This window comes from Eubacterium sp. 3_1_31 (assembly GCF_964249515.1).
Lineage (GTDB): Bacteria > Bacillota_I > Bacilli_A > Erysipelotrichales > Erysipelotrichaceae > Longicatena > Longicatena caecimuris.
On the sequence record NZ_CAXUBY010000009.1, the window covers coordinates 1 to 57,671 of the forward strand.

Sequence of the window (57,671 nt, forward strand, 5' to 3'; positions counted from 1 at the left end):
TTTACTAGCACTTGTTTTTGTCATGCTTTTTCAATCTTTTTCAAAAATGCTTGACTTCTTAATAGTTAGCTCCTTATGTTATTTGAAAATGCAATAAATTTATAATAAGCCGCGATTATATGTCCATTCAATTGTCCAAACAATGACGGTAGAGTTGGATGCTATAGTACATCTTATACTATATGAATTTGTACGAAGAAAAGCTTTTCCAATTCTTTTGGTTAATGTTTTGTGATGCTCATTGTTTACAAAGATTAATGATGTAAGTGATTGTGCATTGTTTTAAATAATGCTTCAATATTCGTTCTAGATAAAGCTTCTTTTCTGTTAGGGAATGCTTTACTTAAACGCTCGTGTGTATGCTTACGTTTTTGATGCAGGGAATCTACCATATCATGAATTTTTTTAATATGCGATAATAAAATTTCATCTGCATCGGTACTATCTAAAACACGGCGAATACTTTCACTTATAGGTTCTTCAAGTGGAAAAATCTGGGCTGTTTTAAACTCTTTGACCAATTCTTTCATACTGTTCTCCACTTCCAAGAAGTCCTTGTTTTTGCGTAGTAATGCCATAAGTGTTGATACACCATCATAGGTGAATAGGATAATTAACAATATACAAAGTATAGCTTGTGCCGGATGCGGCAAAAGATTTATTGAATCATTTACAAATGGATGCAATACATAGTAAACAAATACAGCCATAATACCGAAAAGTGTAGAGTTTTTTAAACAAATACGTCCATTAATATTAAAAGGATATGTTGAATAATCCCACCACTTTGTATGAAAGAACATTTCCATCAGCCAGCTGGTTATGTATTCAAGTACACTTGTAACAAAGATGCCTGCTACAAATAGAAGCAGTGGCTTAGCGGCAAAAGGTGTGAGTAGGTAAATAACAAGCATAGCTCCACAGCCATAAATTGGACAGTAGGGTCCTTCTAAAAATCCACGATTTATGAATTTCTTGGCAGGAATACTGCAATAGATGCACTCACATATCCAACCTAAAAAGCTATAAGCGAAGAAACATAAGATATAGAACATAAGATATCCTCCTAGAATAACTCATACAGACGTTTATCAGAATAATCTTGTATGATAATCGGACAATCTGCAAATTTGCGTTTTTCTTTATCGCTCACAACGATAACATCAATACCGGCATTTTTCGCAGCTTGTACACCATTTTCTGTATCTTCAAAAATTACACATTCTTCTGCTTTAAGATTGACATTATGTAATGCCTCTAGATACATCTGAGGATCTGGTTTACTGCGTGTTACTTGTTGAGAAGTAATAACATAGTCAAAATAGGGAGTCATTTGTTTGTGTTTTAAGATGTGATTGACCACATCAGTTGCATTGTTTGTACATAGACATATTTTATAATTTTTTTGCTTCAGATAATGCAGGAAGGTCAAAGCTTCATTTTTCATAGGAGCATGATCATAATGATCTAGTAAAAAATCCATGATACGATCAATTAAATCTTGCGCTTCTTGTGGATCTTCCACCTCTTCACGAATCTTTTGTTCCATTTCTGAGAAGCTTCGCACGCGTGATTTTAAAACTTTTAATATTAATGTTTTTTGGACAGTCTTTAATTCACTTAATGCTTGCTTGAAATTGATATTTTCATAGGTATTGATGAGAGTACCATCCATATCGAATAAGACACCTTTTTTATTCATGAGGATCCTCCTTTTCATTTATCATTTCTATAAATTGTTCTAACTTTTGTAATCCTTTTACGATGAGTTCTTTGTCTTTATCGTTATAATAATTCCATTGTTTTTGATAATGCTGATACATGGCATCATGGATCGTATGAATACAAGCTTTTCCGGATTCTGTAGGATATAATAAGACTACACGTTCATCGCTCACGCTGCGTTTACGAAAGATATATCCTAATTTTTCTAATTTTTTGCAGGTTACAGACATATTGCCTGCATCTTGTTGCAAGGCTTTTGCACAGGCACCTATGGTACAAGCGGTATGTTCTTGAATATGGGATAAAACACGGTATTGAAGTTCACTTATTTGATATTTTTCATAGTAAGGACGTAGAAAACCAGTAGAACGATGGTTTAATTTGCGATAAATGCGTTCAATTTGTTTCTGATACGTATACATAGAAATATTCATATTTTCACCTTCTATATAATTTATATGTAGTTTACATATTTTATATAGAATATAAAGATTTGTCAACTTTGTCATAAGCGATAAATTGTAAAAGTCAATCATATAATATCGTTCAATAATTAAAATTTTATGATATAATTGAGAAAACGCTTACAAACACTGTCGGGGGGCATTTCATGGGTGAACTATTAGCGCATCGTATCAAAAAAACAGCATATTCACAAACACTAAAACAGCACGAAGAAAATACAGCAGCTTTATGCCAAAAATTTTTAACCACTTGTGAACTTGATAAAATTGGTTATTTAAGTGGGATACTGCATGATTTAGGAAAAGCTAAATCTTTATTTCAAGCATATTTAATGAAAGATGAAGACACAAATGAAAAAATTAATCATGCTTTTGCAGGTGCTATTTATCTATATGATCATTTCTATAATTTAGATAATACTAATGAAGTTATACAAAAATGCTTTATAGAATCCGTAAGTTTGATCATATTATCCCATCATTCAAAACTTTATGATATGTATAATCCGGATAAAGAAATGCCTTTTCATTCAAAATTAATGACAAAGAAAGAAATATTAGATTATGAAGAAAGCGTAAATACCTTTTTCAGCATATTTGATAAAAGGTATTTGCAAACACTCATCCAAGAGGCTATTCAACAATATCAAACTCTCTTTTTACGCATGAAAGAACATGTAAATAAATTAAAACCATTCTTAGAAGAGCAAGGTTGTAAAAAGAAAAATGGAACACTTTTGTATTTTCAATTAGGATTGCAAACGCGCTTATTACAAAGTGCATTACGAGATGCAGATTGCTATGATACATATTTGTTCATGAATCATCCTACTTTATCTTATAATGTACTTCAACCTCCCTATTTTGAAAAGAACCGCCTGCATATCTGGGAAACATTAGAAGAAAAACTAAATGCACATCTTTTAACTCTTCAACAAGGAAACAAGCAAACAGAAATCAATCAGTTACGAAATCAAATATCTCTAGAATGTTATCAGGCCGGAGAAAAAAAGCAAGGCATTTACACACTGGCTGCTCCTACCGGTTCTGGGAAAACGTTAGCAAGTTTACGATTTGCATTAGCACATGCAAAAAAACATAAACATATCCGTCATATTTACTATGTGATACCTTATTTGTCAATATTGACGCAAAATGCAGCTAACTTAAGAGATGTGTTGGGTGAAAAAGATGAAGTCATCATCTTAGAACATTATTCTAGTCTTGTTATTGATGATGATGAACAGCATCAACTATTCACAGAACGTTGGGATCATGCAGTAATCCTCACAAGTTATGTGCAAGTATTAAATGCACTTTTCCATGGGTCTAAACAAAATATTCGCAGAATGCATCAATTGACAGATGCGATTTTGATATTCGATGAAATTCAATCATTACCTGTGTCTTGTAAGAATATGTTTCAAACAGCTATTGACTATTTAACAGAATTTTGTGGGTCTACTGTTTTATTGTGTTCCGCTACACAGCCATTTCCTCCCAATAAATTAAACGCTATTCCTCCTTATGAAGAAATACTTTCTCATTTAAAAATATATAATGAAGCTTTTCAACGTGTCCGCTATGAAGATAAGACACAGTGTATAATGCACACAGATGAATTAGTAAAGGTAATTAGCGAGGATATGCAATTACGCCAATCGGCTCTAATTATCCTAAACCAAAAGAAAAGAGCTTATGATGTTTACCATGAACTTAAGACTCTTTTGGATAAAGATTATAAAATATTCTTCTTGGCGAATACAATGTGTGCACAGCATAAAGAAGATATGATTAAAGAGATGACTACAGCTTTAAAGAAAGATACGAAAGTCATTTGTGTCAGCACATCTTTGATTGAGGCAGGAGTGGATTTAAGCTTTGAAACTGTGTGGCGTGCTTGTACAGGTTTAGACAGTATTATTCAAGCAGCTGGACGCTGTAATCGAAATCGTGAATATGAAGAAGGAATTACGTATATTTTTTCGGATGCTGATGAAAATTTATCAAGACTATCAGAAATTGCCAGAGCAAAAGCATTGACCCTTCGAGTATTGAAAAAATTCAGAGATAATCCACTACAATACGATAATAATATCGCATCACAGAAGACATTGCATAGCTACTATAAATTTTACTATGAAAACCTTTCTGCTTATAAGAGCGAATTAGCTATCGAAACAGATTATATTAAAAAAGTTGGACAAGTGACTTACAATCTATATGATTTATTGTCAGAAAATGAACAAAGTATAAAGCAATTCAGTAATGATGAGAAAAAACAATGTGTTATGCGGCAAGCTTTTCGTAAAGCTGGCGATTTATTTGAAGTAATACCTAATGCAACGACAACAGTAATTGTACCATATGGCAAAGGTGAAGACATCATCACCGAATTATGTGCGGATATAAAAGATTATGAACGCATCGATACGTTAATAAAACAAGCACAGCGTTATAGCATTGAAGTATATACACAAGGGAATCACTATCAAGACTGCTTTACAGCTATAAAAGACTTGGGGGTGATGATACTGAATGATGGTTATTATGATGAAACGTGTGGATTCCACATGATGGCACAAAAAGGTGGCTATTTTCTATGAAGAAAGGAGTGATGAAATATGAGAGAAAATAAAATTCAATTTAAAGTGCAGGGGCAATATGCGTTATTTACGGATCCCATCACGCGTATGGGTGGAGAAAAGATGTCATATCAAATTCCAACCTATGGTGCTTTACGAGGTATTGTAGAAGCGATATATTGGAAACCAACGATCGAATGGATGATTGATAAGTGTCGTGTGATGAAACAAATTCAAACAGAAGCAAAAGGAATGCGGCCTTTGGTTTATGATGGTGCCATCAGCAAATCGCAAGGGAATTCACTATCCCTTTACACCTATTTGTATGATGTAGAGTATCAGATTGAAGCACATTTTGTATGGAATGAAAATCGTCCCGATTTGAAACAAGATCGCAACGAAGATAAACATTATCAAATTGCTAAACGTATGCTGGAAAAAGGTGGCAAGCGAGATGTATTTCTTGGGACCAGAGAATGTGTTGCAGAAGTAGAACCATGCATATTTGGCGAAGGAAGTTCAGCTTATGATAATGTTGCGGCCATGACGTTTGGCTTAATGTTTCATAGCTATCAATATCCGGAACAAAGTGCGGATGAGAAATTAAGAGCGCTGTTTTTCTATCCACAGATGAAGCATGGCATTATTGAATTCCCACAACAACAAAATTGTCCTATTCAAAATGATTTGCGTGTTATGAAAGAAGAAAAACTGTTCATTCCCGGTCAGAACTTTTCCTTCTTAAAGGATGGTGATGAGGTATGAGCTGGGCGGTAAAGCTATGTGAAACTTATGATAATTGTTTGGATAAGGTAGGAATTGCCGATAATAATCATCGGATATTGTTACCAATCGGTTATACAACCGTAAGTGCACATATCGAATGTACGTTGTTTCAAGATGGTAGTATACAAGCAGTACTTATTCCGAAAGCGAATGCAAAAACAATGATACCAAGTACCATTGATTCTTCTTGTCGTTCGGGTAAGGATGCCAACAAGGTTCCCCATCCACTGTTTGATAAGCTTTATTTCATGGCAAAAAATCTAGCACAATATTCAGATGAAAAAAAGCTTTATGATAGCCATGCGATTTATATGCAACAACTGCAGGCATGGATCCAATCGGCACAAGGAAAACTGGGAACATCACTTTTAAAATCGCTTTATACATATTTGGATAAAGGAACGTTGCTGCATGATCTTGTACAGCAAGACATTCTGATTGTTGATGAGAATGGAAAACTTAGCAAAAAACGCATGGTTGACACAGATGGCATTGATATCTTCAAATTAGTAACAGAACAGAGCAGTGCGGTACTTCGTTTTATTGTAGAGGATGAAGATGGGCACTTTCATAAACTATGGATGGAAGCAGATTTAATAAAGTCTTTTTCTGCATACTATGAACCGATGATTGAACAAAAAGGGCTTTGCTATATTAGTGGGGAACATACCTCGCTATCTACAAAACATCCTAATAAGATACGCAATGTTGCTGATAAAGCGAAATTGATATCATCAAATGATACAACCAATTTCACTTACTTAGGACTATTAACTGATAGTGCACAATGTGCAGGTATTGGCTATGAAGCATCCCAGAAAATACACAATGCCTTGAAATGGCTGATTGAACGTCAAGGGAAGCTATATGGTTCTGGTGAATTAGCCATCGTTGCATGGGGATTAAAAAAAGTTGAGCTTATCAACCCACTAGACAATATCTTTGATTTTGATGATGAAAAGGAAATTAAAATAGATATACAGGAAGATTATGCGTATGCATTAAATAAAGCTTTATCAGGATACTATACCAAAAGATTTCAAGATCCAGATGAAGATGTTGTCATTATGGCTTTAGATTCTGCCACTACAGGAAGACTTTCAATTTCGTATTACAGTGAATTAAAAGGTTCTGCTTTCTTACAACGTATAGGTAAGTGGTATGCATCCTGTGCATGGCAAAATGTTATTCGTTTTGAAAAACAAATAGATGCAAAAGGGAAAGAAATCTACCAACGTATACGTTACACCGGCACGCCTTCGATTAAGAGTATCATCCATTGCGCATATGGTAATAGCATTAAAAAAGAAATAGAAAAAGCAACAACAAAGGAATTATTAAGCTGTATCATGGATGGGCGTAAACTGCCTTATGCATTAGTGGATCATATTTGCCAACGCTTATATAAACCCTATACTATGTCAAGTGGAGAATATGATGCTGATTTACATATCGGTTGTGCTGTTTTAAGAAAATATCTGAATGATATAGCGTCAGAAAAGGAGGTCTGGATCATGGGACTAGATAAACAAAAAATGGATATTAGTTATTTATGGGGACGCTTACTTGCTTATGCGCAAGAAGTAGAAAAAGAAGCTTTAGAAACTATGGGCGTAAGAGATAGAGAAACCAATGCGGAGCGCTATATGCGGCGCTTTCAGTTAAGACCATTAGAAACTTGGGAACAACTTTACCTAAGATTACAGCCTTACCAGGTAAAGTTAAGGAAGAATAAAAATTATCGTTTTAAAGTCTTGAACGAAGAAATGAATGAACTGGCTAACACACTGCTGAATGAAGAGAAATATCAGTTAGATGGTGCATTAGATAAATGTTTTATTTTAAGCTATTGCGCACAGCTTGATGAATTGCGATATAAAACAAATAAACAAGAAGAAAGCGAGGATAAATAATATGAGTACCTTAAAAAACAAGATTGATTTTGCAGTAGTATTTTCTGTTCGCTATGCGAATCCTAATGGTGATCCATTAAATGGAAACCGTCCAAGAACGACCTTAGATGGGTATGGAGAAGTATCTGATGTTTGTATTAAAAGAAAAATCAGAAACCGTATGCAAGATATGGGATACGATATTTTTGTACAATCTGAAGATAGAGCAACAGATGGATATGATAGTTTAAAAGAAAGAGCTGATAATAATGAGCAGGTTGTAGCTGCAAAAAAAGCTAAGAATAGAGGACTTTATGCAGAAGCTGCATGTAAATCATGGCTAGATGTACGAAGTTTTGGGCAAGTATTTGCCTTTAAAGAAAAAGGCTCAACAGCTGGCGTCAGTGTCAGTGTTAGAGGTCCGGTATCTGTACAATCAGCATATAGCATTGAACCGGCGGAAGTATCTGGATTGCAGATTACAAAGAGCGTAAATGGTGAAAGTGGTGATAAGAAAAGCTCAGACACCATGGGGACAAAGCATCGTGTAGATTTTGGTATTTATGTATTTAAGGGAAGTATCAATTGTCAATTAGCAGAAAAGACTGGCTTTAGCGAAGAAGATGCTGAGGTTATTAAGGAGGCACTGCGCACATTATTTGAAAATGATTGTTCTGCTGCACGTCCTGATGGTAGTATGGAAGTACTAAAGATGTTTTGGTGGAAGCATAATTGTGCAAATGGTCAATATTCATCTGCAAAGGTTCATCGTACTTTAAAGATAGATGTCAAGAAAAGCATGTCCTCTGATATAAATGATTATGAAATTTATACGGAAGATTACCCTGATTTAAAACCTGAAACTTATGAATAAATGGGAAGATATAGATTTCCTTGATATAGCAGGTATTCAGCACTTTTCCTTTTGTCGTAGACAGTGGGCATTAATACACATTGAAAAAGAGTAGGAAGATAACGATTTAACAGTTTTAGGGTCGATAGTTCATGAACATGCCCACGATGGATCATTTACTGAAAAAAGAGGAGATATCTTAATCACAAGAAGTTTAGAAGTGCACTCTTATGCATTAAAAGCACATGGATTTTGTGATGTGGTGGAATTTCATAAAGATAAGCAAGGGATAAAATTATTCAATAGGGAAGGCATATGGAAACCTTATCCTGTGGAATAGAAAAAAGGAAAACCTAAAACAACTGAAATGGATTGTTTGCAATTGTGTACACAGGCAATCGCTTTAGAAGAAATGTTTGATTGCAACATTGATAAAGGGTATTTGTTTTATCATGAAATTGCTAGGAGAGAAGAAGTGGAGTTTTCAGAAGCATTACGTAAACAAGTAGAAAGCGCATTTCAAGAGATGCATGCATATTATGAAAAATCTTATACACCTAAAGTAAAACCTTCTGCAAAATGCAAACGATGTTACTTACAAAACATATGTCTGCCTGAGATAGCTAATAAAGAAACAGTGAATACCTACATCAAGAGAAAATTGCATGAGGAAGCAGAAGATGAAAAAATTAAATAATATTTTATATATTACGTCACCAGATGCTTATTTATCGCTGGATGGTGAAACGGTAAAGATACAAATAGGTGATGATAAAGAAAAACGTATACCTTTTCATAATTTAGAAGGAATTATCACTTTTGGATATGCAGGGGCAAGCCCAGACTTAATGCATGCTTGTGCTCAAAGAAACATTGCATTGACTTTTTTGAGTTCACATGGACGCTTTTTAGCTAGAGTAAATGGTGAACAATATGGTAATGTGGTATTGCGAAAAAAACAATATCGGATATCTGATTCAGAGATGGAAAGTCTAGCCATCGCGAAAAATATGTTGATAGGAAAGATATATAATGCAAAGTGGGTATTAGCTAGAGTAGTGCGTGATCACGCGATGCGTGTGGATGTAAATGCTATTAAAAATGCTGTTTCCATCATGCAGGAATGTTTGTGCAATCTACAAAGTGTAAATGATCGTAAAATGTTAATGGGTTTTGAAGGAAAAGCTGCTGTTGCCTATTTTAGTGTACTAGATGAATTAATATTGCAGCAAAAAGATGTATTTTTCTTTCATGGCAGAAATAAAAGACCGCCAGAAGATAACATAAATGCATTGCTCTCTTTTGGTTATACATTGTTATCTCATGATTGTGCTTCTGCATGTGAAAGTGTCGGATTAGATGCTTATGTTGGTTTTTTACATCAAGATCGACCTGGCAGGATTTCATTAGCCTTAGATCTTATGGAAGAATTAAGAGCAATCATGGTAGACAGATTTGTTATAACACTTATAAATGAGAAAATTTTAACAAGTGCTCATTTTATAAAGAAAGAAAATAATGCTGTTCTTTTAAATGAAGAAGGTAGACGAATATTTCTGGCAACTTGGCAAAACAAGAAAAACGAACAGATTACACATCCTTATCTAAAAGAAAAAATTGAATGGGGTATGGTGCCTTTCGTACAAGCACAATTATTAGCTCGGTACTTAAGAGGTGATTTAGATGAATATGCACCATTTTTGTGGAAGTGATGATTATGATGGTATTAATAACATATGATGTGAATACAGAGGATAAAGCTGGGAGGAAACGTTTAAGGAAGGTAGCTAAGCATTGTTTGAATTATGGATTGCGAGTACAAAATTCAGTGTTTGAATGCAATGTAAATCAAAAAGAATATGTTGAATTGCAGCATGTATTGTCTACTGAAATCGATGAAAGTAAAGACAGCCTACGCTTCTATCTTTTAGGGAATAATTATAAAAATAAGATTATTCATATTGGAGCAAAACCAACATTCGATGTTACGGAACCTTTGATTTTTTAAATGTTGGTGCGAATGTGAAGCTAACATAAATTTCCTAGGACATTCGCACCTATTTTTGATTATTTTAATTGGATTTTTATGCTTTTATTTGATAGAAATTTAATTTTTATGTTAATTTAATGCAAATATTGTTACTAATATCGAGATTAAAAGCAATATTTGCTGTCGTACCTCTTGTGAGGTACGTGAGTTGAAATACCTGTACGCTCATCTGTTAACTCAATTTTGTGGTCGTACCTCTTGTGAGGTACGTGAGTTGAAATCATCATTGGCAAGTATTAAGCACTTCCCAATTTGCGTCGTACCTCTTGTGAGGTACGTGAGTTGAAATATTTCAAACTTGGTTAGGTCAAATCAAATTTAAAGGTCGTACCTCTTGTGAGGTACGTGAGTTGAAATAAATGACGCTGTATTTATCGATTATTATACGCGTGTCGTACCTCTTGTGAGGTACGTGAGTTGAAATTCATACCATTCGGGTAATGTCTTTGGTTTTGATAGTCGTACCTCTTGTGAGGTACGTGAGTTGAAATCCGACGTGAAGACAATTTTTCATCGCATGAATCGGTCGTACCTCTTGTGAGGTACGTGAGTTGAAATTTTTATAGTGGTTGATTGTTGGTTAGTTGTTGGTGTCGTACCTCTTGTGAGGTACGTGAGTTGAAATACCCTTTAAACCGGTCATTTTACTGTCAACATCAGTCGTACCTCTTGTGAGGTACGTGAGTTGAAATCATCTGTCTAAATACATATAAGTCAGTTGCTATCGTCGTACCTCTTGTGAGGTACGTGAGTTGAAATTTTTTGTTTAATGATTTAAAGATAACTTCGATAATAGTCGTACCTCTTGTGAGGTACGTGAGTTGAAATATGAATATATGGTAGGTGATAAATATGAACAACTGTCGTACCTCTTGTGAGGTACGTGAGTTGAAATGGTAATTTTGGAGATATTGAAATCTACGACCAGTCGTACCTCTTGTGAGGTACGTGAGTTCAAATAATTTTAATTGTTCATACGTGTTGATCTGCAGCTGTCGTACCTCTTGTACGAGAGTTGAAATAAATTGTATATGTATACTGCGATCTCCCCGGTTCCGTCGTACCTCTTATGAGGTATGTGAGTTGAAATTATTGATTTTAGATGAAAAATTATTGAGGATAATCGGTCGTACTTCTTACGAGAAATTCAGATGTCTATATGTAAGTATTTACAAATAAAAAAGGCAAATCCTCTTTGGATTTACCTTCCAAATAACGTATTAATCTGCCTTTTCTGTAACATCCTTCATCTTCTGCAAACCAAAGATAATAAGTCCACCAACTACAAACCATAAAATATCAAAAGAACTAAAACTCAATGGTGCTTTTGGTGTTGACAATGTTTGTGGTCCCATGATGATGGCATAAAAAGAACCAATCATCATACCGATTATCAGAAATATCATAATCGAACGATGTTTATCTAAAGCCCATTTGATAACCCGCACTACTGAAACAATTCCCGCTAAGATCCCCAATGCAAAGACAATCAGGATTGGCAGATAATCTAAGTTAAAGCTAATCACCGCTTTAACAGCACTTATGATAGGAACATAAAGTCCGAAAATCAATAATAAGGTAGAACCACTGATTCCGGGTAACACCATTGCCGAAATAGCAAACATCGCTGCAACAAATACATATAAAATTAAAGATATATTTAAACTACTTAGATCCACTGTACTACCTTGACCAGCAATCGGATTAAAATATGTAATCAATGCGACAATGGCAATACCGATAATACCGGCAATAATGCTACTGGCATTAAACTTCATATTTGCTTTTTCCTCTTTAACAACAATCGGAATGGCAAAAAGGATAAAGCCCATAAACAAAGAACTAATTTTATAAATTTGAGCATCAAAGATACTCGCAAGAATACTGACTGCCATTAAGAAACCAACGACCCAGCCAACCATAATTTTAATTAAGAAGATGATTGCTTCTTTTTTTTCTTGCATAGAACCTGCAACTAATGCATCTAAAGAACCAATAAATTTATCATAAAAACCTAGCAGGAAAGCTACGGTACCTCCTGATACGCCAGGAACACTGTCTGCCAATGCCATACAAAAGCCACGAATGAAATTTAAAATCATATTACTATAACCGCCTTTCATGACCTTTATTATACAGGAAAGTCATCAAAAACCAATCGTTAAATGTAAAATTTCTGTTAAAAAAGCATATGTGTGATCTACATATGCTAATTCTTTGATAAATTTTCTCAACCATTCATCTTTAAAATCTAAAACCTATGGCAAAGGATTTTGTGCAGCCACATAAAGGGAATACCATTCTTCACGCGTCAATACGATATCACTTGCATCGATGATATCTTTGATATGTGAGGTATTACATGAACCAAGTACCACCTGCATATTCGCAGGATGACGTAGTAACCAGGCAATTGCAATACCTGCCTTTGTTGTATGATAATCATCTGCTAATTCCTGTAACCGCTGATTCACTTCTGGAAATTTTGGATTATCAAGATAATTGCCTTCAAACATCCCATATAAGAAAGGTGACCAACATTGCATGGTAATCGCATGCAAACGACAGTAATCCAAGGTCATAGCGCCTCGTTCAATACCATGAGAATCAAATGTATTTACATTCAAACCAGCGTCGATCATCGGGGTATGCAGAAGGCTCATCTGCATCTGATTAATTTCAAGTGGCTGTTGCAGCGCCGTTTTTAATAGTTCAATTTGATAAGGATTATGATTGCTAACGCCGAAATGACGTACTTTTCCGCTGCTGTATAACGTATCAAAGGCATCAGCAACTTCTTTAGGTTCCATTAACGCATCAGGACGATGCAATAACAAATAATCTAGATATCCACACTGTAGACGCTCTAGGCTCTTATTCACACATTCGATGATATAGTCCTTAGAAAAATCATAGTGATTGGTTTCACTGCGATGAATACCACATTTACTTTGGATAAACATCTTATCACGCAAGGCAGGCTGTTTCTTCAGAACATTCCCAAAAATAGTTTCACAAACACCTTCTCCACCATAGATGTCAGCATGGTCAAAAAAGTTTATCCCATGTTCAAGATCAAAATGCAGTAAAGCATCCACCTGTGCTTCACTTAGATTGGATATGCGCATACAACCTTGCATAAGGGAAGGAACCCGCTGTCCACGAATCGTTACTTCTTTCATTCTTTTTTTCTTACATGCTGCTGTTCTGAAACAGTGGCATGTATTTTCCTTTCCGGTAAAGAATCAACACTTCGATGTGTTTATATCCTTATTTACCTCTTGCTTTTATTATAACAGTCGGATGAAAAAAGAACATGTATTTTTCTGCATTCTTACATGCAGTCTAGGCAACTATACCAGACCATTTCACTCACTTTACATACGATAAGAAAGAAAAGAGGGAAATTTATGGCGATTAAAATTTTTATTGATCAAGGACATAACATAGGGAACGTCAATGCAGGAGCAAGTGGAAATGGAGTCGTGGAGGCAGAGGTAACCTATTGGGTCGGGATTTATCTGGCTGCTTTGTTATTTGCCGATTCCAATTTTGATGTTCGAGTATCCAGACGTACCTTAGATACAGTGGTAGGAACCGATCAGAGTTCTTCCTTACGTGCGCGTGTCGATATGGCCAATGATTGGCCGGCAGATTATTTTATCAGTATCCATGTGAATTCTAATCCCAATCCAGCTATCAATGGAACAGAGGTATATGTATATTCATTAGAATCTACAGCAGCTGAATTGGCTCATGAAGAACTAGATTCTATTGTTGCATTTGTTGGCACAAAGGATAATCTGGTAAGAGCAAATCCTTCATTATATGTATTGCGTAGAACAGCTATGCCGGCAATCTTAGTAGAACTGGCATACCTTAGCAATCCTCAGGATGCGGTGAAACTTAAAAATGAACAGTTCCGTTTTGCCTTTGCCATGTATATTGGTTTGTTGAATTACTTTAATTTACCTTATGAATTATAGAACTATACAACATCCTTACTTTAATGCTACCCAAAGGATAAATATAAAAGTAACTTACGAAAGGAAGCCTAGAATGATTTGTAAGGAAGAATTTTAACCTACCATCATCCCATTAGGAACCCCATGTGTTAAATTCAGCTATTCTAAAACACCGAGTACTTTGTCATGAGGATCGTTTTCAAAAACATCGTTTATATCATGTCATGAGTCTTGATATGCAACTATAACATAGAGCCATCTGCATAGGTAAGAAAAAAGTGTAGAAATGTTTGGTTAATCAGCAAGGTGGGTATCGTCTAAAGGGTAAATTTAGATGTATAGAAGAAAAAAAACAGGGAAAGATGCAGATGAAGATATAACGAAAAGACTGTAAGAGGTTACACTTGGAAAGTAGTAAAAAAGCAGAAAAATAGTTGGAAAATGTTAGATATTTAAGGGATTATACGTTATAATGTTTTACTGTAAGAATTTGAAAAGGTGAGTGTATGACAGAAGTAGAATTTTTAGAAGAATATGATCTAAAACTGGATGAACAACAGGTAGCTTTATTGACGTTGCAGCAACATCCAATGCTTGTGAAAGGTAAATCAGGGAGTGGTAAAACATTCCTTTTCTTGAGCCGTATTGCTTACCTATTGAAGAGTGAGATGGCGCAAAAGGAAGAAATGCTGAATATTGTTTATGATAAACGTATGGCAAAAGAGATGACGAAACAGTATCGCTTCTATTTTGGGGATGATGGTGAAATACCATCTTTTGTGGATATCTATAGTTTTGCTTATGCGCTGATTCGTCGTCATTGTGAAGCAACAGGAAGATTGTTACCTAAGGCTTATCGTGATATGAGCAGTGTGATACGTCGTTTATGTAAGGATATGTTTGCCATTACCTTAACAAAGGAACAATGCAGCGAAGTAATGGGGAAGATCAGTGAATGTCGCAATTTGATGATGCCGGAAAAACAGATATCAGAAATCATGATAGCGGATAGGAAGAACCTTGATTTTCTTGCGTTATACAAAGAATATGCAAAGTTCAAGGATAAAAAAGATATTTATGATTATGATGATATTTTAGCCGTTGCTACGGAGATTTTAGTAAAAGATACGGTGCTATTAGAAGATGTGAAAAAGCATTGTCACTTTGTTCACGTGGACGATGCTCAGGAACTGAGTTTTCTTGCGCATATGTTATTAAAGATGGTTTCATCTTCAACACATGAGTTATTCTTATGTGCCGATATGGATGTTTCCATTGCCCAGCATAGAGCTGCTTATCCACAGGCTTTAGATGCCTTTACACAGACCTATGCCAATGGGGAAATCTTAACCAGAAATGGTAATTATCGTAATAATGCGACAATTACAGATGCCTGCAATCGTTTTTATTATAAAGATAAGGAAGGTCTGCAAAGTATCTCACAGGAAACATGTGAATTAAAGTTTAAAGGTTTTGCGGATCTATCTAAATTATATGCCTATGCCTTGAAAAAGGTAGAAGAAGACGAAGAGGAAACGGCTTTTTTATACCATGATTTTGCAATGGCAGTACCTTTGATTGAATTATTTAAAGAAAAAGGTATTTCATTCAGTTATCAGGGCAATATGAAGCATTTCTTACAAGATAAGTTTGTTAGAGATATGTGGAACTTTATTGAATTATTAATAGATCCTAGAGATATGCGAGCTTTTTATGAGGTATATGAAGCCATGGGGTTGGATATCTCGAAACGTGTTTTATTAGAAGTCAGTGAACGTTTAAAAGCAGATGAAGCGGTAGATGTATATCAGGCACTTATGGAAAGCAGCTATAAACAAGCAGGTAAAAAGAAATTAGCGTCCTTAATGGAACGGATTCGCATGGCTGAAAATAAATCTACTTTGGATATGGTCATCTTCATCAAAGAGAAAATGGGATATAATGAAACCTTACGCAAAGAAGGTATCGCTATGAATGCTCCTGTTATTTTAGCTTTTGAGATACTGGCACAGCGATATGAAGATCCGGATGAATTCCTATATCATTTAGGTGCATTAAAAGATTATCAGGCAGATCCTATCAGTCGTATCACGATTTGCTCTTTAGCGGATGCAAAAGGTTATGAATATGATCGTGTATGCATTTTAGATTGTATCCGTGGGATTCTTCCTCAAAAAGAAGATAGTCAGAAAGAGCGAATGCTGTTCTATCATGGAATGACAAGAGCGAAGCATGAATTGGAGTTTTTTGCCAGCAAGCGTTGTACGACACATCGTTTGGAAATATCTCCTTATCTGTATGAACTACATGAAAAGATGGAAGAAGAAAAAAGAAATGAAACAGCGACAGTTGCAACACCTACTGCCAAAAAACTGCGACTGACTTCTCTTAAACGAGGGATGATGATTCGTCATGTGCAGCTTGGTGAAGGAAAAATCATGAAAATTGCGGATGGCATGATGCATGTGAAATTTGCGGATGGTCTTAAGCAGATGAATATGAAGTTATGCATTGCGAATAAATTGATAGAGCTATGCTAAATCTATAGAGATGAAGAAGGTGTGTGTTCTCTGAAAATTAAGTTTTGCTTATGAAGGTGGGACACAGCTAAGTAATTAGGAGGATGGATATCCTAATTGGTTTAGGCAAAGTCCTCTAAATAGGTAAGAAGCAGGAAATAGTCCTATGGCGATTGAAAAGGTAAGGCTATTAGGAATTTACAGAGAACTCATCATTAAGTGATACCCTATAAGATAGACACGATAAAAAAGCGTGCTAAGCTTATAGGGTTTTTTTTGTATTAAAAGAAAGGGATGATAAAAAGAAGGGAACAATCAAAAGCAAATAGAAAAACTTGCTAAAGCTAACTATGTTAGATATCAAAGGAAAAGCATGTGGTATTTACGGATGAAGTTAAGCCTTTGGTGTTATAAGACTAGAAGATGATGAAAACTTTTAAAGGTGAAGAAAATATTTACAATGATCATAAAGAAGAAAAACCGTGTTACACTTAACACATATGAGGAGGAAAAGGGATGAAGGAACAACATATAATTTTTGATTTAGATGGTACGCTGATTGATAGCGAAGAGGCTGTGCTAAAAACGTGGCAGCAGACATTACTAGCTCAGGTGAATAGATATTTTACATTAGAAGCGTTGCGTGTGGTTTTAGGCATTACCAGCAAAGCTGCTTTAAAGATATTGCAAGTGGATGTAAAGGATGATTTTGAACAATATTGGATCAAGCAATATGAACGATTCGCAAAAGAAATGAAGTACTTTGATGGTATGGAAGATATGCTTAGGGAACTGACACAAAGAGGATGCACGTTAGGCATTGTCACTTCTCGCACTAAGGAAGAATATGATCGATATTTTACTCCTTTCCAGTTCAATAAACGATTCTCAATTATACTATGTGCGGATGATACCTCAAAACATAAGCCTGATCCGGAACCACTTTATAAATATTTAGAAGTAAGTGGTGCCGATAAAGCTAATTGTCTTTATATTGGCGATATGTTAACCGATATACGCTGTGCAAAGTCCGCCGGCATGCGCAGTGGTTTCGCAAATTGGAAACAGTCGAATATAACTGGTGAGGCCGATTACATCTTTACCGATCCTAAAGATATTTTATTGTTATTTTAACTTATCGATTGCTTTGTTAGGTACGTGGCTTGAAATAAATCATATCTATTATTTATCAACTATGGGATGAAAGTCATAGCTATTTTGAGATACGTGAGTTACAATATAAAGAATGCTACCTTAATCGCACCTCTTTATCACTTATGAGTACTTTGCGAAGTGCTGATGCGTCTTATACGAGCATCCTCTTACAAAGGAAGGTCACAGATTCATTCATTGGTATGTACAAATCGTATGCACAAAAAAAGCCTTCCATAGAAGGCTTGCTTTGTTATATGGCGCCTTAAACAGGACTTGAACCTGTGACCTGCCGGTTAACAGCCGGATGCTCTACCAACTGAGCTATTAAGGCACATGGTGACGCGTACGGGATTCGAACCCGTGAGTGCATGCGTGAAAGGCATGTGAGTTAACCGTTTCTCCAACGCGCCACAATCTATTTATCGCACTTCGCAAGTGCCATATTATAATATCATATAGAATATGATAACGCAATACTTTTTTCAACTTTTTTGAAAAATTCTTTTTATAAAATCAAGCAGAAACGGCCATGTCTCAAAGTGCCGATAACCGACATTCATAAAATACGAATATCGAATGAAAAGGAATAGAAGTTTCCCCTTGTTTTAGGTATAATTAAAAAGATGAAAAGGTGATAAAACAATATGAAAAAAATATTATTTTTAACAACAGGAGGAACCATTGCCTCTAGTGAAAGTGAAGAAGGTTTAGTACCTGCTTTAACAAGTGAAGAGTTAATTGGATATTTAGGGCATCATCAGCAATACGCAAAAATTTACTGTGAAGATTTATTGCGCCTAGATTCTAGTAATATGCAACCGGAAGAATGGTTGTTAATAGCGAAACGTATTTACGAAGTTGTACCAGAATATGATGGTATTGTATTGACGCATGGTACAGATACCATGGCATATACGGCAAGCGCTTTATCCTTTATGTTGGAAAATCTCCCCATCCCGGTCATTGTGACAGGTTCACAATTGCCCTTACAACATCCCCTCAGTGATGGTGTTGACAATATTCGCTGTGCGTTTCATGCAGCTATGCAGGATGCTTTAACAGGTGTATATGTTTGTTTTAATCGTCAGCTGATTCTTGGCACCAGAGCGGTTAAAGTAAGAACAATGCATCTAAATGCATTTGAAAGTGTAAATGTTCCGCCAGTTGGTTTAGTTAGCGCTAGAGGCATGACGCTACAACAACCATTACTGATACATCCTCGTGGTAAATTTAGACTCAATGAAACATTATGTGAGCAAGTATTTTTGTTGAAACTAACTCCAGGAATCAATCCTGATATCTTCGATATGTTATTACAGATGAATTATAAAGGCGTGGTTATTGAGGCTTTTGGTGCAGGTGGGATGCATTTTGAACGCCGCGATCTGATCCAAAAACTAGAAATGATGGTAGAAAAAGGCATTAGCGTAGTTGCATGCAGTCAATGCCTTTATGAAAATAGCGATTTCTCCATCTATCAAACGGGACAGAAAGTATTACAAAAAGGTGTGATACAAGGCTTAGATATGACAAGTGAAGCAGCGCTCACAAAATTAATGTGGGCATTGGGAAAGAGTCAAGATCCAAAAGTGGTGAAAGCTTTATTTGAAACCAATTTGGTAAACGAAATCACGCTATAATCAAAAAAGCGATATAATATGCTAATTTTTCTTATTTTATGATACATGTAAAAAGCATAGTTGAATGAAGGATAGTCATGCTTAAGGCTTTTTAATCATCTAAGATGGAAAAAAGCGTGTTATTTATCGCTTTTTTTATGCTGTACTTGTTTCATATAAGGAAGGGAATACCTTATAGGATACATGATACTTCAGATTTATCGTTTCTTAACCTCACCTTAATGCGCTTTCGCAAATCCTAACAGCACATTGATGACTTTTTCGTTAAGATAAAGGTGTAAAAAGGAAGGCGATCATGATGCTAGAAATTATCGGTAGTGTAATAGGTGTGTGCGTAGCCGCCTCTTTGATTTCTATCATATATAGTATAATGAAATCTGTCATCGATACCAAACCATCGCACATGAAATAAGAGAAATAGGATGAAAATAAAGAGCTTTTTTGTGTATTCACCTACTGCTTATGATTCTACAAAACGATATCCTACACCGACTTCCGTGATGATGTAGCGAGGATGGGCACTGTCCTTTTCGATTTTCCTACGAATATTTGCCATAAAGACTCGCAAGGATTGTGAATCCTCAGTTGTGCTATATCCCCAAATCTTACGAATAATAAAGCTATGTGTTAAAACTTTACCGGCATTTTCAACTAATAATACGAGTAATTTATATTCAATAGGCGTCATATGAATTTCTTTATCCTCAACAAATACTTTATATTTCTCAAAATCGATTTTCAATGTATCCATCGTAAATACTTTTGTCTTGATAACATCACTTGTTTTCTTGCGTAAAGCTACTCGCACACGTGCTAATAACTCATTTATATGAAATGGTTTCGTGATATAATCATCCGCTCCATGATCCAAAGCTTCCACTTTTTCCTGTTCCTGTCCACGTGCAGATACGACTAAAATCGCAACCTCACTCTGTGCGCGTATCTGAGAAAGTACCTCCATTCCATCAATATCAGGAAGTCCTAGGTCCAGTAAGATCAAATCAGGGTTATCTGTCATATATAAGGAAATGCCTTCAATACCTGTTTCAGCGCTGATAACTTTATAATCCTTTGTTTCTAATGAGATACGTAAAAATCGCTGAATACTTTTATCATCTTCTATCAATAATATTTTATCCTTCATGGAAATTCCTCCTTACAAGTAAAAACCCAATATTGCACCATGACCGTCTGCTCTATTATGAGCGTAAATGGTTCCTCCATGTGCTTCGATAATCGCTTTGGAAATGGATAAGCCTAGACCAACACCGCGTTTTGCGTCTGAACGTTCACTTTTCGTTGTCACAAAACTGTCAAAAAGTGTATCGATTATGTTATCAGGAATGCCATTGCCATCATCACTCACTTCAAAACAGGCTTTTCCTTTCTTTTGTGTATAATAAATATCAATATGGGAAGTTGGTTGTGTATGTTTGATTGCATTATCAATAAAATTAACCAGCACTTGTATAATGAGCTGTCCGTCCATATTTACTAATTGTATTGTTTCAGGAAGATGAGCAGAAAGGGTATGACTTCCTTTGCGTGATTCACAGCGTTGTAAAGCTTCGCAAATAATATCATCTACAACTTCATAATGCTTGCTCAATAACAAACGACCATCTTGAATACGCGTCATATTTAACAGGTTTTCTACTAATTGAGTTAGCCACTGAGCATCATTACTGATGCTTTTCATCAGCTTTTTTTTCATTCCAGAGTCAAAAACATCATCATTTTCTAACAATACGGCACTCGAACCAGCGATATTCGTTAGCGGTGTACGCAAATCGTGTGATAATGAACGTAGTAAATTATTGCGTAGTTTCTCTTTTTCAATAGCAATGCGGCTTTGTTCCTGCTGTGCATATAATTGTTCGCGTTCTAAAGCCATAACCATTTGTGCAATCAGCGTATGAATGAATAATTCATTTTCTTTAGTAAGCTCTGGGGTATGAGAAATAGCATATACGCCAAGTATTTCTTCACCATGGCATAGTGGATGATAGCTCCATTGTTCATTGCCATTTATGGCAGTAGCATGTCCGCAAACTTTTTGATGTTTATAGCACCATGCGGCAAGCTCGTCAACAACATGTAATGCCAGAGGCATAGCAGCATCCTGATAACGTTGCAGCTGTTTACTTTTTTCATCATAATAGTATAAGACACTTATGATATTTTGATTTTCATAAAGAGCATGTATAGTATGCATGAAAATAGTTTGGATTCCTGAAAGATTTAAAAAGGATTTGGATATTTCATAAAAGGCCAATGTCTGTTGCTCATTATAGCGAGCAATCGCCGCATGCTTTTGCAATTTTCCCATTAAAATATTCGTGATGATGGAAACAATGAGAAAGATGATGATGGTGATGATATAATTCGGATCATGGATATGCAGGGAATATAACGGCTGGGTAAAGCAATAATTAAAGGTGATGATACTGATGAAGCTAGAAGCGATGCCCCATACCAGCTGTTTCGTTTCGATGACGATAAAAAGGACACCCAGCAAATAAATCATGATGATATTTTCGGTACGGATATGCAGTTCGACAAAGAATAAAGAAACAAGTGTGCATATAAAAATGATTGCTGTGGTGATAAAGAAATGACGCAAAAGCGTTGTAACATTTTTATTTTTCATTTTCATGACCTCATTATAACAGATTTCTAAGCTTTTTTCAGTGTATGAAGATAGTGATACCCATCTTTACGCAGTCGTAAAATGGCCAGGATGACAACATAAATCTCTAATCTTCCCACAAACATTCCAAAGGTTCCAATCCATAAGATGGCATCAGCAGCATGATAATTCATGATGCCGGTGGATAAGCCGACCGTACTAAGGGCACTGGAAAATTCAAACATGGCATCTTGTAAAGAAAATCCAAAAAGGCTCAATAGCAGACTTCCTAAGAGAAAAATAACCAGATACATAAAGATATAAGTTGAACAGGAAAAGATTTCTGCGGATTCTATTTTTTCTTTGCGTTCTACCTTATAGATCTTATGGGTATAAAGCATTTTTTGGGAATGAAACAGCGAACGAAGATGCCACATGACATGTTTTATCATGACATAAACACGATATTGCTTGATACCTCCCGCCGTAGAACCGATACCTCCACCAATCAGCTGTAAGATGATCATAATAAGCATGAAGGAGGCAGGCAATCCCTGAAAGGAAGACATGGTTTGAAAGCCGGTTGTTGTCAAAGCAGAGATGACTTGAAAGGCTGCCAAACGGAAGCTATCTCCAAATCGATATTGTAAGTTATTAACCAAAAGGAAAGCAATAATTGGAATAGCAAAGGCAATGAGAATAAATTGAAAACGAATCTCACAGTAATAGAAAAAATTACGAAATTTTCCGCGTAATAGAAATAAATGGGCAAGAAAATTAATGTTTCCTAAAATCATCAAGACCATCGTAATAATCTCAATCGAAATGCTGTGGTAATGTGCAATGCTATCGGCTTGATTTGAGAAACCGCCAGTAGATAAAGCACCAATGGAATGGATGATGGCATCAAAGATTGGCATGCCACAGATAACGTATAACAGCACACCGGCACTAATATAACAAAAATAGATGATGAGAATGATGCGAGCACTTTTTATGACATTCGGCAATAGACGATCACTATGACCTTCTGCATTGTAAAGGCGCATACCATATGTATCACTTAATACTGAAAGCATGATTACTACCAACCCTACGCCGCCAAAGAAAAGGATGGTACTGCGATGCATGAGAAATAAATGTGAGGTATGCGTTACATCGACAACGCTTAACCCGGTAGTGCTCCAGCCGCTGGTCGTTTCAAAGACCGCTCTGGTAAAATCATAATGACCGCTTAACATGAAAGGAAATGCGGTAATTACAATGGCAAGCAGCCAACAAGAAACAACAATGACAGCATCTTGATTGCGGGCTAATCTACCTTTTTCCTTGCCACGAATCAGTTGATAGAAAAGAAAACCGACCAAGATACTGATCATACCCGGTAACAGAAAATAGATTGCTTCTTTTCCATCTTGTGGATAAAAGAATAACGTCAGCAACGGTAACAGGGTAATGCCCCCAATCAGCATGCATAGCATACCTAAATAGCCTAGAATCAAACGATAGCCTTGGATAGGCTGTGGTTGTATCGTGACAATCTTCATAAAGAAACTCCTTGAGAAAAGATGGATAATACGCTGTCTTGCGTTTGGGAATCGCTTAGGATAAGCAGCTTATCCTGTTCTAATAATTCGGTATCTCCATTGGGCACGATCATCCGCAGTTTACGTAAGATGCAGCAGATGATGGCATTGGCTGGCATATTGTGTAGATCTTTAATCTTATGATGAATAACCTTACAGTCTTTTGTTAGCAACAATTCACTCATGACAATATTTTCATGTGCTAGCGTAAGCGAATTCACAAGATTTTCAATCGTACTCGCTTGTTCGATGATTTTCGATATCGTATAGGTAGCGGATATCGTGGTATTGACACCAAGTGATCGAAATACCTTAACATTCTTTGGATTGGCAACGGTTGCCACAACTTTTTTCACATGGAAACTTTTTTTGGCATATTGACAGATGGTCAAATTGTCTGCATCACTGGGACGAAGCGCAATTAAAATATCAGCATCCTCAATATCTGCTTCCTCTAAGATGTAACGTTTACAAGGATTACCGGTGATGATGGGAATGTTATATTTCTCAGATAAATAAGCACAATAGCTTTCTTCATCATTGATGACGATAACTTCATGTTGCTTTTCTAAAAGTGAACCAATCAGGAAGTCTGCTTTATTGCGACCTCCGGCTACTACGATTTTCATTTATGCATACATCTCCTTTAATTGAATATGACTGATTCTGATAAATTCTTGCATACTTAATTTTGCCGGATAAATTGCCTGAATATTTGTATCCTTTAACAATTCTTCCTTATCCGGATCATTTAAGCGAATATATACCTGTTGGATATGGAAGATCATGTTGGCAATCTGAGCAATCATACAGTTGACATTATCACTATCAGTAGCAACAACGACGATATCTGCGTTAGCTATGCCACAGCTTTGCAGCATGTCAAGATCACTGGCATCGCCGATAACCTGAAAGCCGCTAAACGTTTCTCTTAAACGGCGAAATGCTTTTTCATCTTTATCAATCACGGTTACATCAAAGCCTTCTTGACTTAAGCTGGAAGCCATACAAGAGCCTAAACGGCCACAGCCGGCAATCAGAATGGATGTGTGTCCATGGTGTTTTATAAATTTCATATACAATACCTTCACTTTCTTTGCCATCATCTTAGCAGATGGGATATAAAGATGGCATGAAGTTCTTATAAAGGATGTTAAGAAAACATAAAGATGCTATAAAGCGAAAAGGGCAAAGGAAAAAGCTGCTTTTATAGGAAAGAAACAGCTGTCGAAACTTAGGATGTAAGTGTTTATTGTATATGGGATGATGCATCTTTTATAAAGGCTTCATTTAGTTTTGAAGTACAGATGTTTTAGCTATTTATATCAATTGACAATTTATTTTGACAATGTTAATATAGAGATGGTGATAAGATGAAAGATGAACAGGGATTTTTAGGTTTTCATTGTCCACGATGGCGAGAGCTGCCGGATATGGATTTATATATGGATCAAGTCGTAACCCTTTTAAACTCCTCCTTGCAGCTGTTTACCCAGCCACATCAAGGGAAACCCATTACAAGTACGATGATCAATAACTATGTCAAACATGGCATTGTCAATGCACCAATAAAAAAGCGTTATATGAAACGCCATGTAGCTTATTTATTTGTTGTATGTATCTTAAAGACAGTGTATTCCATGGAGGAAATCAGTAATCTGATCAGTGTACAGGTTGAAAAATATCCACAGGATCAAGCATACGATTATTTTTGCGCTGAATTAGAATGCTGTCTGACCTGTATTTTTTCGCATAAAAAGGTGCGGCATATTCCAAGTGATGATGAAGGAAGTGCTATCGTAGATTTGATTCGCAATACGATACAATCCATAGCGTATACGGCTTATGTCAGAGAAACGCTGCAGGAACGTTTACTAAAAGTGAATGAACATCCTGTCGATGATAAATAAAGTGTGATAACCAGAGCAATCTTTCTGTATAAGAGAGATGATGGGGAAACACTTTTTTTGTGTTTTCCATTGTGAATTCTTCATATACTGTACTAGCAAGAAGGGGGAATTACGATGAGCTATCTATTCCTGATATGTATAGGAGCAATTGTCATTCTATGCGCCTATGTACAGTATCTTTGGGCGAAGCAACGCAAACGTTATTTATTTTTATTGCCATTACTATTCATTCTTTTAACATTTATCTTTGGTTTTATTTCTTTATTATTTGCCTTCGTACTCATCTTTATTGCACAATTGGCAAGTAAGGAGCCTATTCGTCCATCACATAAACACGGTGGTTGTTGAGAGCAAGAATATAATGCTGTGATGCCATCCATACATGGTTTAAATAATCTCTGGTACGAATCGATAAGAAGTCATGGAAAAGCTGCACTTCATAACCGCAGCCTTTTTGTTTTGCGCCTGTTTCAACATGTTGAAACGCCGGAACATCAATGAAAAAACAATGAGCATACGTTTTTTCACATAATGCTGCATCGTTATGCAAATGCCCACTGAAATAACAAATGTTGGGATACTTGTGTAAGATCATTTTTAACTCTTCTTTTTGTTTTTGACTGTCGCTGTTTACGTAAAGGTCTGAAAGAGGATGATGACAAAAGAGTAAAATGGGTTTTGTTGGGTCATCCTGTTTTAGTTTTTGCCTTAACCATGTTAATTGATCTTGAAATAAGATACCATGCTGCTTTGTGGCAAGTTGGGGATTTAAAACATAGATATGAATCCCATTCCAATATTCATCATAATACACATGTTTATGATGGCGTAGAATCATAGAACGATATAAAGGATGAATATGAATACCGCGGTGTTGTATATTGTAAATATCATGATTACCCAAAGCAATCACATATTGAAAAGGAAATTCCTGTAGCTGTGAAAGGACATTTTTCCACTGAAAAGCATAACCGTTATTTGTAAAATCACCGACGATGGCAACATGTTTCACATCACGCTGCCAAATATCTTCCAATGCCGTTTCTAAATGCAGGTTGCGCCATGGTAAAGTGATATGTAAATCTGCCAAAACATCAAACGTCAGTAAACTAGATTCATTTTGTATACGGTTTTGATACAAAACTTGTGCTTGCTTCATAAGGCATCCTCCTTTTTTCCTAGTGTGGTTGTATTCAAGAGGGTTATGAATACTTTATGAAGTTAGATGGTGAAATGAACGCTACAAGTAGGAATTAATTTGTGAACTTGTAAGTAAATTGGTAAGATCATAAAACAAAAAAATATTGTATATATATGAGAATACTTTATGCTAAAATAGAAAACGAAAGAGAAAGGTGATCACTTTATGGATTATGCAAAAGAATCTTTACGCCTGCATGCACAATGGCAGGGTAAGCTAGATATTCAGCCGAAAATGCAAATAACAAATCGTGATGATTTGTCACTAGCCTATACGCCCGGTGTTGCAGCACCTTGTTTGGAAATTCAAAAAGATCCACAGAAAAGCTATACCTTAACCGGTAGAGGAAATACAGTAGCAGTTATTACCGATGGAACTGCTGTGCTTGGCTTAGGTGATATTGGTCCGGAAGCCGGTATGCCGGTCATGGAAGGTAAGTGTGTCTTATTTAAAGAATTTGGCGGAGTAAATGCGATACCGTTATGTATCCGCAGTAAAGATACTGAGGAAATTGTAAATACAATTGCTTTATTAGCAGGTAGCTTTGGCGGTATTAACCTAGAAGATATCGCTGCACCGCGTTGTTTTGAAATAGAGAAACGTTTGAAGGAAGTGTGTGATATTCCCGTCTTTCATGATGATCAGCATGGTACAGCCATTGTTGTGGCCAGCGCACTGTTAAATGCGTTAAAGGTTGTAAACAAGCCTATGGGCAGTGTACGTATCGTTATCAATGGTGCCGGTAGTGCCGGTTGTGCCATTGCGAAACTATTGTTAGATATGCACTTTGGTGAAGTGTTATTGGTAGATAAAGCAGGTATTTTAAACATCCATAGCACATTAACCAGCGGCCAGCAGAGAATCTTGGATATCACAAAGTGTGAGCGACAGGGAACACTAGCAGATGCTATGAAAGATGCCGATGTTTTTATTGGGGTAAGTGCGCCACATATCGTTTCCCAGGAAATGGTGCGTTCTATGAAAGCAGGGGCTGTTGTTTTCCCTATGGCGAATCCAGTTCCTGAAATCATGCCTGATGAAGCTTTGGCAGCAGGGGCAGCTGTGGTAGGTACCGGTCGCAGTGATTTTCCAAATCAGATCAACAATGTATTGGCATTCCCAGGAATCTTTAAAGGAGCTTTAGCTGTACAGGCGAGTGATATTAATGAAGAGATGAAGATAGCTGCTGCTTATGGCATAGCCTCCCTGATTCAGGAAGAAGAATTAAATAAGGAGTATATCATTCCTAGTGCCTTGGATAAACGTGTGGCTGATGCTGTAGCCGAAGCAGTAATGCAGGCGGCACGTGAAAGCGGAGTAGCCCGTAAATAAATATAGGTGACACAAATAAGCATAAAATGCTATTTATAGGATATGGATGCTTAAGCACAAGAAAACCGATTTGCCAGACACAGTTTATGTAACTGTAATAAGCAAACCGGTTTTTTGATAATGCAGCGATTTACATGGTATTGCAGTTTCAAATGAGTGCTAAAGTGCTAATAGCTATTGTATATGAGGATAACGCAAATCAGTCATGCCTCGAACATTAGCATTTTTTCTAGAATAGCTATTGCATATGAGGATAACGCAAAGACAATTAGATAAACTGCTACAAATGATGATAAAGGATAAAAGGCCAATGATAAAAACTGTGTTATACTTATAAATAATATGTTTTTTAAGAAGGGAATCGGTGATATAGAAAATGAAACGAAACATCTTAGATGCGCATATGCATCTGCCTTATGATTGTAAGTCTTTTGCGGATAAAAGAAGTACTCTATTAAAAGAAATGCAAACCAATCAGATTACGAAAGGTATCGTTATCAGCGATTCTTCTTTAGAAAGCACGATCGGCTCCTTACAGGAATGTGTAGAATTGTTTGCCCATGATGAACATATTGCGATTGTTGGAGGCATTAGTCCTTTCTTTACCTATGAAAAACAACTAAGACTCTTAGAAAAATATTTACAGGAGAAACGTGTCGTTGGCATAAAATTATTTTGCGGACATGAGCAGTTTTATCTGTATGATGAACGATTATTACCGGTTTATGATTTAGCAAGAACTTATCAAGTACCTATCCTTTATCACAGTGAAGGACATACCTCACCTTACGCCAGCTTAGCCAGTACACAAATGGCAGTAAAACAGCATCCTGACATCACCTTTGTTTGCTGTCATTGCCATTATCCGGATGTAGCGGATTGTTTTGCGGCTTATGAAGATACAACAAATATGATCTTTGATATGTCTAGCTTAGCTGATCAATGGATCTACTTGCCAAGCATGAAGAAAGAAATAGAAAAATTTTTATACAAGCATCCTAATCGTATCATGTTTGGTTCTGATTATGCAGGATGCAATCAATTGGATCATTTACAATTTGCGTTATCTCTTGCCATGGATGAACAAACCAAAAACAAGCTGTTGTATGAAACAGCTTGTAAGGTATATAAAATATAAGAATGTAGGATTGCATGCTAGATGCAAAGTCAGCTACTTTACCATCTTTTTAGCGTCTACGTAACGATCAAACTGCTCTTCATCAAGATAGCCTAAATGCAGGCAGGCTGCTTTTAAGGTCAAATTGTTTTCATAAGCATAACGGGCGGTTTTGGCAGCTTTCTCATAGCCGATATAAGGATTTAAGGCAGTTACGAGCATCAAGGATTGTTGTAGGTACGCTTCCATCTTTTCCTGATTTGGCTGTAAACCTGCTACACAATGAATACGGAAGGAACGTAAAGCATCACACATCAGTGTACAAGATTGCAAGAAATTATAGATGATGACCGGCATAAAAACATTCAACTCGAAATTACCTTGACTTGCCGCAAAGCCAATCGTCGCATCATTGCCCATGACCTGAACAGCACACATGGTCATCGCTTCACATTGGGTAGGATTTACTTTTCCCGGCATAATGCTGGAGCCCGGCTCATTTTCAGGAATGCGGATTTCACCCAAGCCACAGCGCGGTCCACTTGCCAACCAACGGATATCGTTGGCTATTTTCATACAATTAGCAGCCAATGCTTTGATAGCACCATGAGCAAAAACTAAGTCATCTTTTGCCGTTAGGGCATGAAATTTATTGGGATCGGCAATAAACGACATAGCCAGCTGCTGTGAAAGCTGGGCACTGACATCTTCATCGAAATGTTCAGGAGCGTTTAGTCCTGTACCTACCGCTGTACCTCCGATGGCAAGCTTACCTAAGGAGTCAATTGCTTTTTGCAACATATCCACATTGTTTTCCAGCATTCCACGCCATCCACTGATTTCATCACTGAAACGTAAAGGGGTAGCATCCTGCAAATGGGTGCGTCCTATTTTTATAATATCATGATACTCTTTTTCTAGTTGTTTCATACAAAGGATCATTTCGTTGATTTCTGGAAGCACCTCTTTTTGTAATACGGTTACTGCCGCAATATGCATGGCACTGGGGAAGGTGTCATTAGAACTTTGTGATTGATTCACATCATCATTGGGATGCAGTAGTTTTTTACCAGCTAAATGATTCCCACGATTTGCAATTACTTCATTCACATTCATATTGCTCTGGGTGCCGCTGCCGGTTTGCCAAACGGATAAAGGAAAGTGTTCATCCAGTTTACCGGTTAGGATCTCATCACAGACACGTAAGATCATTTCGGCTTTCTCTTCATTTAAAGTGCCATTTTTTAAGTTAACTTTTGCGGCTGCCATTTTTAAATGGGCAAATGCATAAATTACGGCAAATGGCATTTTTTCATCGCTGATCTTGAAATTCTGATAACTGCGCTGGGTCTGCGCACCCCAATAGCGATCAGTAGGTACCTCTATTTCACCCATGGAGTCATGTTCTACTCGTGTATTCATAAGGATCTTCCTTTCTTTTTGCGTTCTCATTTTAACAGATGTCAGATAAAAAGAAAAGATACCACATACGGTATCTACACTAATGAGAAGGAAAAGAAATAAACTAACACGCTGCATAAGACAACAACAATGCCACCGATGCTGCAGCCCACAATACCGGTAACTAAACCGGCAACGGCTCTGCCGCTATGTAAGGAGCGATTGCTTAATACAATGGCGATAATACCACAAATGACGGCGATGACCCCTGTTAAGATCCCTGCTACCATCCAAAAAAATGGAAGGATCATTGCTATGACACTGATGGAGGTTGCTACAATACCCACACTCATTGATGCGATGGCTTTTCCTTTTGGTTGCATAGATAAAACCTCCTTTTATACGGTATATTTTAAGATTGACAGGAAGATAAGTCAAGATTTACTTTCAACTAACGATTTTGTAAGACTATTGTAAGCATATTCGATGGTCTTTTTATCGTTCCTTCTTTATACTGATAGCAAGAAAGGAACGTGATAATATGAAAAAACTAAGTGCTGTATTAGGGGTGGGGATTGTTACGTGGCTATTATTTCACAAACACCAAAAAAGACTTTAAGCCTATACAATTATGAAAAAAGCCGTAATCGGCTTTTTATCATTTACTCAGCAATTTGGTAATCATCATCTAATACTTTGATCTGGCTGTCACCAACAATAAAGTAATGTGGATAATGATACAATAAATTCTTATTTACAAAAGAGATACTGCCTAGCAATACATCTACTTCTTCAATAGAAGTGCGGCGCATTAAATCAGTGATATAGTTAAAGTCTGTCTTCATCGTTTTATAATGTTCATCCGCAAAGCTATAAATATCTTTCTCAGGAATGAAGTGGGTAGCACGGCTTAATGGTTTTACGATATTGCGTGCATACGCTGGAGCACTTATTTCATAACCATTCATGCTTAATGGTGTTCCATATTCTACAATAGCCTTAATGATACGCGCATTATCCACAACTTTACCAAAAGAATCATCTTTTACATTAATGACAAATTTACGTCCTTCCGCAAATTGACGGATATGATATTCGTTTTGGAAAAACAGATACATGTGATGATTTAAAACGGTTGCCATCTCTTCCTTTACAGGTTCATAACCTACCCATCCGCCAAAATCATTCACATCAGCGATCTCAATTCCATACATAACTTGTTTCATAAGAGTTCCTCCTGTTTTATTCTCTATACCATTATACCTCTTTTATGTTCTTTTTTTCACTAATTCATAAATTTTTTCAAACTATCAATATCAATTGTAAAAAATATCAGAAATTATAGTATAATAATAAAAAGGGATATACCGTAAGTGGTGTACTTAAGGGGTAATGATATGGAAAAGAAACAACGCTATTGTCCAAGCTGCGGAGCAAAGACAAATGATGCGGTTTGTGAGATCTGCGGCAGACACACAAAGCCAATCAGTGAACGTTATCATGAAAAGAATCTTTATATCGTAGAGGATGATATAGCATCAAATGAAGAACGTCAATATAGAAATGAGCAGAAGGAAAAAGAAAAAAAGACAATTGAAAATGCGGCTTCCTATGAGCGGCAAGCACAGCATCCAAACTATGAGTATAAAGAATTTAAACATCCAGAATTTGAAAAGCCGAAATTTGAACACCCCAGAATGAAGTTTGAAAGGGGAAAACGGCAGCGCCAAGCTCATATTTATAAAGAAGATAAGCGCCAAGGGCCATCAACTATATTGAAAAATGCTATGGGGATCATCATTTTCGTCCTATTGCTTATTGCTTTCATTGCTTATAACGTCTTTGCATCATCGTCGCATGAGTTTGAAGATTATAATAATGACAGTGCCTATACAGAATTAAGCAATGATGCATTGGTGAACGATCATCCGGTTACGAAAATTGATTGTAGCGTTGAAAAAGGTAAGGTCATCCTTACGAATCCAAGCGATTATGTCATCAACGGTTTTTTGAATGATAAGGCGATAACTCATGTGATTGTGTTTCCGCAACAACAATTGCGCATGGAACTGCAGGATGTAGCGGGGGCATGTCCTTTTGATGGAACAGAGGAAAGCAGTCTGCTAATTGATAAACCGGAAATATCCTATCGTTACGAAACACGAATTACGAAAGATAATGTTCGTACGAGTAAACTGTATGTGCATGATGCTTTAAGTGATGAGGAACTAGAAAGTATTTGCCATTATTTATTGAGTTATGGTATATATCAACAGTTATCTGATGAAGAAAGAATTTCGTTTTATGTTGAAAAAGAGCCTAAAAAGCTGTTAAAGAATGTCAAAATGAATTATTCCGATGAAACATTCACGTATGTGAGTGAGGATAACGGGACCATCACAGTTTCATCATAATCGTAAATATCGAGGGAAAGGACTTCCTAAATCATAAAGTTAGTGGTAATATAATATAGAAAAAAAGGAGTATATGTTATGAAAAATGCAATTCGTTTGAGTGAAGAAATCTCTAAAAATGTGACGACTCGAAAATTTGTGACGACGAAGATTGAATATTTCTGTGAATCAGAAGATGATACGAAAACATTGACGGATAATATTACGCGTGTTCTTACCAAAAATTTAGGAGATACCAATCTGGCTAAAATCACTTATGAATATTATCCAAGTGAGAAGAAAGTCGAAGTTGAAATTATTGAACATATGTAAAAAAATGGAGTGTATTTTTTAAGAAATACATTCCATCTTTTATTTTGTGTTTTTAGCGTGCTAGGGCTTCTTCAATTTCAACGACATACATCGTATGGTAGTCTTTTAATGGATAGTTTTTCTCAATTAAGGAGCTATCCAAGAAGCACGCTTCGCTTAATTCTTGTGCATACAGCTTACGGCATACCAGTACCGTATTCGCTTCTTCAAAGTAAGGAACATCATGGTGATGAGCAATATGGAAACCGGCTTTTGTGATCTTATCTTCATCTTTTCCCGAAACAGTACCGCAATAACTTAATTGCTTGCGATACTCTTCATCATAAAAGGATAATGTCAATCGCTCACTTCCATCGATAAATTCCTTCGTATAGCGTTGCGGACGGATAAAGATATAAGCGACTTTTTTGTTCCATAAAATTCCCATACCACCCCAGGAAGCGGTCATGGTGTTGACACGTCCATCCTTTTCTGCTGTTACCAGCATCCACTCTTTGCCAATCATGGTAAAGACATCTCCATGCAGTTTTTCTGGCTCTATGATTTGTAAAGCGTTCATAATAAACACTCCTTTCTGTTATGATGCTATTATAGTTTATGCAGAAAGCATTTGGCAAGTAGCATGAAAATATGAATTTATTGTGTATTTTTAAAACTTAAGATAAGATATAGAAAAGTGGAGGTAGTTACTCATGAAAATTACGTATTTACATCACAGTGCCTTTCTTATTGAATTAAAACATCATCTGCTATTGTTTGATTGGGTCAATACGCCACTTTGTGAACTACCGAAAGATAAGCCACTATATGTCTTTGTCTCTCATCATCATGAAGATCATTTCCATGAAGCGATTTTCACATTAGCCAAAATTCATCCAGATGTACATTATCTGATCAGTGATGATGTTCCTTGTAAGGATCGTAAGGACGTTTTGGTATGCGCTTGTGACCAGATATATGAAGTGGATGATTTGCAAGTAAAAACGATTGCATCCACAGATGAAGGGGTTGCTTTCCTTGTGATGTGTGAACAAAATATCATCTATCATGCAGGAGATTTAAATTGGTGGGATTGGGGCGAGGAAGACAGTGAAGAAGAGGCTCAACAAATGGAAACAGCATATCGTAAAGCAATGAAAAAACTTAGTCGTTACCAGATGGATGTGGCATTTTTACCAGTTGATCCACGTCTTATTAAAGGGTTTTATAAAGGTGTCAGCTGTTTTATGCAGTATAGTGATGCAAAGCATATCATCCCGATGCATATGTGGGATCAATATGATATAGTAGAGAAATTATGTAAAAGAGATGAAGTAAAAGCATATGCAAAGCGTATCCAAAAGATTAGAAAAGATATGGAAACGTTTACAATATAACGGAATCCGGTAGCCATTTTTATGAAAATATGATATATTTGAAAGTACGAAGAGGAAAGATAAAGGGTGATAAAGATGATGGATGAAAAGCAAATAGTAAAACATGCGCTAGATGATTATCAGAGAATTACCGGACTGCGCTCTTATATCGTTGAGGATAATACGGTGATTCAGAGTGCATCAGAGAAAAATTATTTTTGTAAATGTCTTAAGATTTCAAGCAAGGCATTGGAAAAGTGTGAAGAATGTACAAAGGAAACGTATGAAAATGCACGCCAGATTGATAAGGAATGTATTTATTCTTGTCATGCTGGTTTGATTAAATGGGCGGTTCCTGTTAATTATAAGGAGTATCATTGTGTGATTGTATCGGAAGGCATCTTAGCACAAAAACAAAAAGAAGAGGCGGATCGCTGGGCAAATTATCTCAGCAGTGAATATAAACTTGATGAAGGTATGTTGTTGCATAATTTTAAGGTTATTAAAACAATGGATGAGTCAGAAATGAATGCCTCTATTCAATTATTAAAGGATCTTTTGAACTATCATTTCACATTTGCAAAAGGAATGTAAGATAAATAAGTATATAACCGTAACAGTATAGAAAATGCCGTATCATTTCTATTGATGTTACGGTTTTTACTTGGAAACAGATATGAAAAATCATAACATACACATATTTGGTAAGAAAAAGGAAGGTTTTGGGCGTTTTAATGTTATCTTTAGCTTACTTACGCTATACTATATGTAATAAAGTGAGGTGTTATGATGGAAATTACAAATCCATATCTGTTAGCGGCACTGGGAACTGGTTTTACCTTTCTTATGACAACTTTGGGTGCGGCAATGGTTTTTTTCTTTCGTAAAGATATAAAAGCAAATGTACAATCAATTTTTCTTGGGTTTGCGGCAGGTGTCATGATAGCCGCAAGTGTTTGGAGCTTATTAATCCCTGCCATGGAACAAGCAGAAGAATTAGGGATGATTCCTTGGCTTCCAGCAGCTGGAGGTTTTATCCTAGGTGGTATTTTTCTGTTTGGCTTAGATCATGCTTTACCTCATCTACATCCAGGCAGTGAGAAACCGGAAGGTCCAACATCTTCACTAAAGCGAACAACCTTGCTGGTATTTGCCGTAACATTGCACAATATACCAGAGGGCATGGCAGTAGGACTAGCATTTGCCATGTCTTTACAAACTGGGGCATCGGTAACATTAGCGGCAGCCATTTCCTTAGCTCTTGGCATAGGTTTGCAAAACTTTCCGGAAGGTGCGGCTATTTCGCTTCCCTTAAAGAAAGAAGGATGTTCAAATGGCAAAGCATTCCTATATGGTTCCTTAAGCGGTATCGTAGAGCCCATAGCAGGAATTGCGACCGTCGCCATTGTGCAGGGTGCGACATTGGTCATGCCATGGCTGTTATCATTTGCGGCAGGTGCCATGTTGTATGTTGTGGTAGAGGAACTAATACCACAGGCGCATTTAGGAGAACATACCCATGCGGGAACAGCTGGCGTGATGTTTGGTTTCCTTCTGATGATGGTCATGGATGTAGCTTTAGGTTAGAAATAAATAGGGTGAAAAAAGTACAGAATGAAAAAATCTGTACTTTTTTCATTTCTCAGCCAAAAATAGATAAATTTGTGTTAAAATAAGAATAATGATAACACTTACATATGCGAAGGGAGAAGAGCTATGATAAAGAAACTGCAGGATCTGCAACAACATATCCAACAGGAAAAACGTAAATATAACCATTTAAGCGCAACCAGAATGTATGAGCTGATTCAAGCTTATGTAAAAGCGCAGATGCAATCGGCACCAATACACCAAAGTGAGCGTAAGCTCTACTATATTTCAGCAGAATTTCTGTTAGGAAAGATGCTTACAAGCAATTTAGTTAATTTAGGTTTATTAGATGAAATGCAAGAATTGGTGCAGAAAGAAGGATTTGCATGGTCGCAGATTCAAGATGAGGAAATGGAACCATCCTTAGGGAACGGAGGTTTAGGCCGATTGGCTGCTTGTTTCCTTGACTCAATTGCATCCTTACAGCGCAATGGAGACGGTATCGGCTTATATTATCATTTTGGATTATTTGAACAGAAATTTGAAAACAATAAACAAGTAGAATTACCAAATCGCTGGATCGGTAAAACTTCCTGGTTTACGAAAAAAGAAGTCAATTATCGCGTTCCCTATAAAAACGGCTGGCTGAAACCAATCTTATATGATATGGAAGTCATCGGTGAGCATGGCACTCGCAACACCTTGCATCTATTTGATGTAGAAAGTGTTGATGAATCAATTGTTCACGATGGTATCCAATTTGATAAAACAGCCATTGAAAAAAATCTAACGTTATTCTTATATCCGGATGACAGTGATGAAGCAGGCCGAAAGTTACGGATTTATCAACAATACTTTATGGTATCCTGTGCTGCCCAGATGATTTTAGAAGAAGCTTTACAACACCAATGGGATCTGCGCCATCTGCATGAACATGTCATCATTCAAATCAATGATACCCATCCGACAATGGTAATCTTAGAACTTATTCGTCTTTTGCAAAAGAGAGGTCTATTGCTTGCTGAAGCTATTGAAGTCGTCTCCGGTATGTGTGCATATACAAATCATACGATCTTAGCCGAAGCATTAGAAACCTGGCCTTATGCTTACTTGCAAGACGTTGTACCACAATTAATGAATATTATAGAAACACTGGATGTGATGATGAAAGAACGCAGTAAAAAAGCAAGTACTGCTATTATAGATGCAAACCGCAATGTGCATATGGCCAATATTGACATTCATATCGGTAAAAGTGTCAATGGTGTTGCGGCCATTCATACTGATATATTAAAACAAAGCGAATTGAAAGATTTCTATGCCTTATATCCTACGAAATTTAACAATAAGACGAATGGTATTACCTTTCGACGCTGGTTAAGTGGATGTAATACGCAACTACATCATTATTTATGTGATTTGTTGAAAAAAGATCCATCTTCCCATCCTGAAATATTAAAAGAATTGGTAAAGTATGCGCATGATGAAACCGTAATTGCAGATATTATGGCAATTAAACAGGAAAAGAAAATGGAATGGATTGCGCATATGAAAAAGAAACAGCAAATAACCTTAAACCCTTATGCTGTTTTTGATACACAGGTCAAACGTTTGCATGAATATAAGCGCCAGCAAATGAATGCGTTATATATTATTCATAAGCTTTTGCAAATTCGTGACAACGAACTGCCGCCACGTCCGATCAACATAATTTTCGGAGCGAAAGCAGCTTGCGCCTATACAATTGCCAAGGACATCATACATGCTTTATTATGTTTGCAAGAACTTATCGCAAAGGATGAAAAGGTATCTCCATATCTGCAATTGTGTTTTATTGAAAACTATAATGTCAGTGAAGCTGAATTTATCATCCCAGCCAGTGATATTTCTGAACAGATTTCACTTGCATCGAAAGAAGCCAGTGGTACCGGTAATATGAAATTCATGTTAAATGGCGCTGTGACATTGGGCACAAATGATGGTGCGAATGTGGAAATAGCGGACTTGGTAGGTCAAGAGAATATCTATACCTTTGGCAAAGATAGCGATACTGTAATCGCTCATTATGCAAACCAAGATTATGTGGCAAAGGATATTTATGAAGGAAGTGAACATGTAAAAACGTTGGTTGACTTCCTTATCAGTGATGAAATGCTACGTGTTGGAGATCCGGTCAGTCTAACACGGTTGCATCATGAATTAATTCATAAGGACTGGTTCATGACATTGTTAGATGTAGAAGAGTATATAGTATGTAAAGAAAAGATGTTGCAAGATTATGAAAAGCAAACGGACTGGGGCAGAAAAATGCTGATGAATATCGCTATGAGCGGTTTCTTCTCTAGTGATCGAACGATTCAAGAGTATGACAGGGATATCTGGAAATTGTCTTAGAGGAGGGGTCACATGGAACGGACTACAGGAATCTTACTACCGATTTTTTCACTGCCGTCAAATCAGGGTATCGGTGATTTTGGCAAGCATACGTATCGCTTGATTGATGCAATCGCAAAGCAGCATATTCATATTTGGCAGATATTGCCATTGAATCCTGTCGGATATGGGAATTCACCATATCAGCCGTATTCTTCCTTTGCCGGAGATGAGCTATACATCAGTATAGATACATTAGCTGATTATGGGCTTTTAAAACAAAGCTCTATTCGTAACTATAATAAATTTAGTGAACGTGTAGATTATGAAGGCGTGCGCAAATTCAAAGAGCCTTATTTAAGAAAGGCATTTAAAACGTTTCAAAAAAATTTTCATGAGTTTGAACAGGAGTATCAACTGTTTACGTCACAATCAGAATGGCTGTATCCATATGCGGTCTTTATTACCTTAAAGAAACAAAATGATGATAAGCCTTGGCAACAATGGCCTAAGGAGCAACGGGAGTGGATCATTGATCGCCACTACTCTTTACAAAGCCTTGAAAATGAAATCCGTTATGAGGAGTTTCTACAATTTATCTTTTATAAACAATGGGCAGGCATAAAAGAATATGCGAATGCCAAAGGTGTTAAGATTATGGGTGATATGCCATTCTATGTCGGTTTAGACAGTGCCGATGTGTGGCAACGTCAAGAAGAATTCTTATTGGATGCAGATGGTTATCCAACTTTTATCGCCGGAGTACCACCTGACTATTTCAGTGAGGATGGTCAACGTTGGGGAAATCCAATTTATCATTGGAAACAGATGAAAAAGCAGCATTATGATTTCTGGATGAAGCGTTTAGCATGGAGTGCTGCCAACTTTGATATCACCCGTATCGATCATTTTCGGGCATTTGATACGTATTGGAAGATTCCGGTGGAATGTCCTACGGCACAGGTTGGAGAATGGATAAGCGGACCGGCTTATGACTTCTTTGATGAAGTATATCGTCAGATGCCTGATATTCAAATCGTCGCTGAAGATTTGGGTGATTTGCGCAAGCAGGTGCATAAGCTGCGAGATCATTATCACTTATTAGGAATGAATGTTGCTGAATTTGAATTGGTTCCAAAGCAATTAAAGAAAAAACGCAGAGAGCATGTGATTTTATATACCGGCACTCATGATAATGATACGCTGGAAGGTTTTTATCAAGATTTACCGCAAAACCGTAAAATTGCACTGCGTAGATATTTTCACAACTGTGGCTATGAAAACCGTAATTTCCACGAACTGGTTATTCGCTATTGCCTAAACAGTGCGGCAGAAGTTGTCATCTTACCAGTACAGGATATTCTGGGATTGAAAAAAGAAGGCAGGATCAATACACCGGGGACAATAGGTTCACCTAATTGGGAATGGAAACTGAAGAACTTAAAAACCTTTTATGAATTGTTACCAAAGCTTGGTGATTGGATCAGGGAAACCGGCAGAGATCATTAAGTAATGATGCTAAATCATCATTTCATGAGGAACGGAAAAATTTCTTATTCAGAATCGTCATATATAAAAAGGCAAATTAGTTTGCCTTTTTATATTCCTTCCCATGCTATAATTCTAAGTTTTGTGACACAAAGCAAAAAGCTGATATAGTAATTTATTTATAGTGAAAATCAAAAACTGCACATATCGTCATGTGCAGTTTTTATATAGCGATTAATTAAAGTTGGAAAATGGATCCATCCCATTTTGTTGATCGGATTGTTGCGATTTTTCATTATTGGAAGTGGTTGTTGATGCGTCAGCTTCACCAAGTGTCACCTTGATGGTCTTCGTTTCATTATTTCTAAGTATATTCATTGTCATGGTTTCTCCGGCTTTATGACTATTTACGGCAGTTTTTACATCCGCAATATCGCTAACCTTCTTACCGTCTACCTTTAAAATCTGATCACCGACTTCTAAACCTGCTTTGTCTGCGGCTTTACCACTTTCCACTTTAGCGATGTAAACAGCAGACATGCTTTCACCATAAGGATTTGTTGCGGTTGAAAGGGTAACTCCTAAAGAAGCACGGCCTTTTACATACCCATTTTCAATCAGATTTTCAATGACATCTTTCGCTCGGTCAATCGGAATAGCAAAACCAAGACCCTCAATATTGTTGCCACTGGATTTGGCATTAACAATACCTATCAGTTCACCTCGATCATTAAACAAACCACCGCCGGAATTACCTGGATTGATAGCAGCATTCGTTTGTAATAAATGCATTTTCTGATTATCAACGGTAATTTCACGATCTAAAGCAGAGATGATACCAGAAGTTACGGTTCCACCTAATTCACCTAATGGATTTCCGATAGCAACCGCCGTATCACCAACTTCCAACTTGCTGGATTTTCCCATTACAGCAGGAGAAAGATTGCTGGCTTCGATTTTAATGACAGCTAAATCGGTGGATGCATCGGTCCCAATCAAATTAGCATTATAAGATTTTCCATCTTTTGTTGTCACAGTGACTTTATCAGCACCATCAATGACATGGTTGTTCGTGACAATATAGCCATCTTTGGTTAAGATAACACCACTACCGGCTCCAGATGATACTGCTTGAGGAAAGAAACTATTCGTGGACACCGATTCGGTTTTAATTTCAACGACGCTGTTTGCGGCAGCTTCGGTGATTTGTTTAATGCTCATCGTGTCACCATTGGCTGCTGTTGTTGTAGTTTTTGTGGTGTTGGCAGATTGATACATGATGACACCGCCATTACCATTGATATGATTGGCAGCTAAAGTACCGCCAAATCCACCGGCTAAAGCCAACAGGAAACAACCTGACATCATAACACCGCTTTTATGCTTTTTTATGAAAGGCACTTTTGGCTGCTTTCCATTGTCAGTCAGTGCTTCTTCAGTCGAAGTGGTTTCTTCTTGTTTTACATCTTCTTCTAACGTCGTTTCTTCTTTTACTGGCTCTTTTTGAGTACTTGTTTCTTCCTCAGTGTCAGTGACTGTTTCATTTACTACAGTCTCATCATACTTGTTTTCATCTTTGTTATTCATGTTTTCGACATTACTGTTTTCATTTTCGTTCATATACTGCTCCTCCTTTAAGTATGTTTTCTTTACGCCTTTTAGTATACAGATAGATTATCTCAAAAAAATTTTATAAATATGTGAAAATCAGATGAATTTTTTTCAAAGTTGGATGGAAATATGTGAAAAACGGGATAAAATCACGAAAAAAATGCCAAAAAGTAAAGGATTCCCCTTTTCTTACTTAAATACGACATTTAACTATGCTATAATAACAATGGAATGTGTATCATACATATTCGTTCGTAAACGTCGGTATACTTTCGTATTTATATATAAAAAGAAAATGTGGGAGGGAATTACACATGGCAAACACCAGTAAAAAGAAAATGACAGCAACAGCAAAGAAAAGTGCTGCAGCAAAAGCTGAAACTGTTAAAAAAGAAACAAAGAGCGAAGAAGTTAAAAGTATTGCCGTAAAACCAGAGGCTAAAAAACTTACGACTGCAAAAGAACCTAAAAAGATCACAGCTGCAAAAGAACCAGAAAAAATTACGGTAGCAAAGGAACCAGAAAAACTAACTGTGAAAGAAGAACCTAAGAAAACCGTAAAAAAGGAAACCAAAGCAGAAACAAAGAGTACAAAAGCTGAAACAAAGAGTGCAAAAACGGTGAAAAAGGAAGAAACCAAAACGGTCAAAGCGGCGAAGAAAGAAACGCCTGCTACTAAAAAGAGCGTTAAGGAAGAACCTAAAAAAGAAGAAACACCGGTTAAGAAGAGTACAAAGAAAGCGGAAACGAAAAAAGTAGAAGCGAAAGAAGAAAAAAAATCGGCTGTGAAAAAAACGGAGACAGTTAATGAAAAGAAGCCAGCTGCTAAGAAAGCTGCCAAAAAACCAACAAAGAAGGAAAAAACCGCTGTCTATGAAGTGTTGTCTTTAGAAGAATGCATCCAGCGTATGCAAGCCATGGGTGTACAGCATGTGTATGAAGATTATGCACGTTTCTTGATGGATGAGGCTGACATTAAGAAACTAGAGAAAGATATCATTGAGGGAAATAACTTAAAGAATGCAGACTTTGCTTACGAAAAAGATGGTTATGATACCGACTTAGTGGCTGTAACTTTAGGTAAGGTGGCTGATACTATGGACATTAAAGCAATGGATTATAAAGATATTAAGAAGGATATGAATACAGCGGTTAAGACTACAATCAGTGAAGATGCTGAAGTAAATGCTGCTGAATATCTGAAGGAATTTAAGATTTGTGAAAAATTGCTAATGATTGGTCAGCGCAAGAATATAGGGGATTCAGCGATTGTCAGCGAATTGATTGGTGCAGATGTTGATGCATTTGTTGCACACTTCTTTGATTTGGCATATGCTATATTGCCAGATTGGCAGTATGACGATGTGAAATTTTATGAAGATTTCGCATATGCCGTATTATCTCAATATTATGATTTATTTACAAAATATCAGTTGCGTATTTTGATGGATGTTGCTGATTTATATATCAAGCATGGTGATTTCCAGCACGGTGATGAATGTTATGGTTATATCTTACGAGATAATCAAATCAAAGATTATATCTATTATCGCTTTGCATCTGTTTATGAAGATATTGACTTTAATAAAGCAAAAGCGTTGGCTTATGAGTCTTTACAGTACGTAGATGGACGCTACACATATTATCAGAATATCATGGATATTATTAATAAATAGTTGAGCATAAAGGACTGTTGATCAAAAACAACAGTCTTTTTTATGTACTTATCAAAACTCACATGCCCAAACAGCCGTAACGTGTTTCTCATCCCGCTTATTGAAAAAAGGTAAGTTCACTTGAACTTACCTTATATATTTAACTGGTGACGCGTACGGGATTCGAACCCGTGAGTGCATGCGTGAAAGGCATGTGAGTTAACCGTTTCTCCAACGCGCCATTTAACTGTTGCCACGTAATTATAACAAAATAGGTTTTAAGCGTCAAGAACTTTTTGTAAAAAATTAATATCCGCCAGACTATTTATCAGATGGAGCTTAATACACTTTTTACTTACTTATGGTAATCTTTAAAAATGCGCATTTATTTTAAGAGTATACTAAGGTTTTTACATCAACAATGTTTCTTTCATAAGAGTAGATGGCTTATGATTAATAGCTCTGCATTTTTATATGTTATGCGTTTTTACATATTTAATTAATTAAAATATAATATATATTGAATTATAATACTATACGATGTATAATATTGTGGAAGAAAGGTGATGTATATGACATTTCAGCTTGGATCAGCATTGCTGGATGCTTGTGTTTTAGCGACCTTGCATAAAGAAGACACATATGGATATCGGCTTACCCAGGAAGTAAAAGTAGTGATGAGCGTGAGTGAATCTACACTATATCCGGTTTTGCGTCGATTGATGCGAGATGGGTATTTAGAGACATATGACCAGCAGCATATGGGCAGAAATAGACGATATTATCGTTTAACAGAAACAGGAAGAGTCAAATATGAGGAATATGTAGAGGAATGGAAACAATTTTCCAGTAAAATTACAGACATTTTAGAGGGAGGCGTTTGTGATGAGTAAACAACAATATCTAGAAGAACTTCGGGTTCGTTTAAAGGGATTATCACAAGATGAAATAGAAGATGCATTATCTTATTGTGAAGAATATTTTGATGATGCAGGTGAAGGGAATGAGCAACAGGTCATAGCCGATCTTGGTTCACCTTACAAATTTGCGGCACAGATAAGAGCTGATGCAGAAATACGACGTCATAACACGACATTTGCAAATGACCAAAATACAACCAAGAAATCTTCTCTAAAAAGCATTATTGCAATTATTCTTGGTATCTGTGCATTACCCATCGCATTGCCTTTGCTGTTGGCATTGGTTGCAGTGATATTTGCTCTATTTATAACAATAGGAGCCTTTGCTATCGCCGGTCTTGCATCCGTAGGAGCGATTGCATTTACAGGCTTTCCCTTACTTGTTAATGGATTTTATCATTTAGAAACACCAGGCAATGCATTGATTGCCATTGGCGGAGGTTTGTTATGTATCGGATTGGGAATCTTGCTGCTCTTATTATTTATCTGGTTGATTCGTACTTTGTTGCCGGCATTCATGCGACTTGTAACAAACCTTTATCACAAAGCAAAGGAGGGAAAGCATTATGAAAAAGCATAATGGGATAAAAGTAACTTTAATCATTTCCATAATTTGTGTCATCATCGGTGCTTTCTGCATTGGCATGGGAATTGTGCAAAATGGGGATATTGCCTATTTACGAGTTGATAACCAAACAGCTCCTTGGTGGCCCTTTCATGGTAGCTTTGGTATTCACCTTGAAGAGGTCGCTGAAGACATTTCAAAAACGAAAACATTCTCACAAACTTTTGATGATGTAGACAAGTTAGAATTAAACGTAGCAGCCGTGAACACAACGATACGTGTGGGTGATAACAACAGCTTGCGTTTTTCCAATATTTATGAAAATCAGGTTAGTGTTTCTAGGAGTACAAATACCATGAAAGTAGATGTGAAAAATAAACATTTTCTACATAAAGCACGTTTGGATATCACATTGAAAAAAGAGGACTTATTGAAAAAGTTAGAAATTGATGCTTCCACAGGTCATTTAACGGTTCAAGGTCTGCGTTTAAAAGATCTGATAGTAGATGGTGACGCTACAGAAGTAGAAATGCAAAAGGTACAAGTTTCACGTAAAATGGAACTGTCAGCGCAGGCGGGCAGCATAGATATGAAAGAAATGGTGAGTGAGCACAGCGAATTTGATGTACAGGCAGGAAGTATTGATGTTTCCGGTGATTTACGCGGTAAAACGAAAATTGATTGTCAGGCCGGTAGTGTAAATCTGTACTTACAAGATAAAGAGAATCAGTATGGGTATCAGATAAAAAATGAAGTGGGCTCTGTTGAACTTGGAGAGCAAGACTATAGTGGATTATCGAATGAAATCAGTGTACGTAATGATGCGAAAAATCAACTAGATATTGACTGCCAGGCTGGCAGTGTGGAAATCGCTTTTGATCATGCGTGATATTCAGACACTATGCGAAAGCACAAAGTTGTTTTGGAAGCAAACTTCTGGAAAGCCACTTTCTTTTCCACCATATGATGAAACGGAAAGAAAACATAATGAAGCAAAACTACAGGAACAGCTTAGTCATATGACAGAGGATGTGCAGGAAATTAAAGCATTGCTTCCTGCATTCCTTGATATCTCTTGGATGTCTAAACAAGATCAGCAGCAATTTGAAACTTGCACCCAAAAATTTATTGATGATGCGAAAGCTTTTGATGAAAATCTTCACGCTGAAGAGGTATTTCAGGCACTACGCAATATGTGGATCATTTGGATGTTAGAAGTTGCTTTTCAAAAACCCATACAATATCATCAAGCCATGTTTGGTTATAGTATGCTGTATCCATATTCTGATAATGTGTTAGACGATACCCTTATGGATAAGGAAGAAAAGAAGGCTTTTAATCACTGGTTCATGCGGCGACTGCATCATCATACAGAAGCTTTTGCACATCCGTATGCCAATAAGATGCATCAATTGGTGGAAAAAATAGAACATCAGTATGCACCATCAAGTTATCAAGATGTGTATCAAAGCCTATATTTGATCCAAGAGGGACAGCAACAATCTTTGCGTCAACAGCAAACGATACCTGAGAAGGACGTACTTGAAATTTCCATTTGGAAAGGTGGTACTAGCGTCTTAGCGGATGGTTATTTAATCGATGGGCATTTAAGTGATGTGCAACAGGAGTTTTGTATGCTGTTTGGCTTTACTTTACAGGTAGCAGATGATTTACAAGATGTTGTAGAAGATGATCAGCATCACCATCATACCTTAGCTACTATATGTAATAAGGCAGAACGCAAAGCCTTATTGGAAAAACTATGGGTTTTCCTTGAAAAGGTCGTTTTCACACACATTCAGGATGAGCAAGTTTGCCGCTTTATTATCAAAAATTGCCGCGAAATGATGTTGTTGTCAGTTTTACAAACGGCAGCCTATTTCCCAACTTCCTTTGTCGAAGAGATTAAGGCAGCTATGCCATTATCCTATGAATGTATCAGAGAGCTTAAAAATAAAGTACTTATGAAGATAAAAGAAAAACAGGTTGAAAGGGGATAGAAGTGTATGCGTAAAATCATGATGATATCACTACTTTTGGTACTATTCATAAGCAGTTGTTCCCGTACTAACGAACAAAAATATCTGAAGGATTTTGATTATTTCATCAAAACCATTGAAGAAAATTATCCATTTTTAGAAATGAGTGAACGTTTGTCTAATTTGCAATGGGAGAAGGCAAAAAAAGCAGCACGTGATAAGGTGGAAAGTTGTACATCTATGAATGATTTTGAGAATATTATTGATGGTGTATTGGAAAAATTACACAATGGTCATACACAGCACATACAAGATACACAATCGCTGATGTATACCATGAAACTATATGAACAAAGTTTTGCGAAACAACCTAGGGATTATCGTTATCAGATGATAAAAAAGTTGAAAACAAAAGCTGTTTATGAACACTATGGCTTTGATGAGAAGCAGTTCTGTGATTATGTTTTACCAAATGCAGCAACGGATGAGAATGTTACGGTAAATGCAAAAGCACTTCTATTAGATGGACAGGTTATGTATATCCGCATTCCTAAAATGTTATCTCTGGAAACGAGTAAAAAAGATGAAGAAATGCTCGCCTCCTTTTTAAAAGCAAATCAATCCGCAAAGGCATTGATCTTGGATATCCGGGGCAATGGTGGAGGGAACTCGCTATATTGGTCTGAAATGTTATTGCCAAAGATCGTGGATAAAACAATCACGGTAACTTCTTATGTCTTCTTGAAAGATGGGGAATATGCCAACATGATTGAAGGAGAACGTATTACGGATATGAAACTTCCAAACATCCGCTTCCCAAAATCAGAATTTTCTCAATTCTCACATGGCATTGTAGGTGATATGAAGGTGGTACCAGCGAAAGATAGCATTCGTTTTAAGAAACCAATCTATCTGTTGATTGATGAAAATGTGTACTCTTCTAGTGAAATGCTGGCTAACTTTCTAAAACAAAGCAAAGCAGCAACGATTGTTGGAGGAGTGAGTGGCGGAGATGGTATTGGAAGTGATCCTGTATTATTTGCATTGCCTAACAGCGGCATAGTGATACGTATGGCTATATGCTTAGGTGTAGATGAAGATGGAAATATCAACGATGAGATCAAGACACAGCCGGATGTGCACGTTAAGTCAACGACCGTTAATGAAGTCAGCACGAAAGAGGATGTTTGTATTCAAACAACCTTGCAGCTTATTGCAGCACATGGTAAATAAGTCATTATGAAATAATCCAGAATTTAAAAAAGCTATCATCTAGAGTATTTGGTAGATGGACAAAGGTTTGTCATAAGAAGTTATTGTATGGCATCTATCTTGCATAATTTAATATGATAAAGTATGAAAAATGATAATGTATAAAAAAAAGTCCGCTTGGACTTTTTTTTACTAGGGTTTAAGATACGTAAAACGAGGTGTTTTCTCACCATCAACTTCAATCTCTTCAACAAACATACGCAATGGTCTTACCCATACCTTACCATCGCCATACAGCTGTCGATAAACCGCGTAAGCTTCTTCATTTTCTGAATGTTTTGCAATATATAATAAAGCATAACGTTTTCCTTTGTAGTGTTGATAAACGCCAAGAGGAATAGAAGGTGTTGTTATGGCAAGCTGTGAAGCATCTTCTTCTGGATAACCATCTGCTTTTGGAAGCGGAGCTTTTGGTACAGCTGTTGCGTCCTGCACTGATGCATTCTTTTTCGTCGTAGTTTCATTTTGTGTTTCTGTGTTGTGCAAGGTTACTGCTTTATCACTTGGTGTTGAAGAAACAGCTGCTACATCTTCCTTCTCCACCAGCAGCATGGAGCTTTTAGCAGGCATCGAAATGATAAAATGATGTTCCAAGCAATTGTAGGCTTTTTCATTTAACATGTCATATAAATGTGCAGATTGTACTGGAAAATCAATATCAGCACTTTCATCACTGACATTGAAAATTGCATATACGCATTGTTCAGTCGTTTTACGAGCGAAGACAAACTGTTGATTGCGTACGATAACTTGCTGATAATCGCCATGCTTTAAGGCCGGTAAAGCGTCATAAGCTTTTCCCAGTTTGCAGATATGAGAAAATAATGCCGTATTTTCTGTCGCAAGCTCTGTCAAAGTTAAACAAGGGCGGATATCGGCATCACTGCCATCATGTTTTGTGCCTTTGATGCCATATTCACTACCATAATAAATTGATGGAATCCCCGGCATTGCATATAACATGGTATAAATATTTGCCAGATCACGTTCTTCCTTTACCGTACTAGCTAAACGATTTACATCATGATTATCCACAAAATCATATAGAACTAGATCCTTATAAATACCTCCATTACCACCAAACTGACGGTTTAAGGAATAAGCAATTTCAAAATAATTCTTTTCGTTGTGTGAAGAATACAAACCTTTATAACATTCATAGTTGGTTACTGAATCTAACATATCCGGATTTGCCCAACGGTTATAATCACCATGGATAATCTCACCCATTAACCAAAAATCAGGATTATGTTCTTCACAAAATTGTTTTAAGCGTCGAAAGAAGGCAGGGTCAATACAATCTGCAGCATCTAAGCGCAAACCATCAATGTGGAAATCATCCATCCACATCGCAATACTTTCTAATAAATACTGAACAACTTCTTCATTTTGTAAATTCAATTTAACTAAATTGTAATGTCCTTCCCATGTATCATAGGTAAATCCATCATGCATGGGGTTATCCCATTGAAAGTTTAGATTATGGAACCAATTGCAGTAAGGGGATTGTTCACGCTTTTCCATAACATCACGAAATGCCCAAAAATAACGCCCTACATGATTGAAAACGCCATCTAATACGATGCGAATGCCGGCTTTATGCAAAGCATCACAAACTTCCCGAAAATCAGCATTGCTGCCTAACCGATTGTCTACTTTGCGATAATCACTTGTATCATAACCATGTTCATAACTTTCAAATACAGGCCCTAAATATAAGGCATTGATATGCATTTTTTGTAAATGGGGAATCCATTCTTTAATTTTTAAAATACGACTTGTTTGTTGCTCTTGATGGAACTGCTCACATCCACAAAAACCTAGTGGATAGATATGATAAAACACTGCATCCTTTGTCCATGATTTCATAAAAATTTTTCACCTCATGGTATTAGTATAGCATATATTTCTATCAATTTGTTCATTGATAAAAAGAAAACAGGGTTTTCAATACCCTGTTTAGCATAGTTAATCAATTGGAATGAAACGTTTTTCTTCGACCTTCTTAGGCGCTTCTTTCGGAATCAGCACATGCAACTCTCCGTTATCAAAGCTTGCTTTAATATCCTCCTGCGTAATGCCTTCGCCGACATAGAAACTTCTTGAACAAGAGCCTGAGAAACGTTCCTGGCGAATCAGATTGCCTTTGGCATCCTTTTCTTCATTTGTTGTATTGCGGGATGCATGGATGGTTAAATAGCCTTCCTTAAGTTCCATCTGAATGTTTTCTTTCTGATATCCAGGCAATTCCATATCCAATACATAATTGCCATCCTTCATGCGGATATCGGTTTTCATATTACTGCGATCATAAAACATGTCATCAAATGCATCACTAAATAAACCTGGTAATAATTTCATCATACGATACACCTTCCTTTTTTATACGTTACTCAATTGGGATGAAACGTGATTCTTCGACCTTTTCAGGAGCCTCCTTAGGGAATGTAATTGTTAATTCACCGTTTTGGAAGCTGGCATGGATATCACTTTCCATCAGGTTATCACCGACATAAAAGCTTCTCTTGCATGTCCCGCTATAGCGTTCCTGACGAATCAGATTACCCTTATCATCTTTATCTTCCTTTACCTGATGATGGGCAGCTTGAATGCTGAGATATCCATTTTGTAATTCCATATGAATATCTTCTTTTTGATATCCAGGAAGTTCTACTTCCAAGATATAGGTGTTATCTTTCTCACGAATATCGGTTTTCATATACTCCATATTGCGAGAAAAGAAAGGATCTTTAAACACTTCATCGAATGAGTCATTGAATAATCCTGGCAGCCGTTTCATATACATCGCCTCTTTTTTTGTTTTCATATTTATGAAACACTACCCGATAAGGTCTTACCTTATCTTCGCTTATATTATAGCACTTGTTTTAGCACTGTCAACACTAGAGTGCTAAAAAGATTTTGTGAAATTATGTCAAAGTTTGTTTGCATAGGATTTTCCTTTACGCCATCATAGGGCATCTTGAGGAAGACATAAGAAAAGAAGAATCGCTTTTCGATTCTTCTATATCTCTTTATAAATAGCGCGGATTTCTTGCTGTTTGCTTTCTTCAATATCTTTAATAGCATAAGCAGGTTTTGCAATATAATATCCTTGAAGATAATCGATATCGTGCTGTATCAGATATACCAGATCCTCATGTGTTTCAACGCCTTCTGCAATTACCTTGATATCATGGCTGTGAGCAAAGCTGACAACGCTTTTTACAAGCATTTGGCGTCCTTTATCGTGGGCGATATTTGTAATGAATTCCATATCGATCTTGACATAGTCTGCTTGTGCGTTGAATAAGCGGTGATCACTGCTATAGCCACTGCCAAAGTCATCTAAAGCTGTTTGGGCATGCCAGCGGCGACAGAAGTCTTGTTTGCTTAGCATATAGGAATGTTCGATTTCTTCGCTTTCCAATAATTCAATAACAATTTTGGAAAGATATTCATGATAGTGTTCTTCTAGGTATTGTTTAATTTCGTCAAGCATCGGTATACTAGGGATACTATTAATGAATAATTTCCATTGTTTATCAATCGCTACCTGTTGACTGAAATGGGATAAAGATTGTGTCCAGGTCATATACTCCACACGGTGCAATTGTTTTTGTGTTTTGGCGACTTGCATGACATCGGATGGTGTTTTTAGAATATCACTATTAGGACGCATAAGGGCTTCAAAACCTAGTACAGCACCAGTTTTGGCATCAACAATTGGCTGGAAAGCATAGCTGACACGTTGCTCTTCTAAGATATTCATCAGTTCCTGACGGCCATCAAATATTAAGTTGTTGTGAAGATAATGTTCTTCACTAAAGGTACGGATATTTCCTTTTTGTGTGTTTTTTACCTCATACATTGCAAAATCTGCATGTTTTATCAAGGTATCAAAATCCATAGCATCTTTTGGCATCCAAGAAATGCCGGCAGATACTTTTACACGGGTAATATCGTCATTGCCGAAATGCATTTCCGTTTCATTAACAACTTCATGAATATGACGGATATGTTTCAAAATGGCTTCTTCATTTTCAAAATGGTGATAGAATAAGAGGAATTCATCACCAGCCATACGAGCTGCGATACAGTTAGGTCCGCGTTCCTTTTGTAGTACATCTGCAAGTGCACAAATCAAATGGTCACCGGCATCATGACCGTAGGTATCATTAACAAGTTTTAAATTGTCAAGATCCCATAATACCATGGCGCAGGTTTTCAAATCAGCTTGTTTCAGTATTGCTTCACAATGGACACGGAAAGCTCTGCGATTCAATAGTTGGGTCAGCACATCATGATCACGTTCATACATCAGATGTTCTTTTTCTTGTATTTCCAAAGTCACATCGCTGACGACAATCACACGATTTCCTTCGACACGATTGATGAGGAAACGCAGCCAACATGTTTGTTCTGCGGAATTTGTAACATGTATCAGATAGATGTCACTGGTCCTATGTTCTGTATTTATCTGTTTTTCACTAGAGATGATTTTTTAAACATAAAAGCTGTATTTCTTCCATGAAAGCTTTAAACGTGTATTCCATTTTTGAAGGATCACGAAATCCCAACAATGTTCCTACTTTTTCTGTACAGAAAACTTTACGTTCATTATATATCTCAATAGCTCCAATTGGGATATCGATTGTGTGTAGGACATAGGATAAGCGAGTTTCTGCACCATGCAAATGATAACTTAGATCTTCAATGGAAGCACTTAATTCATCAATTTCCTTGATATGGGTTTTCGGCAGTTCAATCTTATTGGTTGTTACCGGTGTTTGCCGAAGTCTTGTGGCTAAAGCGCGAATCGGTTTCGTAAACAGCATACTGCCATATAAAGCTACCAGTGTCGCAATGATTAAAGCGGTGATACAGGCATATAGCAAAAGCTGATGAATTTGTTTTGTTGAATAAAAGATTTCATCTTCAGAACCAACACCGATTAAATACCAAAGGGTATCTTGAAATGGGCTAAAGGATGAATAAAGCTTTAGCTGATGAGCACAAGCAAGGGTATCATCACTGAGTGCCGGAGCACTGATGCGTTTCCCATAAGGGGCATCCGTTAATACGATGGATGTATCGTATTTCAAATAAGCACTGTAGGCTGGTCCATTCGATAGGATGATATGATAGGCATCATCGCTTTCTCGATTGGCCAAAAGGAAGGCTTTTTTACTATGATCATTTAATTCTTCATAGGGCAGATAGTTCTTTAGATACTCAACGGAAAGGTCGATACCCAGTACACCATAAACCTGATGATCCTGATTGAATAAAGGAATGTTGTAACTAAGGAAGGGAGTAGGGGAGTCAGCCATATGTGAACTAGTGCTCCAATAGCCACAGTTCAACATGTTCAGCTGAGGGTTTTCTTCCGCAGCTTTTTTTGGCTTAAAGTAAAAATCGAATGTATCCTCGTCTTCCTTCATCGTAAGGGAGGGTTTCCAATTCTGATCTAAGATAAAGTCATTTTGTTTTAATAAGGCAGCATCACCATACTTGGCCGTAATATCTGTTTTATCATTGAAAGATTCTTCGGGGGAAGCATCTTGCAGATAAAAGGCTGGATATTCTTTACTGTGAAAAACCTCTTTGTCTAAAATAAGGTAAATGCCGTTGATTTTTTTGGTTTTGGTTAAGCTATGCAGCCGATTTAAAATATCTTCATTTAAGTAAGGCGATGTTAATGTTTTTCTATGCTCATAAAGTGGATGTGTAGCAGAGATGATCATGGCTACATCATCTGTATCTAAACAGCGTTCATTTAAGTTTTTTTGAATGGCGTCACTGCGATACATGACACGCTGATCAAACAGGTTAAAACTGCTGGCCTTTAAATCTTGCAAGGCACTGCTGTTAAGAAGGGAGATAAAGAAAATCGAGGATATGAGCAAGACCAAAATGATCAGAGTTAATAACAGGCGTTGAAATAATGAATGCACATGCCGTTGCTTCATTGTGCCTTATCCCCTTGTAATAGAGCTTCCATATCTTTACGGCATTGCTGTACCCATTTGGCAAAGTTTTCATCTGATAGATAATAAGCCATGGCTTCTTCTTGGCTCTTACCTGCTTGTATTGCTTTCTGAATAGCTTTTTGATCTTCAATGGCTTTCATATTAGCAGCTTTTTCCAAATAGCTGCGTGCTTCATAAGAACCATCAAAGGAATTTGCTGCATACAGTTTTTGATCATTGACCTCATCCATCGTTGTCTTAACAATATCCTTTAATAAGTTGTTAGGGTTCATATTATGTTTCTTCAAGGTCGTTTCCCATGTTTGATAGGTGTTTGCCTCTTTTTTAACAGGCAGATAACTGGATGCTGCAGAAAATGTAATATTACGCTTTGTTTCCGTAAACCATTGTAAGAAGACGATGCAGGCATATTCGCTTGTTTCATCTGCTTTTGTTATGGCTATGCCACCACCTTGCGATATGACCGCATTTTGGGCATTTTCAAAATGTGGTGTTGGCAATACCAGATAACTCACTTTTTGTTTATCCCCATGTTCATCAATGACTTCGTTGGGATAAAAGGTTCCTCCAGCCGTTGAAGAAACGGTAGCAATCACATCTTTTGTTTTAATATCATCACTGGCAAAACGTCCGTTTTTTACATAGTATCCTTTTATAAAAGGAATGTAATAATTATCCCAGAGACGACGCAATGTTTTATCACTGATGGCAAAAGCTACTTTCCCATCCTTTTCTTGAAAGATATCATCTTGTAGCTGATGTGCCCCACAAATGAGATAATTTGCCAAAGCATCACGGGCAAAAAAGGCTTTGCCATTGCTATACTCATAATACAATTCCGCTGTTTTAGCTAAGCCTTCCCATGTGGAAAGATCCGCCTTACTCACATGAGTGGCGCTAGCAAAACGATCCCATTCTTCTTTATTGATAATCATGACCTCACTGGCCTTAGCGATTGGAAACAGCATGGTTTCATCGCTGCCAACATAGCGACCATCTTTTAAAAATCCATCTACATATGTGTGAATTTCTTTTTCGCTAAGGTAAGTTTCCATAGATACCAATTTATGTTCATTCATAGCCATCTGTGCGGTATCCTGATAGGCGGCAAACATGTTAGGCAGTTTTTCCGTCTCCTCCTTATTTTTTAATAACTTATTCACATCATTTGCGATATTGCTGATGCTTCCTTTTCCGATAGCATCCACAATAATGCCTTTTTCTTTTCCGACGGTTGTATTAAATTCTTCAACAAGATCATCGAAAGCTTCTTTTTGTGAACCGCTGTAATAGTGCCATAAACGTAAAGTGACAGGCTGATCAGCAGATAAACCGTGATTGCTGTTAGAGCTACAGCTACTCATTAGGAATAAGGTACTCAATAGGATTGCCCCTAATTTTTTTATGTTTTTCATAATGTCCTACCTCCTAGGTGAACAAGCGTTTATTATCCTTATTATACACCATATTGTTTTTTCTCGTGTATTTAATCATAAATTTATGACAATTTTGTGAATAACATGTATCTTATGTGGAATAGAAAAGAAAGAGGCTGATGAAGAGGGTAAGGGAAAATATCAAGAAATGCTAAAAACGAAAGCAATCGAACATAAAAACGTAAATAAAACAACAAAAAGTGCTTTACAAATGATTGGAAATGTTCTATTATACAAGTAAGGAGGAAGGAGAATGTACGATTCTCTAGAAATAACATATGAAACCAAACAAAAAAGCAAATGAAATGACAGTAAAAGAATTAGCAGCCTATATTGATTATTCGGTATTGAAACCAGAGTTTACGGAAGAAGAAATCATCGCTCTGACAAAAGATGGTGTGGAACTTGGCTGTGCAACCATCTGCATCAACCCGGGATATATGGATTTATGTGAACCTATCGTAAAGGGCAGCGATACGATGCTTTGTCCTGTATGTGATTTTCCTTTTGGCACAAGTTCTACTGAATCTAAATTAAAACAAATTGAAATTGTTGCTCGATATGACACCGTAAAGGAAATTGATGTTGTCGCTAATTTCGGGCATATTCGCAGTGGAAAATATGATGCTGTTACAGCGGATTTAAAAGCATGTGCCGAATTAGCACATTCCTATGGAAGAGCATTAAAAGTCATTTTTGAAACCGATGCTTTAAATGAAGAACAGGTTAGAAAGACTTGTAAATGCTGCATAGAAGCAGGTGTTGATTTTGTAAAAACGAGTACCGGTTTTTTAACTGGATATGAGGCACATGGGGCAACTTGTGAAATCATTAAAGTCATGATGGAAGAAGTTAATGGAAAATGTAAGGTGAAGGGAAGTGGCTGTATTCGTACAAGAGAACACTTCTTACAACTCATTGATATGGGCATTGATCGTATGGGCGTGGGCTATCGTTCTGTACCGGTAGTTTTAGGATTGGATAAAAAATAAGAAAATGATAGACAGAGAGTGTTGTGCTTTCTGTCTTTCGTATATGGATGTTATAATTATTAAAGAAGGTGAGAGCAATGAAGGAAGATTGGCTGATAGAGCCACTACAGGAACAACGTTTTGATCGAGCACGTATAAAGCGTTTGCGCAATAAGATGGAAAAACGTAAGGCTTCCATTTGCAGTGAGCGGGCAAAACTGTATACACAAGTATTTCAGAACAATGAAGGAGAACCTTATATTTTGCGCAAAGCGCAGGCATTTGCTTATACCCTTACACATATGAGTATTTATGCAGAAGAGGATTCTTTGATCTTTGGAAATATGGCATCGTGCAATTTTGCCGCTCCGATTTATCCTGAATATTCCATACAGTGGGTGTTAGATGAATTAGACAGCTTTGCTCAGCGCGATGGTGATGTATTTACCATCAGTGAACAGGTAAAGCAGGACATCAAAGACATCGCGCCTTTTTGGTTGTCCCATACCCATGAAGATGAAGTAAACCGTCATATAAGTGATGATATCCGTTTGGCAGAGAAACAGGGAGTATTGCATCGTGGTGGTATCTCCATGAGTGGGGATGGACATATCGTACCTGATCATGCCATGGTTTTACGTTATGGTTTTCGCTATTTCATTCAACAGGCACAAACAGCATTGCAAAAAGATGACATCAGTGCTTCTTCAAAAGCTTACTATGAGGCAGTCATTCTAGTTTTAGAGGCAGCTTTGCAATACTGTAAGCGATTTGCGATCTATTTTAAGGAAAAGGCCAAAACATGTAAAGATATTGCGAAACAGATGGAATATCGAGAATTAAGTGATATGGCCGCAACCATGTTAGAACAGGGAGCACGTAGTTTTCATGAAGGTTGTGAAATCGTCTATCTGATTCATATCTGGC

General features: G+C 36.8%; 51 protein-coding genes, 3 tRNA genes, 1 pseudogene and 1 CRISPR repeat array (1 of these 56 running past the window's edge). Of the genes and pseudogenes, 30 read left to right on the top strand and 25 right to left on the bottom strand.

Annotated features, from left to right (window positions below; translation table 11 throughout):
* Positions 1 to 254 precede the first annotated feature (254 nt).
* From ACESSZ_RS05360 to ACESSZ_RS05370, 3 genes are read right to left on the bottom strand one after another with little or no spacing between them, the layout of a single operon-like run.
* A complete protein-coding gene (locus ACESSZ_RS05360) occupies positions 255 to 1,055 on the bottom strand; it encodes a putative ABC transporter permease (RefSeq protein WP_008687422.1) in 801 nt (266 codons plus the stop codon).
* 11 nt (positions 1,056 to 1,066) lie between these two features.
* The gene (locus tag ACESSZ_RS05365; protein WP_008687423.1) at positions 1,067 to 1,702 is read right to left on the bottom strand and encodes an HAD family hydrolase; all 636 of its coding nucleotides are present in this window, start codon (positions 1,700 to 1,702) and stop codon (positions 1,067 to 1,069) included.
* Complete coding sequence (locus ACESSZ_RS05370) at positions 1,695 to 2,159, bottom strand: MarR family winged helix-turn-helix transcriptional regulator (RefSeq protein ID WP_008687424.1); 465 nt, start codon at positions 2,157 to 2,159, stop codon at positions 1,695 to 1,697. Before ACESSZ_RS05370 ends, ACESSZ_RS05365 begins: the two co-directional genes overlap by 8 nt.
* Positions 2,160 to 2,335: 176 nt before the next feature.
* Here ACESSZ_RS05370 and ACESSZ_RS05375 point away from each other — a divergent pair, with 176 nt between their 5' ends.
* The 7 genes and pseudogenes from ACESSZ_RS05375 to cas2 all read left to right on the top strand — a co-directional run bounded on the left by ACESSZ_RS05375 (position 2,336) and on the right by cas2 (position 10,313).
* Positions 2,336 to 4,795: a CRISPR-associated helicase/endonuclease Cas3 gene (locus tag ACESSZ_RS05375; RefSeq protein WP_008687425.1), complete on the top strand. Its 2,460-nt coding sequence runs from the start codon at positions 2,336 to 2,338 to the stop codon at positions 4,793 to 4,795.
* A gap of 18 nt (positions 4,796 to 4,813) precedes the next feature.
* Positions 4,814 to 5,539, top strand: coding sequence for a type I-C CRISPR-associated protein Cas5c (gene cas5c / locus ACESSZ_RS05380; protein ID WP_008687426.1), 726 nt, complete (start codon positions 4,814 to 4,816; stop codon positions 5,537 to 5,539).
* The gene (cas8c, locus tag ACESSZ_RS05385) at positions 5,536 to 7,473 is read left to right on the top strand and encodes a type I-C CRISPR-associated protein Cas8c/Csd1 (protein WP_008687427.1); all 1,938 of its coding nucleotides are present in this window, start codon (positions 5,536 to 5,538) and stop codon (positions 7,471 to 7,473) included. Before cas5c ends, cas8c begins: the two co-directional genes overlap by 4 nt.
* Position 7,474: 1 nt before the next feature.
* Entirely contained in the window at positions 7,475 to 8,326 is an 852-nt protein-coding gene (gene cas7c, locus ACESSZ_RS05390; RefSeq protein WP_008687428.1) for a type I-C CRISPR-associated protein Cas7/Csd2, read from the top strand.
* A 331-nt stretch (positions 8,327 to 8,657) separates the two neighbouring features.
* A pseudogene (locus tag ACESSZ_RS05395) lies at positions 8,658 to 9,002 on the top strand (CRISPR-associated protein Cas4); the annotation flags it as partial.
* A complete protein-coding gene (gene cas1c, locus ACESSZ_RS05400; RefSeq protein ID WP_008687432.1) occupies positions 8,986 to 10,017 on the top strand; it encodes a type I-C CRISPR-associated endonuclease Cas1c in 1,032 nt (343 codons plus the stop codon). The pseudogene ACESSZ_RS05395 and the gene cas1c, both read left to right, overlap by 17 nt.
* Before the next feature lie 5 nt (positions 10,018 to 10,022).
* Positions 10,023 to 10,313 (top strand): CRISPR-associated endonuclease Cas2, encoded by a 291-nt coding sequence (gene cas2, locus ACESSZ_RS05405; RefSeq protein WP_026006737.1) that lies wholly within the window; start codon positions 10,023 to 10,025, stop codon positions 10,311 to 10,313.
* Between the two features lie 164 nt (positions 10,314 to 10,477).
* A CRISPR array of direct repeats spans positions 10,478 to 11,315; the repeat unit is 33 nt; unit sequence GTCGTACCTCTTGTGAGGTACGTGAGTTGAAAT.
* Positions 11,316 to 11,575: 260 nt separating this feature from the next.
* Here the strand turns inward: cas2 and ACESSZ_RS05410 are convergent.
* Positions 11,576 to 12,457, bottom strand: a complete 882-nt coding sequence (locus tag ACESSZ_RS05410) for a DUF368 domain-containing protein (RefSeq protein WP_008687435.1) — start codon at positions 12,455 to 12,457, stop codon at positions 11,576 to 11,578.
* A gap of 156 nt (positions 12,458 to 12,613) precedes the next feature.
* Complete coding sequence (locus tag ACESSZ_RS05415; RefSeq protein ID WP_008687436.1) at positions 12,614 to 13,537, bottom strand: aldo/keto reductase; 924 nt, start codon at positions 13,535 to 13,537, stop codon at positions 12,614 to 12,616.
* Positions 13,538 to 13,765: 228 nt separating this feature from the next.
* Here ACESSZ_RS05415 and ACESSZ_RS05420 point away from each other — a divergent pair, with 228 nt between their 5' ends.
* The 3 genes from ACESSZ_RS05420 to ACESSZ_RS05430 all read left to right on the top strand — a co-directional run bounded on the left by ACESSZ_RS05420 (position 13,766) and on the right by ACESSZ_RS05430 (position 17,973).
* Complete coding sequence (locus ACESSZ_RS05420) at positions 13,766 to 14,341, top strand: N-acetylmuramoyl-L-alanine amidase family protein (RefSeq protein ID WP_008687437.1); 576 nt, start codon at positions 13,766 to 13,768, stop codon at positions 14,339 to 14,341.
* A gap of 485 nt (positions 14,342 to 14,826) precedes the next feature.
* Positions 14,827 to 16,860, top strand: a complete 2,034-nt coding sequence (locus tag ACESSZ_RS05425; RefSeq protein ID WP_008687438.1) for a UvrD-helicase domain-containing protein — start codon at positions 14,827 to 14,829, stop codon at positions 16,858 to 16,860.
* Between the two features lie 495 nt (positions 16,861 to 17,355).
* A complete protein-coding gene (locus tag ACESSZ_RS05430) occupies positions 17,356 to 17,973 on the top strand; it encodes an HAD family hydrolase (protein WP_008687439.1) in 618 nt (205 codons plus the stop codon).
* Positions 17,974 to 18,249: 276 nt separating this feature from the next.
* Here the strand turns inward: ACESSZ_RS05430 and ACESSZ_RS05435 are convergent.
* Together ACESSZ_RS05435 and ACESSZ_RS05440 are read right to left on the bottom strand one after the other, a co-directional pair.
* Positions 18,250 to 18,325, bottom strand: a tRNA-Asn gene (locus ACESSZ_RS05435).
* A 3-nt stretch (positions 18,326 to 18,328) separates the two neighbouring features.
* A tRNA-Glu gene (locus ACESSZ_RS05440) sits at positions 18,329 to 18,404 on the bottom strand.
* A gap of 234 nt (positions 18,405 to 18,638) precedes the next feature.
* Here ACESSZ_RS05440 and ACESSZ_RS05445 point away from each other — a divergent pair.
* A complete protein-coding gene (locus tag ACESSZ_RS05445) occupies positions 18,639 to 19,634 on the top strand; it encodes an asparaginase (RefSeq protein WP_008687440.1) in 996 nt (331 codons plus the stop codon).
* Positions 19,635 to 20,094: 460 nt separating this feature from the next.
* Here ACESSZ_RS05445 and ACESSZ_RS05450 read toward each other — a convergent pair whose 3' ends face one another.
* Genes ACESSZ_RS05450 through ACESSZ_RS05470 form a run of 5 tightly spaced genes read right to left on the bottom strand, consistent with a single transcriptional unit; the run spans position 20,095 to position 24,925 of the window.
* Positions 20,095 to 20,778, bottom strand: coding sequence for a response regulator (locus ACESSZ_RS05450; protein ID WP_008687442.1), 684 nt, complete (start codon positions 20,776 to 20,778; stop codon positions 20,095 to 20,097).
* Positions 20,779 to 20,790: 12 nt separating this feature from the next.
* Positions 20,791 to 22,284 carry a DUF4118 domain-containing protein gene (locus ACESSZ_RS05455; RefSeq protein WP_008687445.1) on the bottom strand — a complete coding sequence of 498 codons (1,494 nt, stop codon included), beginning with the start codon at positions 22,282 to 22,284 and terminating at the stop codon, positions 20,791 to 20,793.
* Between the two features lie 26 nt (positions 22,285 to 22,310).
* A complete protein-coding gene (locus ACESSZ_RS05460) occupies positions 22,311 to 23,810 on the bottom strand; it encodes a TrkH family potassium uptake protein (RefSeq protein WP_008687446.1) in 1,500 nt (499 codons plus the stop codon).
* Complete coding sequence (locus ACESSZ_RS05465) at positions 23,807 to 24,478, bottom strand: potassium channel family protein (protein WP_008687447.1); 672 nt, start codon at positions 24,476 to 24,478, stop codon at positions 23,807 to 23,809. The genes ACESSZ_RS05460 and ACESSZ_RS05465 overlap by 4 nt, the downstream gene beginning before the upstream one ends.
* Positions 24,479 to 24,925: a potassium channel family protein gene (locus tag ACESSZ_RS05470; protein ID WP_008687448.1), complete on the bottom strand. Its 447-nt coding sequence runs from the start codon at positions 24,923 to 24,925 to the stop codon at positions 24,479 to 24,481.
* Between the two features lie 297 nt (positions 24,926 to 25,222).
* Here ACESSZ_RS05470 and ACESSZ_RS05475 point away from each other — a divergent pair, with 297 nt between their 5' ends.
* Positions 25,223 to 25,759 carry a DUF1836 domain-containing protein gene (locus tag ACESSZ_RS05475; RefSeq protein ID WP_008687449.1) on the top strand — a complete coding sequence of 179 codons (537 nt, stop codon included), beginning with the start codon at positions 25,223 to 25,225 and terminating at the stop codon, positions 25,757 to 25,759.
* Between the two features lie 114 nt (positions 25,760 to 25,873).
* Positions 25,874 to 26,107 carry a hypothetical protein gene (locus ACESSZ_RS05480; protein ID WP_008687450.1) on the top strand — a complete coding sequence of 78 codons (234 nt, stop codon included), beginning with the start codon at positions 25,874 to 25,876 and terminating at the stop codon, positions 26,105 to 26,107.
* Here the strand turns inward: ACESSZ_RS05480 and ACESSZ_RS05485 are convergent.
* Positions 26,073 to 26,918, bottom strand: coding sequence for a metallophosphoesterase family protein (locus ACESSZ_RS05485; RefSeq protein ID WP_008687451.1), 846 nt, complete (start codon positions 26,916 to 26,918; stop codon positions 26,073 to 26,075). The genes ACESSZ_RS05480 and ACESSZ_RS05485 overlap by 35 nt on opposite strands.
* Before the next feature lie 207 nt (positions 26,919 to 27,125).
* Between ACESSZ_RS05485 and ACESSZ_RS05490 the strand changes: the two genes are divergently transcribed.
* Together ACESSZ_RS05490 and ACESSZ_RS05495 are read left to right on the top strand one after the other, a co-directional pair.
* Positions 27,126 to 28,292, top strand: coding sequence for an NAD(P)-dependent malic enzyme (locus ACESSZ_RS05490; protein WP_008687452.1), 1,167 nt, complete (start codon positions 27,126 to 27,128; stop codon positions 28,290 to 28,292).
* Between the two features lie 376 nt (positions 28,293 to 28,668).
* The gene (locus ACESSZ_RS05495) at positions 28,669 to 29,430 is read left to right on the top strand and encodes an amidohydrolase family protein (RefSeq protein ID WP_008687453.1); all 762 of its coding nucleotides are present in this window, start codon (positions 28,669 to 28,671) and stop codon (positions 29,428 to 29,430) included.
* A 33-nt stretch (positions 29,431 to 29,463) separates the two neighbouring features.
* On the opposite strand, the gene fumC is transcribed toward ACESSZ_RS05495, so the two are convergent.
* The 3 genes from fumC to ACESSZ_RS05510 all read right to left on the bottom strand — a co-directional run bounded on the left by fumC (position 29,464) and on the right by ACESSZ_RS05510 (position 32,036).
* Complete coding sequence (gene fumC, locus ACESSZ_RS05500; protein ID WP_008687455.1) at positions 29,464 to 30,831, bottom strand: class II fumarate hydratase; 1,368 nt, start codon at positions 30,829 to 30,831, stop codon at positions 29,464 to 29,466.
* Positions 30,832 to 30,905: 74 nt separating this feature from the next.
* A complete protein-coding gene (locus ACESSZ_RS05505) occupies positions 30,906 to 31,193 on the bottom strand; it encodes a hypothetical protein (RefSeq protein WP_008687456.1) in 288 nt (95 codons plus the stop codon).
* A 279-nt stretch (positions 31,194 to 31,472) separates the two neighbouring features.
* Complete coding sequence (locus ACESSZ_RS05510; RefSeq protein WP_008687457.1) at positions 31,473 to 32,036, bottom strand: hypothetical protein; 564 nt, start codon at positions 32,034 to 32,036, stop codon at positions 31,473 to 31,475.
* A 171-nt stretch (positions 32,037 to 32,207) separates the two neighbouring features.
* Between ACESSZ_RS05510 and ACESSZ_RS05515 the strand changes: the two genes are divergently transcribed.
* Positions 32,208 to 33,224 (top strand): hypothetical protein, encoded by a 1,017-nt coding sequence (locus ACESSZ_RS05515; protein ID WP_008687458.1) that lies wholly within the window; start codon positions 32,208 to 32,210, stop codon positions 33,222 to 33,224.
* Between the two features lie 78 nt (positions 33,225 to 33,302).
* The gene (locus tag ACESSZ_RS05520) at positions 33,303 to 33,536 is read left to right on the top strand and encodes a hypothetical protein (RefSeq protein ID WP_008687461.1); all 234 of its coding nucleotides are present in this window, start codon (positions 33,303 to 33,305) and stop codon (positions 33,534 to 33,536) included.
* Positions 33,537 to 33,588: 52 nt separating this feature from the next.
* Here ACESSZ_RS05520 and ACESSZ_RS05525 read toward each other — a convergent pair whose 3' ends face one another.
* Positions 33,589 to 34,095, bottom strand: a complete 507-nt coding sequence (locus ACESSZ_RS05525) for a flavin reductase family protein (RefSeq protein ID WP_008687462.1) — start codon at positions 34,093 to 34,095, stop codon at positions 33,589 to 33,591.
* Between the two features lie 133 nt (positions 34,096 to 34,228).
* Between ACESSZ_RS05525 and ACESSZ_RS05530 the strand changes: the two genes are divergently transcribed.
* From ACESSZ_RS05530 to malQ, 5 genes are all read left to right on the top strand, one after another.
* Positions 34,229 to 34,912 (top strand): MBL fold metallo-hydrolase, encoded by a 684-nt coding sequence (locus ACESSZ_RS05530; RefSeq protein ID WP_008687464.1) that lies wholly within the window; start codon positions 34,229 to 34,231, stop codon positions 34,910 to 34,912.
* Between the two features lie 75 nt (positions 34,913 to 34,987).
* A complete protein-coding gene (locus ACESSZ_RS05535) occupies positions 34,988 to 35,485 on the top strand; it encodes a PocR ligand-binding domain-containing protein (protein WP_008687466.1) in 498 nt (165 codons plus the stop codon).
* Between the two features lie 195 nt (positions 35,486 to 35,680).
* Complete coding sequence (locus ACESSZ_RS05540; protein WP_008687468.1) at positions 35,681 to 36,478, top strand: ZIP family metal transporter; 798 nt, start codon at positions 35,681 to 35,683, stop codon at positions 36,476 to 36,478.
* Positions 36,479 to 36,607: 129 nt separating this feature from the next.
* Positions 36,608 to 38,875 carry a glycogen/starch/alpha-glucan family phosphorylase gene (gene glgP / locus ACESSZ_RS05545; protein ID WP_008687469.1) on the top strand — a complete coding sequence of 756 codons (2,268 nt, stop codon included), beginning with the start codon at positions 36,608 to 36,610 and terminating at the stop codon, positions 38,873 to 38,875.
* 12 nt (positions 38,876 to 38,887) lie between these two features.
* On the top strand, positions 38,888 to 40,363 hold the full coding sequence (gene malQ, locus ACESSZ_RS05550; RefSeq protein WP_008687470.1) for a 4-alpha-glucanotransferase: 1,476 nt from the start codon (positions 38,888 to 38,890) through the stop codon (positions 40,361 to 40,363).
* Between the two features lie 213 nt (positions 40,364 to 40,576).
* Here the strand turns inward: malQ and ACESSZ_RS05555 are convergent, their stop codons facing one another.
* Entirely contained in the window at positions 40,577 to 41,962 is a 1,386-nt protein-coding gene (locus tag ACESSZ_RS05555) for a S1C family serine protease (protein ID WP_331866881.1), read from the bottom strand.
* Positions 41,963 to 42,267: 305 nt separating this feature from the next.
* Between ACESSZ_RS05555 and ACESSZ_RS05560 the strand changes: the two genes are divergently transcribed.
* Positions 42,268 to 43,629 carry a hypothetical protein gene (locus tag ACESSZ_RS05560; protein WP_008687472.1) on the top strand — a complete coding sequence of 454 codons (1,362 nt, stop codon included), beginning with the start codon at positions 42,268 to 42,270 and terminating at the stop codon, positions 43,627 to 43,629.
* 144 nt (positions 43,630 to 43,773) lie between these two features.
* Here ACESSZ_RS05560 and ACESSZ_RS05565 read toward each other — a convergent pair.
* A tRNA-Glu gene (locus tag ACESSZ_RS05565) sits at positions 43,774 to 43,849 on the bottom strand.
* A gap of 331 nt (positions 43,850 to 44,180) precedes the next feature.
* Here ACESSZ_RS05565 and ACESSZ_RS05570 point away from each other — a divergent pair.
* The 5 genes from ACESSZ_RS05570 to ACESSZ_RS05590 are packed head-to-tail and all read left to right on the top strand — an operon-like array spanning position 44,181 to position 48,305.
* Positions 44,181 to 44,501, top strand: coding sequence for a PadR family transcriptional regulator (locus ACESSZ_RS05570; RefSeq protein WP_008687473.1), 321 nt, complete (start codon positions 44,181 to 44,183; stop codon positions 44,499 to 44,501).
* Entirely contained in the window at positions 44,494 to 45,108 is a 615-nt protein-coding gene (locus ACESSZ_RS05575; RefSeq protein ID WP_008687474.1) for a DUF1700 domain-containing protein, read from the top strand. Before ACESSZ_RS05570 ends, ACESSZ_RS05575 begins: the two co-directional genes overlap by 8 nt.
* The gene (locus ACESSZ_RS05580; protein WP_008687475.1) at positions 45,095 to 45,982 is read left to right on the top strand and encodes a DUF4097 family beta strand repeat-containing protein; all 888 of its coding nucleotides are present in this window, start codon (positions 45,095 to 45,097) and stop codon (positions 45,980 to 45,982) included. The genes ACESSZ_RS05575 and ACESSZ_RS05580 overlap by 14 nt, the downstream gene beginning before the upstream one ends.
* Complete coding sequence (locus ACESSZ_RS05585; RefSeq protein ID WP_318250305.1) at positions 45,969 to 47,093, top strand: hypothetical protein; 1,125 nt, start codon at positions 45,969 to 45,971, stop codon at positions 47,091 to 47,093. The genes ACESSZ_RS05580 and ACESSZ_RS05585 overlap by 14 nt, the downstream gene beginning before the upstream one ends.
* 6 nt (positions 47,094 to 47,099) lie before the next feature.
* A complete protein-coding gene (locus tag ACESSZ_RS05590) occupies positions 47,100 to 48,305 on the top strand; it encodes a S41 family peptidase (RefSeq protein ID WP_499842708.1) in 1,206 nt (401 codons plus the stop codon).
* Positions 48,306 to 48,476: 171 nt separating this feature from the next.
* Here the strand turns inward: ACESSZ_RS05590 and ACESSZ_RS05595 are convergent, their stop codons facing one another.
* The 6 genes from ACESSZ_RS05595 to ACESSZ_RS05620 form a co-directional block, all read right to left on the bottom strand.
* Complete coding sequence (locus tag ACESSZ_RS05595; RefSeq protein WP_008687479.1) at positions 48,477 to 50,213, bottom strand: DUF1653 domain-containing protein; 1,737 nt, start codon at positions 50,211 to 50,213, stop codon at positions 48,477 to 48,479.
* A 99-nt stretch (positions 50,214 to 50,312) separates the two neighbouring features.
* On the bottom strand, positions 50,313 to 50,708 hold the full coding sequence (locus ACESSZ_RS05600; RefSeq protein ID WP_008687480.1) for an Hsp20/alpha crystallin family protein: 396 nt from the start codon (positions 50,706 to 50,708) through the stop codon (positions 50,313 to 50,315).
* Positions 50,709 to 50,733: 25 nt separating this feature from the next.
* On the bottom strand, positions 50,734 to 51,144 hold the full coding sequence (locus ACESSZ_RS05605; protein WP_008687481.1) for an Hsp20/alpha crystallin family protein: 411 nt from the start codon (positions 51,142 to 51,144) through the stop codon (positions 50,734 to 50,736).
* A 225-nt stretch (positions 51,145 to 51,369) separates the two neighbouring features.
* Positions 51,370 to 52,716 (bottom strand): EAL domain-containing protein, encoded by a 1,347-nt coding sequence (locus tag ACESSZ_RS05610; RefSeq protein WP_226897115.1) that lies wholly within the window; start codon positions 52,714 to 52,716, stop codon positions 51,370 to 51,372.
* A gap of 118 nt (positions 52,717 to 52,834) precedes the next feature.
* A complete protein-coding gene (locus tag ACESSZ_RS05615; protein WP_227151162.1) occupies positions 52,835 to 54,316 on the bottom strand; it encodes a hypothetical protein in 1,482 nt (493 codons plus the stop codon).
* Positions 54,313 to 55,752 (bottom strand): extracellular solute-binding protein, encoded by a 1,440-nt coding sequence (locus ACESSZ_RS05620; protein WP_008687483.1) that lies wholly within the window; start codon positions 55,750 to 55,752, stop codon positions 54,313 to 54,315. Before ACESSZ_RS05620 ends, ACESSZ_RS05615 begins: the two co-directional genes overlap by 4 nt.
* 299 nt (positions 55,753 to 56,051) lie before the next feature.
* On the opposite strand from ACESSZ_RS05620, the gene deoC reads away from it, so the two are divergent.
* On the top strand, positions 56,052 to 56,765 hold the full coding sequence (gene deoC / locus ACESSZ_RS05625; RefSeq protein ID WP_008979425.1) for a deoxyribose-phosphate aldolase: 714 nt from the start codon (positions 56,052 to 56,054) through the stop codon (positions 56,763 to 56,765).
* 77 nt (positions 56,766 to 56,842) lie between these two features.
* Positions 56,843 to 57,671, top strand: partial view of a glycyl radical protein gene (locus tag ACESSZ_RS05630; protein ID WP_008687485.1) — the 5' portion only. It continues 1,601 nt past the right edge of the window; the window shows 829 of its 2,430 coding nt (coding positions 1–829); it begins with the start codon at positions 56,843 to 56,845; its stop codon lies off the right edge, out of view.

What these genes read in the sequence shown, in the direction of transcription:
- ACESSZ_RS05360 (WP_008687422.1), bottom strand. Translation starts at nt 1,055, where the DNA reads ATGTTCTATATCTTATGTTTCTTCGCTTATAGCTTTTTAGGTTGGATA.
- ACESSZ_RS05365 (WP_008687423.1), bottom strand. Translation starts at nt 1,702, where the DNA reads ATGAATAAAAAAGGTGTCTTATTCGATATGGATGGTACTCTCATCAAT.
- ACESSZ_RS05370 (WP_008687424.1), bottom strand. Translation starts at nt 2,159, where the DNA reads ATGAATATTTCTATGTATACGTATCAGAAACAAATTGAACGCATTTAT.
- ACESSZ_RS05375 (WP_008687425.1), top strand. Translation starts at nt 2,336, where the DNA reads ATGGGTGAACTATTAGCGCATCGTATCAAAAAAACAGCATATTCACAA.
- cas5c (WP_008687426.1), top strand. Translation starts at nt 4,814, where the DNA reads ATGAGAGAAAATAAAATTCAATTTAAAGTGCAGGGGCAATATGCGTTA.
- cas8c (WP_008687427.1), top strand. Translation starts at nt 5,536, where the DNA reads ATGAGCTGGGCGGTAAAGCTATGTGAAACTTATGATAATTGTTTGGAT.
- cas7c (WP_008687428.1), top strand. Translation starts at nt 7,475, where the DNA reads ATGAGTACCTTAAAAAACAAGATTGATTTTGCAGTAGTATTTTCTGTT.
- cas1c (WP_008687432.1), top strand. Translation starts at nt 8,986, where the DNA reads ATGAAAAAATTAAATAATATTTTATATATTACGTCACCAGATGCTTAT.
- cas2 (WP_026006737.1), top strand. Translation starts at nt 10,023, where the DNA reads ATGATGGTATTAATAACATATGATGTGAATACAGAGGATAAAGCTGGG.
- ACESSZ_RS05410 (WP_008687435.1), bottom strand. Translation starts at nt 12,457, where the DNA reads ATGATTTTAAATTTCATTCGTGGCTTTTGTATGGCATTGGCAGACAGT.
- ACESSZ_RS05415 (WP_008687436.1), bottom strand. Translation starts at nt 13,537, where the DNA reads ATGAAAGAAGTAACGATTCGTGGACAGCGGGTTCCTTCCCTTATGCAA.
- ACESSZ_RS05420 (WP_008687437.1), top strand. Translation starts at nt 13,766, where the DNA reads ATGGCGATTAAAATTTTTATTGATCAAGGACATAACATAGGGAACGTC.
- ACESSZ_RS05425 (WP_008687438.1), top strand. Translation starts at nt 14,827, where the DNA reads ATGACAGAAGTAGAATTTTTAGAAGAATATGATCTAAAACTGGATGAA.
- ACESSZ_RS05430 (WP_008687439.1), top strand. Translation starts at nt 17,356, where the DNA reads ATGAAGGAACAACATATAATTTTTGATTTAGATGGTACGCTGATTGAT.
- ACESSZ_RS05445 (WP_008687440.1), top strand. Translation starts at nt 18,639, where the DNA reads ATGAAAAAAATATTATTTTTAACAACAGGAGGAACCATTGCCTCTAGT.
- ACESSZ_RS05450 (WP_008687442.1), bottom strand. Translation starts at nt 20,778, where the DNA reads ATGAAGGATAAAATATTATTGATAGAAGATGATAAAAGTATTCAGCGA.
- ACESSZ_RS05455 (WP_008687445.1), bottom strand. Translation starts at nt 22,284, where the DNA reads ATGAAAAATAAAAATGTTACAACGCTTTTGCGTCATTTCTTTATCACC.
- ACESSZ_RS05460 (WP_008687446.1), bottom strand. Translation starts at nt 23,810, where the DNA reads ATGAAGATTGTCACGATACAACCACAGCCTATCCAAGGCTATCGTTTG.
- ACESSZ_RS05465 (WP_008687447.1), bottom strand. Translation starts at nt 24,478, where the DNA reads ATGAAAATCGTAGTAGCCGGAGGTCGCAATAAAGCAGACTTCCTGATT.
- ACESSZ_RS05470 (WP_008687448.1), bottom strand. Translation starts at nt 24,925, where the DNA reads ATGAAATTTATAAAACACCATGGACACACATCCATTCTGATTGCCGGC.
- ACESSZ_RS05475 (WP_008687449.1), top strand. Translation starts at nt 25,223, where the DNA reads ATGAAAGATGAACAGGGATTTTTAGGTTTTCATTGTCCACGATGGCGA.
- ACESSZ_RS05480 (WP_008687450.1), top strand. Translation starts at nt 25,874, where the DNA reads ATGAGCTATCTATTCCTGATATGTATAGGAGCAATTGTCATTCTATGC.
- ACESSZ_RS05485 (WP_008687451.1), bottom strand. Translation starts at nt 26,918, where the DNA reads ATGAAGCAAGCACAAGTTTTGTATCAAAACCGTATACAAAATGAATCT.
- ACESSZ_RS05490 (WP_008687452.1), top strand. Translation starts at nt 27,126, where the DNA reads ATGGATTATGCAAAAGAATCTTTACGCCTGCATGCACAATGGCAGGGT.
- ACESSZ_RS05495 (WP_008687453.1), top strand. Translation starts at nt 28,669, where the DNA reads ATGAAACGAAACATCTTAGATGCGCATATGCATCTGCCTTATGATTGT.
- fumC (WP_008687455.1), bottom strand. Translation starts at nt 30,831, where the DNA reads ATGAATACACGAGTAGAACATGACTCCATGGGTGAAATAGAGGTACCT.
- ACESSZ_RS05505 (WP_008687456.1), bottom strand. Translation starts at nt 31,193, where the DNA reads ATGCAACCAAAAGGAAAAGCCATCGCATCAATGAGTGTGGGTATTGTA.
- ACESSZ_RS05510 (WP_008687457.1), bottom strand. Translation starts at nt 32,036, where the DNA reads ATGAAACAAGTTATGTATGGAATTGAGATCGCTGATGTGAATGATTTT.
- ACESSZ_RS05515 (WP_008687458.1), top strand. Translation starts at nt 32,208, where the DNA reads ATGGAAAAGAAACAACGCTATTGTCCAAGCTGCGGAGCAAAGACAAAT.
- ACESSZ_RS05520 (WP_008687461.1), top strand. Translation starts at nt 33,303, where the DNA reads ATGAAAAATGCAATTCGTTTGAGTGAAGAAATCTCTAAAAATGTGACG.
- ACESSZ_RS05525 (WP_008687462.1), bottom strand. Translation starts at nt 34,095, where the DNA reads ATGAACGCTTTACAAATCATAGAGCCAGAAAAACTGCATGGAGATGTC.
- ACESSZ_RS05530 (WP_008687464.1), top strand. Translation starts at nt 34,229, where the DNA reads ATGAAAATTACGTATTTACATCACAGTGCCTTTCTTATTGAATTAAAA.
- ACESSZ_RS05535 (WP_008687466.1), top strand. Translation starts at nt 34,988, where the DNA reads ATGATGGATGAAAAGCAAATAGTAAAACATGCGCTAGATGATTATCAG.
- ACESSZ_RS05540 (WP_008687468.1), top strand. Translation starts at nt 35,681, where the DNA reads ATGGAAATTACAAATCCATATCTGTTAGCGGCACTGGGAACTGGTTTT.
- glgP (WP_008687469.1), top strand. Translation starts at nt 36,608, where the DNA reads ATGATAAAGAAACTGCAGGATCTGCAACAACATATCCAACAGGAAAAA.
- malQ (WP_008687470.1), top strand. Translation starts at nt 38,888, where the DNA reads ATGGAACGGACTACAGGAATCTTACTACCGATTTTTTCACTGCCGTCA.
- ACESSZ_RS05555 (WP_331866881.1), bottom strand. Translation starts at nt 41,962, where the DNA reads ATGAACGAAAATGAAAACAGTAATGTCGAAAACATGAATAACAAAGAT.
- ACESSZ_RS05560 (WP_008687472.1), top strand. Translation starts at nt 42,268, where the DNA reads ATGGCAAACACCAGTAAAAAGAAAATGACAGCAACAGCAAAGAAAAGT.
- ACESSZ_RS05570 (WP_008687473.1), top strand. Translation starts at nt 44,181, where the DNA reads ATGACATTTCAGCTTGGATCAGCATTGCTGGATGCTTGTGTTTTAGCG.
- ACESSZ_RS05575 (WP_008687474.1), top strand. Translation starts at nt 44,494, where the DNA reads ATGAGTAAACAACAATATCTAGAAGAACTTCGGGTTCGTTTAAAGGGA.
- ACESSZ_RS05580 (WP_008687475.1), top strand. Translation starts at nt 45,095, where the DNA reads ATGAAAAAGCATAATGGGATAAAAGTAACTTTAATCATTTCCATAATT.
- ACESSZ_RS05590 (WP_499842708.1), top strand. Translation starts at nt 47,100, where the DNA reads ATGCGTAAAATCATGATGATATCACTACTTTTGGTACTATTCATAAGC.
- ACESSZ_RS05595 (WP_008687479.1), bottom strand. Translation starts at nt 50,213, where the DNA reads ATGAAATCATGGACAAAGGATGCAGTGTTTTATCATATCTATCCACTA.
- ACESSZ_RS05600 (WP_008687480.1), bottom strand. Translation starts at nt 50,708, where the DNA reads ATGATGAAATTATTACCAGGTTTATTTAGTGATGCATTTGATGACATG.
- ACESSZ_RS05605 (WP_008687481.1), bottom strand. Translation starts at nt 51,144, where the DNA reads ATGAAACGGCTGCCAGGATTATTCAATGACTCATTCGATGAAGTGTTT.
- ACESSZ_RS05615 (WP_227151162.1), bottom strand. Translation starts at nt 54,316, where the DNA reads ATGAAGCAACGGCATGTGCATTCATTATTTCAACGCCTGTTATTAACT.
- ACESSZ_RS05620 (WP_008687483.1), bottom strand. Translation starts at nt 55,752, where the DNA reads ATGAAAAACATAAAAAAATTAGGGGCAATCCTATTGAGTACCTTATTC.
- deoC (WP_008979425.1), top strand. Translation starts at nt 56,052, where the DNA reads ATGAAACCAAACAAAAAAGCAAATGAAATGACAGTAAAAGAATTAGCA.